Source organism: Actinocrispum sp. NPDC049592, from assembly GCF_040675465.1.
Lineage (GTDB): Bacteria > Actinomycetota > Actinomycetes > Mycobacteriales > Pseudonocardiaceae > Kibdelosporangium.
The window spans coordinates 1-57,671 of sequence record NZ_JBFAPA010000006.1; the positions used below are offsets into that span (position 1 = coordinate 1).

Consider the following 57,671-nt stretch of genomic DNA (forward strand, 5'->3'; position numbering starts at 1 on the left):
CCTCGTCCGCCGCGAACGTGGCCGAGCCGAGCCTGGTGCAGACGTTGGGGCAGACCCCGCCTTCCGCACCACCGCCACCACCGATCTGTTTCCCTTTCCCGCCGGGTCAGGACAGCAGTGCGTCCGCGGCCTTCTTCAGGGCGCTGGGCTGGGCCGGGCTGCGGGGCGCCTTCCTCTTGGCCTCGAGCATGCGTTCGCCCATGTCCCGCAGTTGTTTACGGCCGAGACCCGCACGCACCTTGGGGAACCATTCCTGTTCCTCCTCCTCCATGTGGTGCGTGACGTTCTCGATCAGCACGGTCACCTTGGCGTCGAACCGCTCGTTCTCCGGCTTCATCGTCGCCAGCTCCATGCACAGCACGTCGGCGACGTGATGCTCCTCATAGGACTCGAGAACGTCGTCCTCCACGTCCGGCAACAACTTGCGGACCTCCGGGTACATGATCTCGTTCTCGATGTAGGTATGCACCGTCAGCGCCTCGAGGATCTTGCCGACCACCTTGCCCTTGGTGGCCTTGGCCCGGTCCCCCAGCTTCTGGAACTCGCCGAACAGCCGGCGGATCTCCTTGTGGTCCTCTTTCAGCAGCACGATCGCGTCGGTGGACATGCTTTCCTCCTGAGCGGCGACACACACCGGACCCACCCGGAGTACCCATCCCGTTACCGCTCAACCTTCGGGCGCGCTGCATCCACAGTGGAGCACACGCGGCGGCCGTCCAGGAGGTTGAGGCCCGTCCCGGCCGGCTCATGGGCGAAGCCGGGTGCCCGAGGGCCAACCCGCGATCAGGCATAGGTGTAGTCCGACAACGGGAACCGGACCGCTTCGCGGTGTGCGGCGATCGTCGAGGTCGGCCGTAGCAGGGTCGCTTCGCCGTGCTGGTTGAAGTAGTAGCTGTTGGCGGTCGCGCACTGGCCGAGCGCGAAGACGGAATCGCCCACCTTGTCGGTCATCCGGTCGAGGAACTCGTCGTTGGCGCGTTGGGTCACCTCGAAGACGCGGGATCCGCGCCGGCGCATGGCGGTGAACAGCCGGTCGATGTGCTTCATCTGGCATTCGATGGTGGTGAAGTAGGACAGGCCGCTGTAGGCGTACGGGCTGTTGAGCGACAACAGGTTCGGGAACCCCGGCACGGTCACGCCCTCGTAGGCCTGGAACCGGTTCTCCCGCCACCACTTGCCGAGGTCGCGGCCGTCGCGGCCGATGATCTCGATGGCCGGGAAGTTGACGTCCCACAGGTTGAACCCGGTGGCCAGCAGCAGAACGTCGATCTCGGTGCGGCCGCCCGCGGCGGTGATGATCGCGTTGTCCTCGATCCGCGCGATGCCAGTGGTTTCCAGCTTCACGTGCGGGCGGGTGAACGTGCGGAAGTAGTCGTTGGAGAAGGTCGGCCGCTTGCAGCCGAACGAGTAGTCCGGGGTGAGCTTGCGGCGCAGCCCGGGATCGCGGACCTGCCTGCGCAGGTGCGCCCGGCACCAGCGTTCGGCGATCCGGTTGCCCAGCCGGAAGTTCTTGTAGTGCACGACACCCGTGATCATGAGCAGCTCAAGGATCGCGCTTCCGGTCAGGCGGACAACCCGTTGCGCGAACGGCAAAGCGGCGAACGCGGCCTGAAGCCGTCGCGGGACAACGTAATCGGGCTTGGGGCTGACCCAGATCGGGGTGCGCTGGTAGACCGTCAGCTCGGAGACGACCTTCGCGACCTCCGGGATGAGCTGCACCGCGGTGGCGCCGGTGCCGATGACGGCCGCACGCTTGCCGGTCAGGTCGTAGTCGTCGTCCCACGCGGTCGTGTGGATCACCTTGCCGCGGAAGCCATCGATGCCGTCGATCTCGGGCATCTTCGGCTGGGACAGGAATCCGGTCGCGGTCACCAGGTACGTCGAGGTGAAGCTCTCCCCGCTGTACAACGTCACCCGCCAGTGCGTCCGCTCCCAGACCGCCCCGGTGACCACCGCGCCGAACCGCATCCACTTGCGCAGCCCGTACTTGTCCGCGACGTGCTCGGCGTACCGCTTCAGCTCCGGCCCGGGCGCGAACAGCCGCGACCAGTACGGGTTGGGCTCGAACGAGTACGAGTAGGTCGACGAGGGGATGTCCACCGCCAGGCCCGGGTACCGGTTGACGTGCCAGGTGCCGCCGAGGTCGTCCTCGCGCTCGAGGATCAGCAGGTTGGTGTGGCCGAGCCGGGCGAGCTGGATCGCGGCGCCCATCCCGCCGAACCCGGCGCCCACGATCACCGCGTCGTACTGCGCGACCATCGCACCCTCCGTCGTCGCGGAATCTGATGTCACTTTCGGAACGATATGTCATTCCTACGCCAGCGGCAATACACTCATCGTCGTGACCTCCGATTCCCGGCCGCTCGGCCGCACCGAGCGCAAGAAGCAGGAGTTGCGCCGCGAGATCATCGATGCGGCCTTCGACTGCTTCGCCGACCTGGGCTACCACGCGACCGGCATCTCCGACATCGCCGCGAGGCTCGGCATCGGGCACGGCACGTTCTACCGGTACTTCGAGAACAAAAGGGACATCGTCGACCACGTCATCGACGACCTGGTCGGCCGGATCATCACCGCGCTGACCGCCGAGAACGCCCCGGACGCGGTGTCCACTCTGGACGACTACCGCGCGCAGGCCGAGCGGATCGGCGACTCGCTGGCCCGGATCTTCGGCGAGGACCCCCGCCTGCCGCGGATGCTGCTGCTGGAGGCGGCCGGGATCGACAAGGCCATGGCGGACAAGGTGCTGGACTTCTTCGAGCTGGCCACCACCCTCACCGCGGCCTACCTGTCGCACGGCGTCGAACTGGGCTACCTGCGCGCCGACCTCGACATCGGCAACTCCGCCCGCGCCATCAACGGCATGATCCTCGGCGCCACCATCTCCTCGCTGCGCACCCCCGATCCGGACCACCAGCGCCGGCTCAGCGAGGCCATCCGCCGGATCATGTACGACGGCATCGCCGCTTAGGGCTGAGCGGCCTGGCCAGGCCGCTCAGCCGATCAGCTTGTCGAGGGTGATCGGCAGGTCGCGCACCCGGACACCGGTGGCGTGGCAGGCCGCGTTCGCGATCGCGGCGGCCGTGCCGACCAGCGACACCTCACCAACTCCCTTGGCGCCCATGTGGTTGGTGTACGGGTCGATGGTGTCCAGCCAGTACGCCTCGACCGAACGGACGTCGGCGTTGGCGGTGATGTGGTAGCCGGCGAAGTCCAGGTTCACCACGTGCCCGAACCGCGGGTCGAGCACGCTCTGCTCGTGCAGGGCCATCGAGATCCCCTGGATCATCCCGCCGACCAGCTGCGACCGGGCCATCTTGGGTTGATGACCCGCCCGGTGTCGAACACGCCGAGTCGCCGGTGTCACCACCACGACCGACCGCCCCTTCAGCCCCAGCATGGACCTGCTGATGACACACCTGCAGGCCGCCGCGGCCGGGATCCGCCGTACCCAGCTGCCCGCCGAAGCCTGAGGCGGCTGCCCTTCACGTGGTCTTGGGCATCCCGGAACGCGAGCTGATCCGGGAACAAGCGAAGCGGCAGCGGCCGCGCCGCACACCTCCCAAGGGGACCTGGCCAAGTTCGGCACCAAGGCGATCGCCAAGGCCGCGATCGCGGACACCGGCCGGTGCCGCAGTTCCCCGCGTTCGAGCCGATCGGGAAACCGGGCTGAGCCCGGCGAAAGCGGCGCTCGTGGTCACGTTCGCGTCGATGCTGTTCGGCGCGAACTCGCCGCCCCGCTGTACGCGGGCCCCAGCGCCGCGCTCGCTTTCGCGGCCTGGCACTGGACTTCCCGCCAGCCGTCTCGCACAACGGCCCGATAGATTGCCGTGTATGGATCGAGACTCCTTCTGTTCCTACTGCGGCACCGCGTACGCCGACACCAGCGGCTATCCCCGCACCTGTCCGTCGTGCGGGCGGATGGTGTGGGCCAATCCGGCGCCGGTCGCCGTGACGCTGTTGCCGGTCGAGGATGGCGACCGGACCGGGCTTCTGGTTGTCCGGCGGGCGATTCCGCCGGTGGGGCAGCTCGCCCTGGTGGGTGGGTTCATGGAGGTCGGCGAGACGTGGCAGGAGTGCGCGGCGCGGGAGCTGTGGGAGGAGGCGGCGGTGAAGGTGGATCCGGCGGGGCTGCGGCCGATCCTGTTCAGCTCCCCCGAACCGGCCACCGACCTGGTCCTGCTGTTCTCGCTGGCGCCGCCGGTCCAGGCCGCTGAGCTGGGGCCGTTCGAGCCCAACGAGGAGGCCTCCGAGCGGGTCGTGATCTTCGAGCCGGTGGAGCTGGCCTTCCCATTGCACACCGATCTGGCCCGTCAGTACCTGAACGGAACCTTGACCTCACGGTAGGTCAGCGCGCAAAGCCGCCCTTTGGGGCAGGTCTGCTGCCACAGCGGGTCGGTACGGTGCGGCGGTGGGCACCTCCTCCTCCCACCGGTCGCTGCACGATGTCCTGTCCCGCCTGGCGTTGACCGAGGCGAGGGTCAGGGCAGCGGTGCAGTCGCGGCGTGGCGGCGACACGGCAGCGGATCCGTTCCGCGGCCTGTACCTCAGCGACAGCGAAGTGGACCGGCTGCTGACCGGGCCCGCCGGGGCGCGCAGCGGCGGGGCCGAGTTCGACGAGCTGCAGGCCAGGATCGAACGGGACGCGACCGAGGCCGAGGAGGGCGGCGAGACCCTGCGGCTGCGCGATCTGGTGCGCGCCTTCGGGTTGACCGCGCTGGATGTCGAGCTGCTGTTCGCCGCGATGGCGCCGGAGGTGGACTCCCGTTTCGAACGGCTGTATGGGTATCTGCACGACGACATGACCAGACGCCGTGCGAGCGTTGGACTGGCGTTGGAACTGGCCGGGATCGCGGCGCCCGCCGCGGCCGGACGGGCTCGGCTGTGCGCGGGTGCGCCGCTGATCGATGGCGGGCTGGTCGAGATCCTCGACACCGACCGGCCGTTCCTCACCCGCGCTCTGCGGGTTCCCGACCGCGTGACCATGCACCTGCTCGGCGACGACACCCCCGATCCGTCGCTGGACGGCCTGACCGTGCGGCCGGTGCCCTGCCTCGCCGGTGACCCGGTAGCGCTCGGTGCGACGCTCAAGCGCGGCGCCACCCTGTGCTACCTGCGCGAACACCGGGGCAGCGCGGCGAACTCGTTGGCCGCGGCGGCGTTCACCGAGCTCGGGCTGCCCGCGTTGGTGCTGGATCTCGGCCGGTTGCGCGACCACGATCCGGCGAAGGTCGCCGCCGTGGCCCGGCGCGAGGCGCGGCTGATGGGCGCCGGGCTCGTGGCCGGGCCGGTGGACGCTTTCGGTGACAACGCGGGGAAAGCCGTGCCCGCCTTGTGCGACCCCGGCTGGCCGGTGATCCTGCACGGCCGCCGGTCGTGGGATCCCAAGTGGACAGTCGACATCCCGTTGTCCCTTGAGGCGCCGATGATCTCGCCCACCGACATGGCCGGGCTGTGGGATGCCTTGCTGACCGGTGATGTCGAGCCCGGGCTGGACGTCGGCGCCACGATGAGTTCGCTCAACCTTGACCCTGCACAGGTTCAGCGCGCGACCAGTGCGGCCTGGTGGCAGGCGGCGCACTCCGCGCGTCCGATCGGTGCCGCGGACTTGCGTCTCGGTGCGCGCACCCAGAACGCCGCAGGTCTGGAACGGCTTGCCCGGCGGACCGAACCCGCGGCCGGCTGGCCAGATCTGGTGCTGCCGTCCGCGCAGATCCAGATGCTGCGGGAGCTCGTGGCGCGGGCGCGGTTGCGTGGCCGCGTTCTGGACGACTGGAAGATGCGCAACAGCGGCCGTGGCACGGGTATCGCCGCGCTGTTCACCGGCGCGCCCGGCACCGGCAAGACGCTGACCGCCGAGGTGCTCGCCTACGACCTGGGCTTCGATCTGTACACAGTGGACATCGCGACCGTGGTGGACAAGTACATCGGCGAGACGGAGAAGAACCTGGAGCGGATCTTCACCGAGGCCGAGCAGGTCAACGGCGTGCTGTTCTTCGACGAGGCGGACGCGTTGTTCGGCAAGCGCAGCGAGGTCCAGGGCGCGCACGACCGGTACGCCAACGTGGAGACCGCGTTCCTGTTGCAGCGCATGGAGAAGTTCGACGGCCTGGTGATACTGGCGACCAACCTCAGCGCGAACCTGGACGACGCGTTCACCCGGCGGCTGGACGCGGTGATCGACTTCCCGCGGCCGGACGCCGAGCACCGGTACCGGATCTGGGACCACGCGCTGAACCCGGCCGTCCCGCGCGCCGACGACGTCGACCTGAGGCTGCTGGCCGAGCGGTTCGAGCTGGCCGGCGGCAACATCCGCAACATCACCCTCGCCGCGGGGTACTTCGCGGCGGACGAGAACCGGGCGGTGTCCATGGTGGACCTGATGCGTGGCGTGCACCGCGAGTTCGTCAAACTGGGCAAGCTGTGCAAGGTCGCCGACTTCGAGCCGTACGAGGCGGTGCTGACATGACCGCCGCCGATTCCGTTGTCGCCGCAAGGGATCTACTGCTCGCGGGCAAGATCGACGAAGCCCGCACCCTGGTCGAGCGGGCCGCCGACGAATGGCATGACGAAGGCGACCCGGCCGAGGAGGCGCGCTGCCGCCGGATGGCCGCCGCACTGGGCGGTTCCCTGTCCATCGCCAAGGACCCCGAGCCGACGGTCGCCCAGTCGGCGCTGGTCGTGGCCAGCCAGGCGCTCGACCGGGGCGATCTGCGCGAGGCGCTGGCGCACGCACGCCGGGCGCGCGCGGAGGCATTGGCCGCACGGTCCCCTTTGGACTACGTGGCCGCCGCGTTCGCCATCGCGGAACTGTCCGAAGCGGACGGTGACCGGCTCCTGGCTTACGCGTCGCTCGCGGTCGGCTGGGTCACGCTCGCCGATCTGGTCGGCGCGGAGGCTGCGCGGGCGGTCTTCGCGCCCAGCCTGATCGCTCGCCGTGACCGTTGGGGGGCGGGCGAGTTCGCCGCGGTCAAGGCACGGTACGAGGAGAGCCGCTGATGGGCGGGCAGACCGACCGGTTGCGTGCCGACGAGACGCCCGACCGGGCCACCGCGACCGCGACGGTCGCGCCGCCCGAGGTCGCCCCGGATGTGACCACCGACCCGGTGAGCCACCTTCAGTCCACTGTGGGCAACAGCGGCATGGCCGACATCGTCAACGGCCGTGCACCCGCGGAGGTCATGGACGCGGCCGGAATCCGCGACGGCGGCGCACCTCCCGGCGTGACGGACGCGGGCATTCACGACGGCGGCGCCCCACCGGGCGGCGTGCCGCAGACTCCCGCGCCCGCGGGCGGCTTGCCACAGGCTCCTGCACCTTCCGGTGGCACTCCGCAGACTCCCGCGCCACCAACGCCTTCTCCGGCTCCCGGGGCCGGTCCGGCCCCGGCGTCCGGGACCACCCCGGCCTCAGGCCCCGCACCGGCTCCCGGTGCTGTTCCGGCCACCGGTGCGCCCCCGGCGCCGGAGACCGGGCCCGCTCCGGCACCCGCGATCCCCGGCCCGGTCGGCGCGCCACCGGCGGCCGGTGAGGGTGGTACGGGTGCGGATGCGCTCGACACCAGTGGTCTCGCGCTGATCGACCAGGAGTTGGTCGAGCACGAACGTTGGGGCGCCGCAGCGGAACTCGTCGGCGCCGCCGGATCCGCCGACCGGGCCGCGTTCATCGCCACCGAGGTGGGCGGCGGTGTCGGTGAGGGCTTTGGCACCGGGTTCGTCATGGGCCTGGTCACCACCATCGGCGTCCAGGCGCTGGAAGCGGGCTTGGAGGAGATCGCGGGTGTCGCGATCCCTGGTGTCGGCGCGGTTGTCGGTGGCGTGATGTCCGCCTACGCGCTCGCGCAGGGCTGGGACCGCAACACCGCGGCGATCGGGCGGATGGGCGAAGGCCGGTCCGGCTACGAGGAAGCGGCCAACGACATCGAGGGGATCTGCGCGATCCTCGACATCGCCTCCAACATCATCAACATCCTCGGCGGCGTGGTCGGCATCGTCGCCGTCGCCGCGGCGGCCGCGGCGCTGTTCACGCTGGGTGCGTTGTCCCCCTTGGCGATCGCGGCCGGGTCGATCGCGACCGCCATCGGCATGGCCGGAATGGTGCTCGGCCTGGTGAAAATGGCTCTGCAGCCCTTGGTTCTGCTGTTCCGTTCGCTGCACACGTTCACCAGCCAGGCCGATCCGCGTGAGGTCGAGGCGCAGGGCCACACCCTCGAAGAGGCCGGCAAGGAGATGGGCGGCGCGCTCGGCGGTCTGGCCGGTGCCGCGGTGGCGGGCATGGGCCGCAGCCAGAGCCACGAGGAAGGCACTCCCCCGCCGGGTGACGAGGTCCCGCCCAGCACGCACGAACCAGCGGGCACACCCGAACCCCTTGTGGTGGAAGGAGAACCGATCCCCGGCGCGGCCACGGAAGGCGTGCCGCCGGTGGAGGGTGGAACGCCTCCGGCGCCCGAGGGAGCACCTCCGGTCGAAGGCACGCCGCCGCCCCAGGAACCGCAGAACCTGGAGAACCTGACCGACGCCGAGATCGACGCGGCGCTGTCGGGCGCACCCACCCGCGAGGCGACCCCGGCGGACTTCACCGACGCGGACATCGACGCCCTGGTCGGCCGCCTGGACAACCCCTCGCAGCTGGAGGCGCCGGAGTTCGCGATGTCCGGTCCGGTCGGGCCGGACACGGTCAACCCGGTCACCGGCCAGGTCGAGCCCGCGTTCGGGTTGAGCGGCACCAGCATCCAGGGCCAGAACGTCAACCCGAACCAGATCGCGTACCACGAGAACATGCAGTTCCAGGGGATCAGCGACGTCCGTGAGATCCCGGCGTTCCCGACCGGTGCGGAGCCCACTTTGCCTGGGGCGCCGGGCAATCCGGTGCCGCAGACCGAGGTCCGGATCACCGGGCCGTCGCCGGGCCCGAACCAGCCGCGCCCGGTGTTGTCCGCGGAGACCGGCGGGAACGTCGAAGTGCGCTACCACAGCGCGAACCCCGGTGCGCCGGAAGGAAGTTTCTCGCACGACAACCCGACCGTGCAGGTCAACACGCCCGGGAACAACTACCCGTGGGAGGGCCAGCCGGTCAACGAGGGCGCCGGTCAGCGCGCCAACATCCGGCCGCTGCCGGGTGCGGACGGGCAGCCGACCGCGGGCCGGTACCGCACCGCGGACGACCAGTGGCTGCGTCTGCCGAACGGGCAGCAGCGCGCCGGGTTCGAAGCCGGGAACCCGATGCCGCCGGGTGTTGCCACGCCCGAACAGATCGCCTCGTCGCACTATCCGGTCTACGGCGAGCCAAGCGGGCCCATCCAAGGCGGTGGCGGTGCGCCTCCAACAGGTGGCGGTGGCGGCGGTGGCGGTGTACCGCCTACCGGTGGTGGCGGAGGCACGCCGCCACCCACGGGAGGTGGCGACCTCCCGAGCGTGATCATCGACGAGGCCGCGCTGGGGCTTCAACCCGGTGAAGTCGAGACCTTCCAAGGACCTTCGCGGCGGCCGCCGGAGCGACCGACCGATGTGGACTGGAGCGATCCGGCCGTGCAGCAGGCTTTGGGCCTGGACGCGAACGGCAGGCCGACCGGATCCACGTTGAGCGGTTCGGGCCAGCTTGAGGTGAACCCGAATACGCGCAACTTCGACCCGGCAGGTGCCAACGGGCCCGGGCCGTTCCGCGGCGAGCTGGGACAGGTGAAGAACGGGGAGTTCGCGCCCGAGGGGTACTTCGACGTCCCGGAACGCCGGTACAACGCTGATGGCACAGTGCAACCCGACTACGGCGTGCGCGTGGGGCCGCCGGGTGCGTGGGTGGACCACACCTTCTCGAGTCTTGAGGAGGCGCAGGCGTACGCGGCTTGGGTCTCGTCGCAGAGCCCCGGCGGGATCCGGAACACCTCGGCGTTGCCGCACGGCTGGCCCGCGGACGCGTCCGGCACCGTGTATCCCGGCAACCCGGTGGATGCGGTGCGGATCTTGGAGGTTCCCGGTGGGACGCCACAGATCCGTTCCGAGGTCGCGCCTCAGCCGGAGGGCCTGCCCGCGCCGGACCGCCCGAACGTGTACCCGGGCGGCGGCCCGCAAACCCAGCTGCCCAAACACCTTTTCCCGCGGGCACCCGCCGGTGGCGTGTCACCGGCTCAGGTCGGGCCGGAGTTGCCGATCACCGGGAACTGGTTCGACCGGCTGCAGCAGTACCCGGGCCGGGATCGTGCCCTCGCCATGCACGAAACCGTTGAGGGGCTTGAACACCGCACGCGGCTCGCGGAGCGGGCGCACCGCGGCGAGCAGGCGGGCGCGATCGTGGACCGCGCGGGCGGCGGGGCGGAGCACGAGTCCCACGCTCCCGTGGTGGAGTCGGTGAACCCCGCCTACCAGCCGCCGCCGGGCACGCACGAGCAGATCGAGCAGATGACCCGGGACATCGACCGGCTGCTCACCGCGCGGGCGCAGGCCGAGCAGCGGCAGGCGCGGGCACAGCAGGTTCGTACGCAGGCCGAGGCGCAGGGCGCGCAGGTCAGCGAGGCGCAGCAGGCATCCGCGCAGGCGTTGACCGCCACCCAGGCGCACCAGGCCCAGGTGCAGCGCCGCGAACAGCTCAACCAGCAACGCGCCCAGGCCCACCAGGAGGGTGGCGGGCACATCCAGGACTCCGCGTCGCAGCTGGCCGGGATCGGCACGCTGGAGACGTTGCTGGCCGGGTGGACCGGCTTCACCGGGCTGGTCTTGGACTTCTCCTCGGTGCTGCCGGACTCGGCGGTGTCGGCGTTCCACAAGATGAACACCGACTCCGCCACGTTCATGGCCAAACTAGTACAGACCAGGCAGGGCATCGCCGGTCACGCCGCCGCCCAGCCCGGCCGCGGCGCCGAGATCGCCCAGGCGGGCCAACGCCTGACGACGACCTCGGCGCAAGCGGAGGCCACCGAAGCCCAGTTCACCCAGTCACAGCAACAAGCCGCCCAACTCGCCGAGGCCAACCAGCGTCACGTCGCCGCCGCCGAAGCCGACCGCGCCGAAGCCTCCGCGAACGCCTCCCGCGCGGACACCGCGGCGACCTCGTTGACCGAGCGCCGGGACACCCTCGCCGCCCAGATGCAAGCCTGGGCCACCGAACACAAGGCCGCCCGCGACGCCGCCGTCGAGGAAACCGTTGCCCGCATGGAAGCCCGCGGCATGCGCGTCACCCACCGCCCCGAGCACTAGCCCTTCATCCTGGCAGGACAAGGATGTCGTACTGCCCGTCCGGGGCGGTCACCCCGGGGTCTTGTCATGCGCACGCCCCCGTAGCTCAGCCGGTCAGAGCAGGACGCTTACAACGTCAAGGTCGCGGGTTCAAACCTGCCGATGGCCGGGCTTGACAAGTCCGCCCTCGAGCCTCCATGGTTAGTTACATGAGTAATGAACCGACGAACCGCACCGCGCGGTGGTCGGCGTGAAGGATGATGGGCGGCCGCTGTTCCTCCAGATCGCCGAGCAGATCGAGAACTCGATCGTGGACGGGAGTCTGGCCGCGGATACGCAGGTGCCCTCGACCAACGAGCTCGCGGCCTTCCACCGGATCAACCCGGCGACCGCGGCGAAGGGCATCAACCAGCTGGTGGCCGACGGGATCCTCTACAAGAGACGAGGGATCGGCATGTTCGTCGCCACGGACGCCCGGGCGCAGCTGCTGGAGCGGCGGCGCGCGGACTTCACGCGGCAGTATGTCGCCCCGCTGATGGCGGAGGCGGGCAAGCTCGGCATGGACGCCGAGCAGATCAAGAAGCTGATCGACGTCTGGGAGCCCGAACGATGAACGTGGTGCGCACAACCGGGCTGACCAAGCGGTACGGCCCCCTCGCCGCGCTCGCGGGGGTGGATCTGGAGCTCGCCGGGAACACGATCCACGGCCTGCTGGGCCGCAACGGCGCGGGCAAGACGACGCTGATGCGAATCCTTACTGGGCAAGGCTTCGAGACGAGCGGCACGGTCGAGGTCTTCGGGCAGCACCCGTACGAGAACGCCGACGTGCTCTCGCGGGTGTGTTTCATCAAGGAGAGCCAGCACTACCCGGAGAAGTTCCGGGTGAAGCACGCGCTGCGGGCCGCAAGTCTGCTGTACCCGAACTGGGACGACAGGTATGCCGCGGAGCTGTTGGCGGACTTCGCCGTCCCGGTGGGTCACCTGCTCAGCAAGCTCTCCCGTGGCCAGCTCTCGGCGGTCGGGGTGACCATCGGACTGGCCTCGCGGGCGCCGCTGACCCTGTTCGACGAGCCCTACCTCGGCCTGGACGCCGTTGCGCGCCAACTGTTCTACGACCGCCTGCTGGCCGACTACACCGAGAACCCGCGCACCATCGTGCTTTCCACGCACCTCATCGACGAGGTCAGCGCCCTGATCGAACACGTCGTGCTGCTCGACCGGGGCCAGGTCCTCATCGACGCCGACGCGGAGTCGCTGCGCGGCGAGGCCATCGCGGTCACCGGACCGGCCGACGCCGTTGAGCGGTTCGCCGCCGGATACCAGGAGCTGCACCGCGAACGGATCGGCGGCTCACTGCGCGTGACCCTCACCGGCGCCCCGGACCGGCCCGAACCCGGCCTGGACTTCGAGCCGGTCTCGCTGCAGCAGCTGGTCGTGCGCACCACCCAACGCAACGGCGGGCCGATCGCCGCCGGGAAGGAAACCCGATGACACGCGTGCTCGACGTCGCGCGGATCCAGCTGGTCAACTGGCCGGCCCTGCTCGCCTACCCGCTGGCCGTCGTGGCCGCGATACCCGTGCTGGGCCTGATCATCGACATCACGAACGGCGAGACTGCCAGTGGCCCGCATGAGATCTACCTGTTGCCAGTGCTTTGCGGGGTGGCCGCCGCCGGGCACCTGCAGAGCATGACCCAGGTCTTCCCGTTCACGCTGGGGCTGGGGGTGACACGCCGGAAGTTCGCTCAGGCGACGGCGCTGGTCGTCCTGGGGCAGGCGCTACTGCTCGGGCTGGTGCTGGTGGTGTTCGGCGCCGTCGAGCGGACGACCGGTGGCTGGGGCCGGGAAGCCCGGATCTTCGGGCTCGGCACGCTGGGCCAGGACGATCCGCTAACCCAGTGGCTGGTCTACAGCGGGCCGATAGTCGCCGTGTCAGCGATCTGCGTGCTGGTCGGCGTGGTGTTCCAACGCTGGCGGCAGACCGGGATCTACCTCGCGCTCCTCGGCAGCGCAGCGCTGCTGGCCGGGGCGCTGGCGACGGCGCAACGCTGGTGGGCGCCGATCGGGAGTTTTCTCGGCGGTCAGTCGTTGCTCGCGCTGTTCACCGCGTATCCGCTGCTGTTCGCGCTGGCGCTCGGGGCCGCTGCGTGGCTGCTATTCCGCCGCGCGACCGCCTGACCGGCCTCCGCCGGTCAGCGGCCCGGCGTGAGGTTGTCGATGATCAGGGTCAGGGTGAAGTCGAACCGGTCGTGGCCGGTGCCGGAACCCCGTTGTGGTCCGGGTTTTGCTGCCGTTGCTGGACGAGTGAACGTTCCGGGGTGTAGGCGCTGACGTAGAGGGTGAACGAGTCGCGGGCCCATGCGGCGGTCTGCGGCTCGATGCCACCGGCGAGCACGGATTCGTCGTCGGCCTGCTGATCGTCGGCGGGTTCTACGCCTCGCTCAGCGCGTTCGTCCTTGTCGTGAACCTGGGGTGACGCGAGCGTCGCCGCGCTCGGCGCGGTGTTCTTCGCCCGCGCCGGCACGCCGTCCAGCGCTTCATAGGTTGCCGCCGCGGAGCTGGTGTTCGGAATCTGCGCCGGAATCCTCGTGCTGGCACTTTTGTTGGTCAGGCTACTCCCCAAGCCGGGTCGCCCACCCTGATATCGCGAGTAATCCGCAATTGTGGCAACAACTCGCAGGTCCACCGCGCCTTGCCAGGATCGGGCAGCAGACCGGCAGTTTTAGGCATGCCCTCACTTTCCCTTCCCTGGTTGAATATCCGCATCGCCGACTCGACCGGGTATCACCCGCGTGGATTCGCTGCGCGAGGAGAGGGAACGACATGACCGGAAATACTCGCAGCGATATTTCGCTTCGCGTCAACAATGTCACGCGGAAGCTGACCGTCGACAACCGGACGACGTTGCTGGACGCGCTCCGGGAAGGGCTGGACCAGACCGGTACCAAGAAGGGCTGTGACCTCGGCCAATGCGGCGCCTGCACGGTGCTGCTCAACGGCAGGCGGGTGGTGTCCTGCCTGACGCTGGCCGTCGCCGCCGACGGGGCCGAGGTGACCACCGTCGAAGGCCTGTCCCGCAACGGACAGCTGCACCCGATCCAGGAGGCCTTCGTGCGGCTGGACGGTTTCCAGTGCGGCTACTGCACTTCCGGCCAGCTCTGCTCGGCTGTGGGGATGCTGGCCGAGCACCGGGCGGGCTGGCCCAGCGCCGTCACCGGCGACGTCTCCCCCGACTGCCCGCCACACCTCGACGAGCAGGAGATCCGCGAACGGATGAGCGGGAACCTGTGCCGCTGCGGCGCGTACCCGTCGATCGTGCGCGCGGTGGTCGAGACCGCGCGGAAGGAGGCCTCGCGGTGAAGGAGTTCGCCTACCAGCGTTCGGCGCAGGTCCGGGACGCGCTGGCCGAGGTCGCGGGCACGCCCGGGGCGAAGTTCATCGGGGGTGGCACGAACCTCGTCGACCTGATGAAGAACGAGATCGAGACGCCCGCGAAGGTCGTGGACGTGCGGCACCTGCCGCTCAGCGGGATCCGGTTCGCCGCGGACGGCCAGCTGGTCATCGGCGCCACCACCACGAACAGCGACGCCGCGGCCCATCCTGATGTGCGGCGGCGGTATCCGGCGGTGACGCAGGCGATCCTGGCCGGGGCGTCCGGGCAGTTGCGCAACATGGCCACGATCGGCGGGAACCTGTTGCAGCGCACCAGGTGCGGCTACTTCACCGACACCTCGCAGCCGTGCAACAAACGGGTACCCGGCAGCGGCTGCCCGGCGATCAACGGGATCCACCACAACCACGCCATCTTCGACTGGACCGACCACTGCGCCGCGACCAATCCCGGCGACATGGGCGTTGCCCTGGCCGCTTTCGACGCGGTGGTGCGGTTCCAGACGCTCAACGGCGCGGGCGAGATCCCGTTGACGGATTTCTACCGCCCGGTCGGGACCACCCCGCACCTGGAGACGAACCTGCCGCCGGGCGCGTTGATCACCGAGATCGCGTTGCCCAGGCTGGATGTGGCGGCGCAGTCGCGGTACCGCAAGGTCCGCGAGCGCGCTTCCTACGCCTTCGCGACCGTGTCCATCGCCGCCGCCCTGACCGTCCACAGGCGACGGGTTCAGGACGTGCGGATCGCGCTCGGCGGGGTCGCGGCCCGGCCGTGGCGGGCCCGGATCGCCGAGGCGGCGCTGCGCGACGGCCCGGCCACCGCCGATCGGTTCCGGGCAGCGGCCACCGCCGAACTGGCCAAGGCCAAGCCGCTGCGCGACAACGCCTACAAGGTGATGTTGGCCCGCAACCTGATCGAGACCACGCTGACCGACCTCGCCAGGCGGGCCAAGTGATGGGAGACAGCACCATGAACGACCCCGCACGGCACGGCCGCCGGACGGTTCTCAAGGGAGCCGCCGTCTCCGCGGCCGCCGTCACAGCGATTCCGGCCGACGCCAACGCCGAACCGGCGGACGCCACCGGTGGTGGCGTGGTCGGCACGGCACGGCCACGGCTTGAGGCGCAAGGCAAAGTCACCGGCGGCGTCCGCTATGCCGCTGACGTCAAGCTGCCGGGCCTGGTCCACGGCGCTCTGGTTGTGTCCACAGTGGTGCGTGGCCGGATCCGGACGATGGACACCGCGGCCGTGCTGAAGATGCCGGGTGTGGTCGGCGTGGTGGACCACACCAACGCACCCAGGCTCAACCCCCAGGCCGGTCACTTCTTCGGCCCGGACGGCCAGCTGCAGATGTTGCAGACCAACGAGATCCACTACTCCGGCGAGCCCGTTGCCCTCGTGGTGGCCGAAACCCTCGAGCAGGCGCAGGCCGCGGCCAAGGCGCTCAAGGTGACCTACGACGAACTGCCGCACGACACCGAGTTCCGGGTCGACCATCCCAAACGCAGGCCCGGCAACCCGATCTTCGGCCCGGACGCCAACCTCGGCGACCTGGACGCGGAGCTGGCCGCGTCGGCCGTCGTGGTCGACCAGCTGTACCGCACGCCACCGGAGACCTGCTGCGCCATGGAACCGCACGCGGCGACCGCGTGGTGGGAAGGCGACCGCCTGCAGGCGATCGACGCCAACCAGGGCGCCTTCTACATCGCCGGTGTCCTGGCCGCCCTGTTCTCCCTGCCGATGGAGAAGGTGCGGATCCGCGCCGACCACGTCGGCGGCGGGTTCGGCTCCAAGGGGACGCTCGGCCCGCAGCTGGTGCTCGCCACCATGGCCACCACGTTGCTGCACCGGCCCGTGCGGGTCACATTGAACCGCAACCAGGTGTTCCTGACGACCTCGGGCCGGGAGGTGATCGAGCAGCGGGTCCGGCTCGGCGCCGACCGCGACGGCAGGTTGCGGGCGATCGGCCACGAGGCGGTGCTCGCGATCTCGCCGCTCGCCGATTTCGTGGAGAACTGCGCCGAGATGGCCAAGTCCAGCTACGCGGCGACGGCGATCCGCACCCGGCTGAGCGTGGTCCCGCTCGACGTCCTGCCGCCGGTCTCGGTGCGTGGGCCCGGTAATACGCCGGGCTCGTTCGCGCTGGAGTCCGCTGTGGACGAACTGGCCGAGAAGCTGCGGATGGACCCGCTGGATCTGCGGCTGCGCAACGAACCCAAGGCCGGGCCGGTCTCCGGGGTGCCGTTCGCCAACCGCAAGGCGGTGGACTGCATGCGGGAGGGCGCGCGCCGGTTCGGCTGGGCCAAACGGGATCTGCGGCCCCGCCGCCGCCGGGAGGGTGACCTGCTCGTCGGTACCGGGATGGCCGCGGTGTCGTTCCTCACCCTGGCCCTGCCGTCGACCGCGTCGATCACCGCGGAGAAGAACGGCACGTACACAGTGTCCATTGGCGCCGCGGACATCGGGACCGGGGCGCGCACCGCGCTCGCCTCGGTCGCGGCGGACGCGTTGCGGGTCCGGCCGGACAAGATCAGCATCCGGATCGCCGACAGCGACTTCGGCAACGCGTGGGCGGCCAGTGGCTCGCTCGGCCAGGCCTCCTGGTCCTGGGCGGTCACGTCGGCGGCGAAGCTGTTGCGCGACAAGCTGTCGACACGTCCACCGCTGCCGGTGTCGGTCACCGCGGACACCACGCCGGAGATCGGCGCCATGCCCCACAAGGAAAGGCAGTCCTACAGCTCGGTGTTCGCCGAGGTGACGGTCGATCCGGCGACCGGCGAGGTCCGGGTGCGGCGGCTGCTGGGCATGTTCGCCATCGGGCGTGTGGTGAACCCGCTCACGGCCCGCAGCCAGGCGGTCGGCGGGATGATCATGGGGCTGTCGCTCGCACTGCACGAGGAGAGCGCGCGCGATCCGAACTCCGGCCGGCACATCAACGCGGACTTCGCCGGGTACCACATCTCCGCGCACGCCGACGTGCCGGACATCGAGGCGGACTTCGTACCCGACTACGAACCCGACATCGCCTCGGGCATCAAGGGCGTCGGTGAGATCGGCACCGCCGGGACCGCGGCCGCCATCGCGAACGCGGTCTGGCACGCCACCGGCCGCCGCCAGCGCGACCTGCCGATCCGGCTCGACCGCGCACTGGAAGACCTTGCGCGCCAATAAACTAAGGTCAGCCGCCGTCGGCGCGCAGCCGCAGGGCGTCCTGGGCGGGTGACGCGTCGAACAGGCGGCGGTACTCGCGGCTGAACTGCGAGGCGCTCTCGTAGCCGACGAGGTGTGCCACCCCGGCGACGTCGCCCGCGCGGGCGATCAGCAGGGCGCGGGCCTCCTGCAGGCGGATGCGTTTCTGGTACTGCACCGGGCTGAGCGCGGTGATCGCGCGGAAGTGCCGGTGCAGTGCCGACTCGCTCATCCCGGCGAGCCGGGCGAGGTCGGCGATCCGGATCGGTTCGGCGTAGTTGTCCCGGATCCACTGGATCACCCGGCCGATCCGGGACAGCCCGCTGTCGGCCAGGCCGACCTGGCGGACCATCGCGCCCAGCGGCCCGGTCAGCAGCCGCCAGAGGATCTCGCGCTCGATCATCGGCGCCAGCACGGGAATGGCGTCCGGGTGGTCGAGCAGGCCGACCATCCGCACCAGCGCGTCCAGCAGGTGCACGTCGGCGTCGCAGGTGGCGATCGCGGGCTGCGGCGGGCAGTCGGCGAACCGCCCGGCCGGGATCTCCCGCAGCAGTGGCGCGATCACCGGCGCCCGCAGCGCGATGCTCAGCCCCATCGCCGGAACCTCAGGTGTGGCACCGAGAAAGTTGCCGGTGATCGGCAGGTTCGCGGTGGCGAGCAGACACTGCCCGGCCCGGTACTCGAACACGTTGCCGCCCAGCAGGATCCGCTTGCCGCCCTGGACCAGGACGACCAGCAGCGGCTCGGTCAGCCCGGCCTCGGGCATCGCCGTGCCCACCTTGGCCACGGCCAGGCAGTCGATCGCCGTCCGCATATCCGGCCGGGCGTGCACCGACACCAGGCACCTGAGCTCGTCGAGCACTTCCGCGGAGCTGCGCATACCCCCAGCCAAACATCGCTTACGACTTAAGACAAGTACGGGAAGGATGCCCACACGGGACGCGGCATGTTCCTGCCATCCGCCAAAGCCTGTTGCGTTGCCTGAAACTGGCGCCTCGTTGCCCGATCCTGCTTCCCAGGCTCTCGGCAAAGCTTTGCCTTCGCCGAAAACAGTGGTTGCTTACTGTCTATTGAGGACGATTGACATCCCGGCTCTTGGGGTGGCGTGCGGCCGCCGGGGCCGGGTAGCGCCTCGGCCTGTGATCCCGTTGGACTCCAAGCAGCCGCCATGACATCGATCGGACGCGGCCATGCTGACCCACCTCCGCGATACCCATCCGGGTAGATGTTCGTTGAGGAACGTCAAGGCGCGCCGGTGGTCGCGGCCTGGTCCGATTCGGGCGGGCTGACTCGCCGGGCGCGCAGCGACCGCATGTCCGCGGCGATGGTGTGCAGTCGTGGGGGTTGGGGCCAGCCGTAGCCGATCAGCCGGTCGGCGATCTGCGCGGCCAGTTCGTCGCCGGTGGCGCCGGCCGCGACGGTGGCCGCCTCCAGCTGGTGGTCCAGGTCGAGATCCCAGGTCAGCTCGTCCATGATCCGGTTGGCGTACCGGAAGGCCAGCTGGTCGTTGCCCAGCCGCAGGTGCACCTCGGCCATCCGGCTCCAGACGATCGCGTCGGAGCGCGAGTCGATCCCTTCCAACGGCCGCAGCAGCGCGAGCGCGCGCTGATGCTCGTCGAACTGCTCGGACCACCGGCGCGCCAGCTCGAGCTCGGCCATCTCGTGGTACGGATTTCCCGGCTCGGCAAGCGACTGCAGCTCGGCCAGCGCGGTTTCCGGCGCCTGCCCGGCGGCAGGATCGTGCGCTGACACCAGCACGGCCGCCAACGTCCGGAAGTACCACCGGGTGTCATCGTCCACACGGGTCTGTGCCTCGCGCAGCAGCCGCAGCGCCGCGTCCATCTCGTTCTGGAAGACCAGGAAACTCGCGGCCTGGTGCAGCACGAACACGTTGGCCGGGAAGCGGCGGACGGTCCGGTCCAGCAACGCACGCGCACGCGGCATATCACGCAGCGACCAGTAGACCTCGGCGAGGTATGCGCCGCCGATGTCCGACTGCTGCCGCCGCACCGGTTCCATCGCGGCGGCCGGGTCACCGATTCCGTACAACAACAGCAGACAAGCCTGGCTGGCCAGCCCCTCGTCCTGTGGGTACTGGCGGACCAGGCGCTGCACGAGCGGCCGCACCCAGGCGACGTCCTGGTGCCGTGTGGACGCGTCGACGATGTCCCAGCCGCGTTCGTAGGGAACGGTGCGGGCGAGCCGGATCATGTCCTTCTCGTCCCGCAGCAGCTCACGCGCCACGTTGTCGGCGATCTCCTGGTGTACCAGGCGAAACCGGGCGCCATCGGCGTACAGGACGCCGAGTTCGTCCAGCCCGCGCAACAGCCGCCGGGAAAGGCAGTGCACCGACCGGATCCGGACGGCGAAGAACACCAGGTTGATCACCCGGTACAGCACACCGGCCAGCAGCAGCACGCAGAACGCGAAGACGGGCGCGTAGTCCAAGCCGAAGGCCAGCACCAGGAGTGCGATCAGGACAAGCCTGGGCCACAGCCGGTCGGCGAACGGCAGCCGTCCCCACCCTGGCAGGTAGATCGTCGCGTCATCGCCGGATCCCTCGGACTGCAGCAGACTGCCGACCGCGAGCAGTGTCAGCGCGACGATCAGCGCCGCGATCTGGAACGGGACCAGCTGCACGTCGAACACCCACGGCAACGAGGACCACCAGGCGCTGACCACCAGGTCGCCGTACTCGTCCAGCACGGCAACGGGATCCGGGCCGAGCTGGGCCACCAGGTCGACGAACAGCCACACCGCCCGGATCGCCAGCAACGCCAGGACATACCCGGCCACGGTCCCGATCAGCGCCGCGACGATCAGGCCGGACGGCGACCGGCGGACGAACGACGGCAACGGAATCCCGAACACCCGGCTGCGCGCGTGGGAACTGAGCCCGGTCGAAGCGCAGATCACCGCGATCACGGCCAGGTCCGGCCAGCGCACCAACCAGCCCACCGGCAGCGCGATCAGCGCCAGCAGCCCGATGGTCAGCGGTCGGACGCGGATGTTGTAGTTCACGTCGCTGAGCCGGCTGGCCCAGGAGCCCGTGGACAGCGCGATCGCCTCCAGCAACCGCCGCAGCCGCGGATCGTGCCTGCTCAGCGCCGAGCCGCCGACCCGTTCATGCAGGAAAGCCGACCACAGCTCGAATTTCGGGTCCGTGGAGGTCAGTACCTCCTGTGGCGGTGTGATGGGCGACCAGACCTGGACGGCGATGTGCAGCAGCAGGGGGTTGGTCAGGATCTGGCGGATGAGGTGGGGTCGCTGCGCTTCGGCCAGACGATCGAACCAGGTGAACCGCCGGCGGAGGAGGTCGGCCACGTCCCGTTCCCGCAACGGGCGCATGGTGTGCCGTGCGAAGCCGTAGAACGACAACCGTTCGGCGGTCACCGCGGACAGGGCGCCACCCGAACGGCGTAACACCAGCACCGGCAGCCGCGAGGCATGCCCGACGATCGCCTGCCACAACGACTCCGCGCCGTCGCTGTCCACCTCGTCCAAGCCGTCCACGGCCAGCACGATCCGACCCTCGTCGATCAGCCGCCGCAGGTCCGACCGGCGGAAATGCGGGTAGCGGCGGCGAAGGGCCCGGCTGGCCCAGCTGGCGAGCTCGGTCGCTTCGCCGCTGTCGGGCAGCCAGGTCCACCGCGGCTTGCGCCATTCACGGGCACTGACGATGTCGACCACCCGATCGGGTTCGGTCACGGCCAGCGCGGCCCGGCGCACCTCCACCGCCAGGTACGACTTGCCCGCCCCCGCATCGCCGACCACCTCGACACACCGGCCCGCCTTGAGCAGCGCGAACAGGTCGGTCGCGGGTTCGCTCAGCGCGGTGTTGCCGGCATCGACCACCCGGATCGGCAGCTGGAACTGCTCGCGGCGCTGGCGCAGCACCAGCGAGCGGTCGTTGCGCATGGTGGTGATCAACAACCGCCATCGGTCCTGGTCGGACAGCCGCGCCGTGCGCACGGTCCGGCCGATCCGCCAGAGGTATGGCAGGAACGGGACCAGGAGGGCGAGAAAGCCCCACCAGCCCTGATTGTTGTTCAGGAACCCGGTCATTACCGAACCCATCGGGACCTCGTTGCGCGCGTTACGCCACATGCCTCAGAGGTATGGCGGGAACACGGCGCGATGTCACAGCGGCACGGGCGGGCGCGGAATATCCCGGCCCAAACTACGTTGATGGATATATCATCTGATCAACAGATGATCTGTAGAACAGACGAGTTGGGGTTGGGATGACTGATTACGGTCATGACCTGCTGCTGGGCACGTTCATCACGCCGTCGGTGAGTGCTCCCGATCGCGCGGTGACGCTGGCCGAGCTGACCGAGGCGGCCGGGCTGGACGTGGTGACCTTCCAGGACCACCCGTACAACGCCGCCCTGCTGGACACGTGGACGCTGCTGAGCTGGGTCGCGGCCAGGACCAGGCGGGTCCTGGTGTCGGGCAACGTGCTCAACCTGCCGCTGCGCCCGCCCGCGGTGCTGGCGAAGGCCGCGACGAGCCTGGACCTGTTGTCCCACGGGCGGTTCGAGATGGGCATCGGCGCGGGCGGGTTCGCCGACCCGATCCGCGGCATGGGCGGCGGGCACGGCAGCGCGGGTGACCGCATCGAGGCGCTGTCCGAGGCGATCGACATCTTCCGCGGCGCGTGGGACACCGACACCCGGGGCATGTTCCAATTCACCGGCAAGCACTACCAGGTGCCCGGGATGAAGCGCGGCCCCAGGCCCGCGCACGACATCTCGATCTGGCTGGGCGCCTACAAACCGAGGATCCTGCGGCTGACCGGCCGCAAGGCGGACGGCTGGCTGCCGACCCTGGAGTACCTGGAGCCGGGGGTCCTCACCGCGGGCAACGAGATCATCGACGAGGCCGCTCTGACCGCGGGACGCGATCCGCGGCAGGTGCGCCGGATGCTCAACGTCATGCAGCCGGGCACGAGTGCCGCGTTCCTGCGCGGCACGCCCGAGGACTGGGCCGACCAGCTGCTCCCCCTGGTCATCGACCTCGGGTACAGCGCGTTCTTCGTCGCGACCGACGACCCGGCGACCATCCGGGCGTTCGGCGAGGAACTCGCGCCCGCCCTGCGGGAAGCGGTCGCCAAGGAACGCGGAAGCGTTGCCGTGCAACGGTCATCGGCCGCGCTGGCCAAGCGGGTGCCGGGAATCGACTACGACGCAGTGCCACCGCAGTTGCAGGCCGTGGAGCCGGGTGACCCGTCCTACGACCGGATCCGGCACAACTTCGCCCGCAAAGGCTCGCCGGGCTTGGTGTTGCGACCCGGGAACGTCCCGGAAGTCCAGGCAGCGCTGGCATACGCACGCAGCCAGGACGTCACGATCGGCGTTCGCAGCGGCGGCCACGGCTTCAGTGGACGGTCCACCAACGACGGCGGGATCGTCATCGACCTCGGCCGGTTGAACTCCGTCAAGGTGCTCGATCGCGCGACCAAGCGGGTGCGGGTCGAACCGGGCGCCCGGTGGGGCGAGGTGGCGCAGGCGCTGAAACCGCACGGGCTGGTCATCAGTTCCGGCGACTTCGGCGGTGTGGGCGTCGGCGGTCTGGCGACCACGGCGGGCCTCGGGTACCTCGCCCGCAGCTACGGCCTGACGATCGACCACATCCGTGCGGTCGAGATCGTCCTGGCGGACGGCACTTTCCTGCGGATCGACGACGAGCACGAGCCCGACCTGTTCTGGGCCGTGCGCGGCGCGGGCGGCAACTTCGGCATCGTGACGGCGTTCGAGATCGAGGCCACCGAGCTGGTCAACGTCGTGCACGCGGAACTGTTCGTGGACGCCACCGACACCGCCGAGGTCATGCGGCGGTGGGGCCGGCTCGTCGAGGACGCGCCGCGCGAGGTCACCAGCTTCACCGCCCTGTACCCGCCCCGCGCCGGTCAGCCGCCGGTCGCGCAGATCATCCTGGTCTACGCCGGTGACGACGTCGACGCCGCCCAGGCCGCGCTGAGCCCGTTCCTCGGGGTCGGCCCGGTGCTGTCGAACGAGGCCCAGGTCATGCCGTACGCGTCCGTCGTGTACCCGCCCGGCGAGCGGCACACCGGGGACGGCCCATCGGAGGCGCGTTCCGGCCTGCTGCACCACATCACGCCGGAGGCGGCCGACGTGATCGAGTCGATGATCAAGTCGGGCCGGGTGCTGATGATGCAGTTCCGGTCGGCAGGCGGCGCGGTCAACGACATGCCGGCCGAGGCGACCGCGTACTCGCACCGGACGCAGAACTTCTCGGTGGTGAGCGTGACCTTCCCGGACTGGGCCGACCAGCACGACAAGCTGTGGGACACCCTGTACCCGCTGCTCGACGGCATGTACCTCAGCTTCGAGACCACCACCAGCCCGGAACGGCTGCTCGACGCGTTCCCGCCGCCGGTGCTGTGCCGGCTGCGCGAACTGAAGGCCAAGTACGACCCGGACGACGTGTTCGACAAGAACTTCGACATCACCAAAGCGGACGTCCTGCCGCACCCCTCGAGCCGTAACATGTGACCATGGCCCAGCGCACCGACCTCAGCACCACGCGGAACCTGGGCTGGGCCCTCGCGGTGGTGCTGAGGCGGTGGCACGAGGGCGTCGAGGACGTGCTGAAGGACGTGCCACAGGGCTCACGCGGCTACCAGGTTCTGTCCACTGTGGTACATGAACAGCTGCCCACCCAGGTGGCGCTGGCCGCCCACCTGTCCATCGACCGCACGGTGATGACGTACCTGATCGACGAGCTGGAGGGCGACGGGCTCGTCGAGCGCAGGCCCGACCCCGCCGACCGCCGGGCGCGCCGCATCGTCGCGACCGCCCGGGGCCGCAAAGTGCTCGCCGCGGCCGAACGGCGCGTCGCCGCCGTCGAGGATGTCATCCTGAGCGGCCTCAGCGCCGACGAGCAGGCCGCGTTCCAGGACCTCACCCAGCGGGCCGCGACCCACATCCACCACGAGGACCCGAACGCCGACCCGTGCACCGCCGTGCGGCAGGTGTTCGACCAAGCGAACTGAGCACCGTTCTCCATTGTGGATGGCCAATCCGGCCCGGTCAGATCGTGGCCGGGTATCTTGGCCGGGGCGTCTTCCCCAGCCGCCACCGGCCCGGCGCCGAGCCCATGACCAGGCCGAGGACCAGCCAGAGCGCGACGGAGATCCGGGACAGGCCGGCCGGGTGGTCGACCAGGCTCATCAGCAGGAAGCCCAGCAGCGCGGCGAATCCGGGGAAACCGACGGCGATGTCCTTTGTGGCCAGTCGCGTGGCGGTGACCAACGCACCGACGGTGATGGCCAGGATCGCCAGAAAGCCCAGAACCCCGGTCTCCACAAGCCAGTTCAGCCAGAGGTTGTGGACGTGCGCGAACTGCTCGCGGCCGGGGATCCGGGCGTTCACCGCTGCTCCCGCGTTGCCCAGGCCGACGCCGAATGGCCGCTGCACCGCGATGTCCATGGCCGCACGCCACGCCTCGCCGCGGATCCCGATCGCCCGTCCGGCCTGGGACGCGATCGCGATCCCGGCCAGCGCCGCAGCCAACGCACTCGCCCCGATCCACCCGGCCAGCACCGTGGCACGCGGGCTGAACCGGCCATGGAATCGGTGCCACGCAAGGACCATCAGCCCGGCGAACCCGGCGATGCAGGCTGCCCGCGAGAAGGTGGCGAGCAAGGCGGCGTACCCGATGAGCGTCAGGCCCAGCAGGCAGATCTGGTACAGCCGGTCGGTGACCGTGGCGACCGCGACCACGCTGAGCGGCAGGAACAGCAACAGGAACGCGGCGAGCAGGTTCGGGTTGCCGAACGTGCCGATCGCGCGAACCTGGAGGCCCGGCGCACATGCCGTCTCCCTGAGCAACCCCATGCGGCAGAACCCGGTCTGCACACCGCGGCTGACCTGGTTGATGGCGATCACACCCGCCACGGTGACCGCGCCCGACGCCAGCATGACGATGGTCCGCCAGGAGTGCTTGGCCACCCGGGTCAACGCGGTGACCAGGTAGTAGATCGCGATGTACGACACCAGGTTCCGCAGTTGCGGCGCACCGCCTTCCCTGACGGTGACGGCGATCGCGGCGGCCAGCAGCACCAGGATCGGGATGTCCAGCCTGGTCCGGAAATGTGCGAACCGGGCGCCCGCGCCGACCACGGCGGCCAGTCCGGACACGATCACCAGCCGCTGCCAGGTGACGACCACCAGAAACGGCCGGGCCGGCAGGATCGCCGCCCCAGCGTCGAACACCAGCACGGTGACGCACAGCAGGACGGCGATGGCCGGCGCAGTCAGCTTGGGACGGTCCGTCGCCGTGAAATGGACGCCGTTGTTCTTGGCGGGCAGCCGCTCGCACGTGCCACGTGTGTCCATTACGGAGCCTCGTTTCGATGGGTGTCACCACCAGCTGTGACAACGGGGCTATGGCGTTCTGTGACACTCGATGGGCACGGCATCGAGCCGCACCTCTCGGTGCCTGCCCACGAGGCTGAGTGGACATACGGCGAGTAGTTGCCGGTGGTTTGCGAGGGCTGGGCGGTCGAGGTGACCATGGGGTATGGGGCGGCTCCTGCAGGACAGCCGGGTCGCCATGCTGACACCCGAAACACTGGCCTTTGTGGACAGCAGCCGACCGTACACATTGGACTTCACTGGGGTGTTCTCACAGCTGGTCGTCCGGGTTCCGTGCACGCTCATGGCCCGGCGGCCGATGTCCAGGGCCACATCGGTCGCGCTGCCCTCGTCCGGACCGGCCGGCCTGGTCACGGATTTCTTCACCAAACTGGCACGCCTCGATCCCCACACCGCCTGCGAACCGGGACTCGACGCCGACGCGGTGGCCGCGGGATGCGGGATCTCGCGGCGGACGCTGTTCCGGGCCATGGCAGGTGAGTCGCTCGCCGACCTGACCCGCGACCACCGGGTCGCGAAAGCCCAGCGGTTGCTTCGAACCATGCCAACCCGCACGCTCGCTGCTGTGGCGCGCGACTGCGGTTTCGCCGGACCGCCCAACTCCACCGCGCTTTCCGCGTTGTCGCCGGGACTACACCAGGTTTGTACGGCGTGGCACGGATCGTCACTGACCCTGGCGCGGATCGGTCACCGTCCTCATGACACACACCGCGACCCGTTTCCTACCCGCGCACACTGTCGGCCTGTTCGCCGACGAGGCGGTGACCGGCGAGCCGGAGTCGAGCTGGGTCCGGCACAACCACCTGCGGCTCGCCGAGGAACACGACCTGCTCGCGGTCCTGCCCGCGACCGCCAACATGTTGTCCGCCACCGCATCGGGCGCAGCGGGGAACATGCTCTCGGCCACCATCCTGGCGTGTTCGATCCCGGTCGTGTTCTTCCCGGCGATGGACGCCGAGATGTGGGCCAAGGCCGCGGTCCAGCGCAACATCGAGACCGTCCGCGCCGACAGATACCACGTGATCGAGCCCGAATGGGGCAAACGGTACGACGTCGGGCTCGGCGCGTTCGCCGAGACCCCGATGCCGCCCTCTCCCCCGCAGTTCGCCGACACCGTCCGGCGGTTCATGCCGTGGGTTTGACCGACGCTACTTCCGGGTAACCCTTGGTGCACCTCGGGAGGTCCCGGCCATGCTCAACGCGCACGAACAGCAGCAGCTGAGGCTCATCGCACGCGGGCTGGAGGCCGACGACCCCGCCCTCGCCCAGTCCCTGTCCGGCCGGCGGACGCCCAAACGTAGCGTCCATTGGGCTTCCGTTGTGCTGGCGATGCTTGCCGTGGTGCTGGCAGTTCTCACCGTGGTGACCGAGGTCCTCCCCCTGTTCCTCCTGGCCTGCGTCGCGGCCATCGCCGCCGCCTGGGCCGGCTGCCTCACGAGCTGACGGCGGACACCCCAGATCAGCGATTGCGAACCGACCCCATCGCCGACCGCGCTGGATGGCGTCCATTGTGGCCCGTGAGCGGCTCAGTCCCGGTCGGCGTTGAGGATCGTGTGCAGGCCCTGCTTCAGTTGCCGACCCACCTCTGGGGGCAGCGGGGACAGGAACAGCGCCTCGGCCTCCCAGGATGCCTTTGAGGCCTCGACGAGCGTGGTCCGGCCGGTTTCGGTCAGTTCGACCACGTTGCGCCGCCGGTCCTGCTCGTGGGGGTGACGGGACACCAGGCCTTTGGCTTCGAGGGTGTCCAGGAGCGCGACCATGGTCGTCCGGTCGATGCCCAGGCGCTGGGCCGCCTGCTGCTGGGACGAGGGCTCGTCGCCCGCCAGCACCGTCAGCACACCCAGCTCGCGGCCTTCGATTCCGTACGGCTTCAAAGCGGCCGTGACCAGCTCGGTCAGTTTGAACTGCGCGTGCTTGAGCAGGTAGCTGAGGCGCTTGCTCAACTCAGGGTCGGTGGACACGCCCCAATCCTATCGCTAAGCTGATTGTCAGTACGACTGATAATCAGCTCGACGACAAGATGAGGAAGATCATGATCCTGGTTACCGGCGGTCTTGGCTTCATCGGCTCGCACACCGTGCGGTCGCTGCTCGACGCGGGCGAGCCCTGCGTGCTGGTGCAGCGGCGCGCGGCCGGGTTGCCCGACGACCTGCACGGCGCCGTGGTCGAACAGGCCGACATCAAGGACCTGGAGGCGTTGCGCGACATCGGCAAACGGCACGAGATCACCGGCATCGTCCATCTCGCGTTCTCGATGCCGTGGCCCGCGCCCGCCGAGCAGCCCGTCGAGGCCTCCCGGGAGGCGCTCGGCAGCCTGTTCAACGTCCTGCAGGTCGCGCAGGAATGGGGCGTGACCAGGGTGGGTGTGGCGAGCACGATCGGCGTGTACGGCGGGGTCGCGGCCACCGGCGCGCTCAGCGAGGACACGCCGTTGCCGATGCAGTCGCTGCACGTCATCCCGACGTTCAAGAAGATCGGCGAGCTGCTGACCGACCACCTGGCCGGCGCCACCGGCCTGGACATCGTGAACTACCGCATCGCCGCCATCTGGGGTCCGCGCGGACGCGCCCACGACCTGTTCTTCGCCGCGCCGCGACTCATCCACTCTGCCGTCCATGGCACGACCCCGCAGTTCGCCCAGCCCCGGTTCGCCGAGGACGCGATCGACCTCTGCTACGTGAAGGACTGCGGCCGCGCCATTGCCGCCCTGCAACTCGCGGACCGGCTTAACCACCGCACCTACAACGTCGCCTCCGGCCGCTCGACGTCGAACGCCGAGGTCATCGCGGCGATCAAGAAGGTCATCCCGGACGCCCGCGTCGACCTCCCCGCGGGCGAACCCACCCCGCCCACCTACCTCGACATCACCAGGTTGCGGCAGGACACCGGCTACGAACCCGCCTACGACACGGAACGCGCCGTGGCCGACTACATCGACTGGCTGCGCGCGGGTAACGAGCTGTAGTCCAAGATAGGCCTATGGGGACGGACACCGACGAGGTCGAACTGAGCAAACAGGATCTGCGTGAGGTCACCGCGTTCGCCGCGGCCTGCGCGGAGACCGCCCTCGAGATCTTCGAGGCCGCGCAACCGGATGACACCCGGCCCCGGAACGCGATCGCCGTGGCGTGGGCGTTCGCGCGGGGCGGTGAACGCGGGAAGGCCCTGCGCGACGCGGCCTGGGCGGCGCAGAAAGCGGCCAACAGCACGGACTCCGACGCCGCCCGCGAGGCAGGCCGGGCGGCGATGGCCGCAGCGGGCGCCGCCTACCTGCACCCCCTCGCCAAAGCCACCCAGGTCAAGCACATCCTCGGCTCGGCCGCGCATGCCGCCCGAGCGTCCGAGCTGGCCGCTGGTGATCCAACCGTTGGCGTGCAACATATCCAGCAGGCTGCAGATCGTGTCTCACCGGCTGTCATCGCGGTGCTGAAACGCTTCCCCGCGGCGCCGGGTGGCGGTGGTCGGGTCGGTGAGCTGGTCCGCCTGCTGGACAATGCCCTTCGCTGAACGCAAGGAGCTGGGCTGAGCGTGAGCTTCGACCGGACCGGCACCGGGCCGGTGATCGTGCTGGTCGACGGGGCCGGTTCGTTCCGCGGCACTCACCCCACGGCAGCCCTGATTCCGGCCCTCGCCGGAGACTTCAGAGGGCGATGTACTTGGTGTCCAAGTACTCCTGGATGCCTGCCTCGCCGCCTTCGCGGCCGAGCCCGGACTGTTTGACGCCGCCGAACGGGGCCGCCGCGTTGGACACGACGCCGCGGTTCAGCCCGACCATGCCGGTCTGCAGGGCATCGGCGACGCGCAAAGCCCGGTCAAGGTCCCTGGTGTAGGCGAACGCGACCAGGCCGAACTCGGTGGCGTTGGCCGCGGCGATGGCCTCGTCCTCGTCGGCGAACGTGCTGACCGGCGCCACCGGGCCGAAGATCTCGGTGCGCAGGAGCCGGGAGCCGGCGGTGACATCGGTCAGAACCGTTGGCTGGTAGAAGTATCCACGGCGCTCGGGAGCGCCACCACCGGTGAGCACCCGAGCGCCTCGGCCTACGGCATCCTGAACCAGATCGTCCACTTTGGACCGTGCTGCCGAGTCGATCAACGGGCCGACTGTGGTGCCGTCCTCGACGCCTGAACCGAGCACTTGCTGGCTCATCCGTGTGGCCAACGCGGTCCCGAACTCCTCCGCGACGCTTTCGTGGACAAGGAACCTGTTGGCGGCGACACAGGATTCGCCGCCATTGCGCAGTTTCGCGATCATCGCTCCGTCCACGGCGGCGTCGATGTCCGCGTCGGCGAAGACCAGGAAGGGCGCGTTCCCACCGAGTTCCATCGAGGTGCGCTGGACGTTGCGGGCCGCGGCGGCCAGCAGAATCCGGCCGATCTCGGTCGATCCCGTGAACGACAGCTTGCGCACCCGGGGGTCGCCGAGGATCGCGTCGACCACGGGGGCCGGGTTGCTGGTCGTGACGATGTTGACCACACCCGCGGGGACGCCCGCTTCGGCCAGCAGCTGCCCGAACAGCAAGGCGGTCAACGGGGTCTGTTCGGCGGGCTTGAGGATCACGCTGCACCCGGCGGCAAGCGCGGGCGCGACCTTGCGGGTGACCATGGCCAGCGGGAAGTTCCACGGCGTGATCAACAGGCACGGCCCGACCGGCTGCCTCACCGTCAGCTGCCGGGCGTTGCCCTCCGGCGCGAGCGTGCCGGCATGGGGTCCATGGGGTTACGCCGTGACATCGAGCTGCTCGAGGTGCTCGCCGGGCAGGAGGCCCAGCGCCGGGGCGGCCTGGGCGTGCTGCGGGTGGCCGCGCTGACCGGCCGGGAGAAGAGCCAGGTGTCGCGGGCCCTGAAGTCGCTGGAGGACGAGGGCATCGTCGAGCGCGACCCGGACACCCTGGAGTACCGGCTGGGCTGGCGGCTGTTCTCGCTGGCCGCCCGGTCCACCCAGAACCGGCTCGTCCAGGTCGCCGAACCGGTCATGCACCGGCTCGCGCACGCGCTGGAGGAGACGTGTCACCTGTGTGTGCTGCGGGGCCAGGAGGTGATCACGCTGCTGTCGGTGTCACCGGGGCACGAGTTCCGCGCTCACGGCTGGGAAGGCCGCGGGGTGCCGGTGTACTGCACGTCGGCCGGGCGGGTCCTGCTGATGGACGCGACCCCGGACGAGCTGCATGTCCGGTTCCCCAGCGGGGAGTTCCCGGCCGGGGAGCACAACACCCAGGTGCGCACGGTCGCCGAGCTGTGGACCAGGATCTCCCGTGTCCGCGAGGCCGGGTACGCCTATGTGGACGAGGAGTTCGAGCCTGGGCTTGTCGGCACCTCCGCGCCGATCCGGGACTTCCGCGGGCGAGTTGTCGCCGCGTTGAACGTGTCGGCGCCCAAACAACGCCTGGGGGACAATCTCGTCGAAGCCGCCCGGGAAACCGCCCGCGCGACGTCGGCCATCTCCGAACTGCTCGGGTGGGTGGCGCGGAAACCATCCTGAGAGGTCGCCGATGCGCACCAAGAAGATCGAGTTCACCGGGTCGCAGGGGACTCCGCTGGCCGCGCGGCTGGAGCTGCCGGCCGGGATGCCACGCGCGTACGCGTTGTTCGCGCACTGCTTCACCTGCGGCAAGGACCAGGTCGCGGCGACCCGGATCTCCCGTGCGCTGACCGGGTTCGGCGTGGCGGTGCTGCGGTTCGACTTCACCGGTCTCGGCGGGTCGGGCGGGGACTTCGGCAACACCGGGTTCAGCTCCAATGTGGACGATCTCGTGCTCGCGGCCTCGTACCTGCGGACGCACCACGAGGCACCGACCCTCCTGATTGGGCATTCGCTGGGGGGTTCGGCTGTGCTGGCGGCGAAACACCGCATCCCCGAGGTTCGGGCGGTCGCGACCATCGGTGCGCCTGCCGATCCTTCGCATGTCGCGCATCTGCTGGGCGCGGATACATCGGAGATCGAACGCTCGGGCGAGGCGGAGGTCTCGTTGGCGGGGCGGACGTTCCGCATCCGTCAGCAGTTCCTCGACGACATCGCCGAGCAGCCGCAGGCCTCCCGGATCGCGCACCTGGACGCCGCGCTGCTGGTGCTGCACTCCCCCATCGACAAGCTGGTCGGCCCGGAGAACGCCCGCAAGATCTTCGACACGGCCCGCCACCCGAAGTCGTTCATCTCGCTCGACGGCGCGGACCACCTGCTCACCGACCCGGACGACGCCGAGTACGTCGCCTCGGTGCTCGCCGCTTGGGCCAGCCGTTACGTCCTCGCCGACCGTCCGGGCGAGGGCTACGTGACCGTGACCGACAGCGGCGAAGGCCCGCTCGGCCAGACCGTGACCGCCGGGCGGCACTCACTGCCCGCCGACGAGCCGGTGCCGATCGGTGTCGACAGTGGACCGACACCCTACGACCTTTTGCTTGCTGCCCTTGGTGCTTGCACGTCCATGACGTTGCGGATGTACGCCGACCGCAAACAGCTCCCGCTCGACCGCGTCACCGTCCAACTGCGACACTCACGCATCCACGCCGAGGACTGCGCCTCCTGCGAGACCAAGACGGGCCTGCTCGACCGGATCGAACGCACCATCCACCTGGACGGCGACCTCACCCCCGAGCAACGCGAACGCCTGCTGCAGATCGCCGACAAATGCCCCGTCCACCGCACCCTGAAGTCCGAGATCGACATCCGGACAACCGAGTCCTAGCAGCAGTGGTCGCCGCGCCAGGCTTCGCGGCCTTCCCTGACCGCGACGGCGGCGATGACCAGGGCGACGATGGGGTCGGCCCAGGACCAGCCGAACAGCGAGTTGAGCAGCAGACCGACCAGCAGCACGCCGGACAGGTACGTGCACAACAAGGTCTGCTTGGAGTCGGCGACCGCGCTGGCGGAGCCGAGTTCGCGGCCGGCCCGGCGTTGCGCGTAGGACAGGCCCGGCATCACCAGCAGCGACACCGCGGCCAGGACGATGCCGACGGTGGAGTGCTCCGCGGACTCGGCGCCCAGCAGGGACCGGACGGAGTCGACGGTGACGTAGAGCGCGAGGGCGAAGAACGACACCGCGATCACCTTCAGCGCGGTCCGTTCGCGCGCCTCGGGGTCCTTGCCGGAGAACTGCCACGCGACGGCGGCGGCCGAGGCGACCTCGATCACCGAGTCCAGGCCGAAGCCCACGAGCGCGGTCGACGAGGCCACGGTGCCGGCCGAGATGGCGACGATGGCCTCGATGACGTTGTAGGTGATCGTCGCCGCGACCAGCAGCCGCACCCGCCGGGACAACACCCCGCGGCGGTCTGGATCAACGGACGCAGCAGGAGTGCAGCAGTCGCACGTGGTCAGCTCGGTGTCCTCGCTCACTCGGCCACCTCCACCACGTCGTCGACGCACGGTTCGTCGGTGTCCACGGCGAGTACCACCTGCACCAGCTCGCTCAACGCGCGGGCGAGGTGGGCATCGGCCAGCGCGTAGCGGACCTGGCGGCCTTCATAGGTCGCCACGACCAGGCCGCAGCCGCGCAGGCAGGACAGGTGGTTGGACACGTTCGACCTGGTCAGACCCAGTTTCACGGCCAGCTGACCCGGATAGCTCACGCCATCCACCATGGCGATCAGGATCCGGCAGCGGGTCGGGTCGGCCAGCGCCCGGCCGAGGCGGGCCAGGGCCGATTCACGCGTCTCACCGGTCAGCATGGACGGAACAGTACAGCATCAGCTGAACAGTTGTCCCGAGCATGACATGCGGGCGTCTGATATCCCTAGCGGGCACACTCACGAAGGAGACGAGCCGATGTCCGAGCTGGCTGGGTTCATCGCCGGCCTGCCCAAGGCCGAGATCCACGTGCACCACGTGGGTTCGGCGTCACCGCGGGTGGTGGCCGGGCTCGCCGCGCGGCACGAGGGCACCAGCAAGGTCCCGGCCGACCCGGAGCTGCTCGCGGAGTACTTCACCTTCCAGGACTTCGCGCACTTCATCCAGGTCTATCTGTCCGTTGTGGACCTGATCCGCGACGCCGAGGACGTCCGCATGCTGACCTACGGTGTCGCCGAGGACATGGCACGGCAGAACATCCGGTACGCCGAACTTACTGTCACGCCTTACAGTTCGACCAGCCGCGGCATCCCGGACGTGGCCTTCATGGAGGCCATCGAGGACGCCCGGAAGTCCGCCGAGGCGGAGCTGGGCATCGTGCTGCGCTGGTGTTTCGACATCCCGGGCGAGTCCGGGCTGCCCGCCGCCGAGGAGACCGCGCGCCTCGCCCTGGACCTGATGCCCGACGGCCTGGTCAGCTTCGGCCTGGGCGGCCCCGAGATCGGGGTGCCGCGGCCACAGTTCAAGCCGTACTTCGACCGCGCCCGCGCCGCCGGTCTGCGCAGCGTCCCGCACGCGGGTGAGACCACTGGGCCGCAAACGATCTGGGATGCCCTGCGCGACCTCGGCGCCGAACGCATCGGCCACGGCACCCAGGCGATCGCCGACCCGGTCCTGCTCGACCACCTCGGCGAACACCAGATCCCCCTTGAGGTCTGCCCCACCTCCAACATCGCCACCCGCGCCGTCGCCCGCATCGAGGACCACCCCCTGCGCACCATGGTCGACGCCGGCCTGCTGGTCACCATCAACAGCGACGACCCCCCGATGTTCGGCACCGACCTCAACACGGAGTTCGCCGTCGCCGCGAAACTGCTCGACCTCAACGAAACCGGCATCGCCGCCCTGGCCAAGAACACCGTCAAAGCCTCGTTCCTCGACGACACCGGGAAAGCCGCGCTGACCGCCGAGATCGACAGGTACCTGGCGGACCGGCGGAGCTGACTGCCCGGCCGGCTCAGCGGGACGCGAACGGGATGAACCCGCGCGGTTTCGTGATTGCACATCCCGTCCAGAGGCGACTACTGTCCGTAAACGCACTGGAGGTGCCCGGTGCGGCGCTGTCGCCGTGCCACATTCACCCTGCCGGCGCAGCCACGGTGACCGGGCTGCCGGGAATGACGCGAGCCGCAACGAGGCGACTTCCCCCGATAGACGTCACTCGGAGGTTGCACATTGTTCAGGGAACGGTTGCCGCTCGCCGGTTATGAACTGGCGCGTTCGGGTGACCTCGATCACGTGCGCGAGGTGATCGGCCGTGTACTGCGGCCGCACCGGGTCAGCCGGCTCGGCAATTCCCCGCTCGACGCCTGGGTCAGGTTCGCCCGGCTGAGAGATATGTCGGTGAGCGTCATCAGCTACGGCGGTGACGTGCGTTTCGAATCCGACCCGTTGGAGACGTTCTTCGCCGTCCTGATGCCGTTGTCCGGGGTGGCGATGATCAGCCACGGCCGGCAGCGGATGCGAGCGCTGCCGGGTCAGGCGTGCGTGCTGTCGCCGACCGACCCGGTGGACATCCGCTGGTCCGGCGACTGCACCCAGCTGATCGCCCGGTTCGAGCGGGCGGCGCTGGAGGCGCGGCTGTCCGACCTGCTCGGCGCACCACTGGGCCGGCCGCTGCGGTTCGAGCCGCCGATGGACGTGAGCTCCGGCTACGGCCGCAGCTGGCGGTGCGGGCTGGAGCTGCTGGTATCCGAATGGGACCGGCCGGGCACGCTGATCGAGCAGCCGCTGGTGGCGCACCGGTTCGAGCGGACGCTGATGAGCGCGCTGCTGGTGGCGCACACCAACAACTACACCAGCATGATCAACGGCGAGACGCATGCGGCCCCGTCCCGCGCGGTCGGCATCGCGCTGGAGTGGATCGAGAGCCACCCGAAGTGGCGGCACACCACCGCGAGCCTGGCCCGCGAGGCCGACGTGACCGAACGGGCGCTGCAGCGCGGCTTCCGCAAGTACCTGAACATGCGGCCGATGGAGTACCTGCGCGAGGTGCGGCTGCGGCGGATCCACGACGAGCTGCAGGCCGCCCAGGCGGATGCGGTGACCGTCACCGGCATCGCCGCGGACTGGGGGTTCCTGCACGCCGGTCATTTCGCCGCGAAATACCAGCAGCGGTTCGGCGAGAAACCGTCCGAGACACTCCGCCGTTGACATTCGGTAAATGAGCCCGTGGTGTCGCTGCGGGCTCATTCGCATGCCATTTTCTGGCAGTCATTTTTCGGATCACATGATTCGTTTCTCGGATTGCCCGGCCAGTTCGGCGAACGACAGGATGACATCGGAGAAAGGAGGGAAAATGTCACTCGGTATCTACGCCGAAGGCCTGGTGAAACAATTCGGGAAGACCACCGCGCTGCGGTCGGTCGATCTGGCGGTCCCGGCCGGGCAGGTGGTCGGCGTGCTCGGGCCGAACGGCGCCGGGAAGACCACCCTGATCCGGATCCTGTCCACCCTGCTGCCGCCGGACGCCGGTCAGGCCTACGTCTGCGGGCACGATGTGGTGGCCGATCCGGTGCTGGTGCGCCGCAAGATCGGGCTCACCGGGCAGTACGCCTCGGTCGACGCCGACCTGTCCGGCACCGAGAACCTGGTGCTGGTGGCGCGGCTGCGCGGGTTGTCCCGCCGGCAGGCGCGGGCCCGCGCCGCGCAGCTGCTGGACCGGTTCGGCCTCACCGAGGTGGCCGGCCGCCCGTCCAGGACCTACTCCGGCGGGACCCGGCGGCGGCTGGACCTGGCGGCCAGCCTGGCCGGCCACCCGCAGGTCCTGTGCCTCGACGAGCCGACCACCGGTCTGGACCCGCATGCCCGTCGCGAAGTCTGGCGCGAGGTGCGCGAGCTGGTGGCCGACGGCGTGACCGTGGTGCTGACCACCCAGTACCTGGAGGAGGCCGACCAGCTCGCGGACCTGATCACCGTGATCGACCGCGGCCGGGTGGTCGCCGACGGCACCGCCGCCGAGCTGAAACGCCGCGTGGGCGGCCACACGCTGCAGATCCGCCCGCCCACACCGGCCGATCTGGACAAGGTCGCCGCGATCCTGGGCCGCCGCACCGGTTTCTCCCCGGTCGAGGACCCGGCGACCGGGCTGCTCACCGCGCCGGTGACCGACCCGGTCCTGGTCTCGGCCGTGGTCCGCGACCTCGACGACGCGGGCATCACCGCCGACGAGCTGGCGCTGCGCCTGCCCAGCCTGGACGAGGTCTTCCTGGCCCTCACCGGCCAGTCCGCAACCGCAGGCCGGCCCTCGTGAGGGTTTTCAGTCGTGCCAACGACCGAAACCACTCACGAGCGGCTTGGGTGCTGTGTGGGCGAGGTGTGCGGCGGATCCGGCGGAATCCGGCGTACCTGGTCGATGTCACCGTGCAGCCGGTGCTGTTCCTGGTGATGTTCGTGTACCTGTTCGGTGGCGCGATCGCCGGGGATCGCGGGACCTATCTGCGGGACCTGGTGCCGGGGCTGATGGTGCCGACCGCAGTACTGGCCAGCATCGCCGTCGGCGCCGGACTCAGCACTGACGTCACCACTGGGGTATTCGATCGGTTCCGGAGCATGCCGATCCCGCGCTCGGCGCCGCTGACCGGTGCCGTGCTCGCGGACGTGGTGCGGTACCTGATCGCGTTCGTGGTCCTGCTGACCGCCGGTGTCCTCATGGGGTTCCGGGTGCGGACCGGCCCACTGGAGGTGCTGGCCGCGGCCGGGTTGCTGGTGCTGGCCGGGTTGTGCTTCTGCTGGGTGAGTGTCTACATCGGAATGGTCGCCCGCCGGGCCGCGTCGGTACAGGGCGTGGCGGTCGCGGTCTTCATGCCATTCGTGTTCGGCAGCAACGTTTTCGTGGCCGGCGACACCATGCCGGGCTGGTTGCGGTCGTGGTCGGCGATCAACCCGGTGAGCCTGCTCGCCGACGTCGAGCGGGGTCTGCTCAACGGGGGCACCGGTCCGCTCGCCGCCGCACTGGCCTGGCTGGCCGGCGTGGGGCTCGTGTTCTTCCCGCTGGCCATGCGCGCCTATCGCAGACGTAGTGGAGTGAGAGGAGGGTCCGGATGAGCACAGCGATTCTCGGCACCGGCTCGTACCTGCCGGAGACGGTGCTGACCAGCGAGGCGCTCGGCACCCATCTGGGTGTCGGCGAGCAGTGGATCTTTGACAAGACGTACATCAAGGAGCGGCGGATCGCCGCGCCCAGTGAGGCGACGTCCGATCTGGCCACCCAGGCGGCGCACAAAGCCTTGCAGGCGGCCGGGTTGAGCGCGTTCGACGTGGACCTGCTGATCGTGGCGACGTCCACACCGGACCAGCCGATCCCGGCGACGGCGGCGATGGTACAGGCCAACCTGGGTGCCGTGCGGGCCGCGGCATTCGACGTGGACTCGGTGTGCACCGGGTTCGTCTACGGCCTGGTGACCGCGCACGCGATGCTCGCCGCCGATGCCGGTCCGCGGACCGCGCTGGTGATCGGCGCGGACACCTACTCGCGGATCCTGGACTACCGGGACCGGCGCACCTGCGTGCTGTTCGGCGACGGCGCGGGCGCGGTCGTGCTGGGCAAGCGCGGCAACGGACGCGGCCTGCTGGCCAGCAGCCTGAACACCGACGGCAGGCTGGCCGGCCTGGTCGGCATCCCGGCGGGCGGCAGCAGGCGGCCGGCCGGCCCGGAATCCGTCGCGGCGGGCCAGCACTACTTCCGGATGAAGGGCCGCGAGGTGCGCGACTTCGCCGCGCGGGTCGTGCCCGACCTGGTCACCGAGGTGGTCAAGGCGGCTGAGCTGACCGTCGCGGACGTCGACCTGATCGTGCCGCACCAGGCCAACGGGACGATGCTGGAGTCCCTGGCCGCCCAGCTGGACCTGCGGCCCGGCCAGATGCACATGACCATCGAGCGCTACGGCAACACCGGCGCGGCCTCGGTCCCGGTCACGCTCGACGACGCCGTGCGCGGCGGCCTGGTGCACACCGACGACATCGTGCTGCTGGTGGCGTTCGGTGGCGGGATGAGCAGCGGCGCCGCCGCGTTGCGGTGGACCGGCCCGGCGAAGGCCGGTGAGCGCTGGTGATGCGGCGGCCGGTGCACTTCCCGCGCTCCCGCCCGCCGCAGCACGAGACCGAGTTCCACGGCGACGTGCGGGTCCCGTCGAGCGTCGCGGGCCTCACCCTCGGCGCCGACCTGTACCTGCCGCGCACCGAGAACCCGGTTCCGGCGCTGGTGACCCTCCACACCGGACGCAAGGACGGGCTCGGTGGCCTGGCGGCCCGCCGTTATCTCCGGTACTTCGCCGAACGCGGGTACGCCGTGCTGTACGTGGACTGTTTCGGGATCGGCACGTCCGACGGCGTGCCCCGGCCGATCCTGGACCCCGGCGAGGCCGACGATGGCGTGTCGGTGGTCCAGTGGGCGGCGCAACAGCCGTGGTGCACGGGAAGCGTTGGCATGTGGGGACTTTCGCACGGCGGCATGACGACCCTGGCGGTCGCCTGCCGTCGTCCCCCGGCACTGCGGGCAATCCACCCGGTGATGGGCTGGACCGACGTCGAACGCGATCTGGTGCACCCGCACGGCCAGCGCGGCGGGATCGGCATGTTCGGGCACCTGAGCCTGTACAACATCTTCTGCGCGCTGTTGCCCCCGTTGCGGGACCACGACAAGACCGAGTACGCGAACCTCTGGAAGCAACGGCTGGAGGAGTTCGAGCCGTGGTTCGCCGACTCGTGGAACCACCCGCCGGGCCACTACGTGTGGACCCGGCGGCGGTTCGACCCGAGCCTGATCAACGTGCCCGCACTGTGCGTCGCGGGCTGGCGGGACCTGTTCTGCGACAGCATGATCGAGGCGTACCGGCAGATCAGGGCGCCGAAGCAGCTGCTGGCCGGGCCGTGGCTGCACTCGTTCCCGGACGTCTCGGGCACGCAGCCGGTTCCGTCGGTGGCCATGGCGTGCGCGTGGTGGGACCGGTGGCTGCACGGCGGCAACCGGCCGATGCGGCCCGAGCAGACCGCGACCTTCTTCGTCCAGGGCACCGGGCGGTGGGCCCGCAGCGAGCAGTGGCCGCCGGAGAAGAAGGCCGACCAGGTCTTCGTCGCCGCCGGGTCCGGTCATCTGTACCAGTCCGCGCCGGCCGGCCGTCCGTCCATCGTGGTCGCCGCGACCCGGATGAGCGACGCGACCGTCGGCGCGTTGAGCGGGCTCACCAAACACCCCATCGACAAGTTCGGCCATCCGCTGGACCAGCACGACGACGACGCGAGGTCGTTGTCGTTCACCAGTGCGCCGTTGCCGGAACCGGTGGTCATCGCGGGGCGGCCGCTGGTCCGGTTGCTGCTCGCCCCGGAGACCACCGCCGCCAGGTGTGTGCTGAAAGTGACCGATGTGGACGGACAGGGGCGCTCGACGCTGATCTCGATGGGCACGGTCGATCTCACCCAGCCCCGCAGCAGCACGGTCCCGGATCTGCGGGTCGTCCACCTGGATCCCACGTGCTACCAGGTGCCCGCGGGCCACCGGGTCCGCCTTGTGCTGGCGGAATCGGACATTCCCCGGCTGTGGCCGGTGGCATCGCCGGGAAAGCTGGTGGTCCGGGTCATCCACGCGGCCGGGGACTACGTCGGGCTGGCCGCCGAAGGTTATGGCGGGCTGGCGGCGACCACGCTCAGCCTGCCGGTGTGTGATCCGGCGACGTTGACCCATGTCCTTGTCCCCCAGCAGGACCGGGTCCGGTCATCGGCGATGACCAAGGACCGCTGGGAGATCACCCGCGACCACCTGAGGGACTCGGTGCGGGTGTCCATAGCGAAGGAGGACCGGGTCCGCTCACCGGACGGCGACCAGGACTCGCTGACGATGAAGACCCTGGTGACCTTCGGGGTGAACGAGCACGACCCGTCGCTGGCCCGGATGGTGGCGTCCGGCGAGATGACCGCGGAGACCACCGACGGCGACCAGGTCGCCGTCCGGGCCGACATCGACATGGGCACCGCCGACGCGATCGTGACCGCGGAAGTGGTGGTCAACGGCACCCAGTTCCTGATGAGGGAGTGGAATCTGGCATGACCCGTCCGCTGAGCTATCTGGAACTCGCGCACGTCGGCCGCGTCGTGATCATGGCGGCCGAGTACGCGGGCGACCTGGATCCGGACGCCGTGGCGCACGCGTTCCGCCTGCTGTGCGAGGCCTATCCGGTGCTGCGGTCCTGGGTGCAGGGCAGCGGCCAGGACGCGTCGTTCGCGGTCGAGCCGGACTACTTCCCCGAGGTGATCGTCCTGGAGGACGTGCCGGACGTGCTCACCAAGATCGTCGAACTGCCCTGGCACGCCGGTGAGTCCGTGGCCGACCTGGTGCATGTCCTGGGTGAGGGGCACGGGTATCTGGCCCTGCGCACGGATCACTCCATCACCGACGCCAACGCCTGGCTCGGCATGTTCCGTGAGTTCATGCGCCTGCTCACCGAGACCGTCAACGGCGACGGCACCGCGGTACAGCCCGGCACCTTCCCCACCTCACCGGCGGAGTTGTTCCATGAACGACTGGGCCTGATTCCCTACGACCGCAGGCTGTTCCACACCGCGGGCGGCGGAAAGCCGGACGGGACCGCGAGCCTGATCAGCGGCTACCTCACCCTGGGCCGCCAGGAAACGGCGTGGCTGCGCCGGGCGGCCCGGTTCTACCGGTCGTCGGTGCACGGGCTGGCCTGCGGTGCGATCCTGCTGGCCCAGCGGATGCTCGCGGGCGGGAGCGAGCCGGCGCGGATGTACTGCGTCTCGCCGGTGGACTTCCGCGGCCGGGTCGAACCGCCGGTGGACGTCCTGGAAACGACCAACTTCATGCTGTCCTATGTGGCCGAAGTGGACGTCTCGCCGAGGATGAGCCCGGTCACCGTCGGCCAGTCGATCAAGGCGCAGCTCGACGGTGTGCTGTCCCGCAAGCAAGGCGTCCGCGCGGACGGGCCGCTGGCCGGCACCCTCGACCACAACCTGTCGTTCGCCCTGGTGAGCAACCTCGGCGTGATCGAGGACTTCGCCGAGCCGGCCGGAGTGTCCATCACGGGCTTCCGGGTGCTCAACACCGTCGACGACACGCTGTTTCCCGGCCACTACGTGTGGACCTACCACGGCGAGCTCACCGTCCTCTATGTCCTGACCGCGCGCTACTTCACCGAGGAGCAGGTCGGGCGGCTGGCCAGGGAGATCCTGGAGCAGCTGATGATCGCCGGAGCGTCCTCGTGAAGGTGCTGCTGGTCACGCATGGCAGCCGCGGTGACGTGCAGCCGTTCGTCGCGCTGGGCATGGAGCTGATCTCGGCCGGGCATCAGGTGGTGCTGGCCTGCCCGGCCGAGGCGGCCGCACTCGCGGTCCCGCACTGCGAGCGGGTGGTGCCGCTGGACGACGGCACGAACAACCTGGTCGGCGACCGGGACGCGTGGCGGGCGGTGGAGCTGAACTTCCGTGGCCTGCGGGGCAAGTGGCTGGGGCTGAAGTTCATCCGCCGCAACAGGATCGCGATGGCCAACGTGCTGGAGGACCTGGCGGTGCTGACCGAGTACGTGTCCGGGGACGTTGACCTGGTGGTGCACCAGGTCAACGTCCCCGGGCACGCGATGGCCGAGAAGCTGGGCGTGCCTGCGGTCGTGGTGTGCCTGCAACCGTTCTGGGTGCCGACCGGGTCCTTTCCGGACCCGTTGTTCCCGTTCCCGTTGCCCGAGCGGTTCAACCGGTTGTCGTACCTGTCGACCAGGATGTTCGTGCACGCCTTCACCGGCAGCACCGGGAAATGGCGTTCCCAGCGGCTGGAGCTGCCGGTCCGGCGGCGCGCTCAGAACGTCCTGCGCCGCCCGGACGGCTCCCCCGCGCCGGTGCTGCAGGCGTTCAGCCGGCATGTCCTGCCGGACGACGTGCGCTACCCCGGTTCCGTGCACACGACCGGCTTCTTCTTCCTGCCCGCCCAGGACTGGACGCCGCCCGCGGATCTCGAGCGGTTCATCGCCGACGGCGAGCCGCCGGTCTACGTCGGCTTCGGCAGCATGGTCGGCAGCGACCCGTCCCGGACGGCGCGGATCGTCGCCGAGGCCATCCGGGCGGCCGGTGTCCGGGCGGTGGTCGCGCTGGGGCGGGGCGCGATCCGGCCGGAGGTGCTGGGCGAGGACGTGTTCTGGCTGGACCAGGCCCCGCACGACTGGCTGTTCCCGCGGATGGCGGCCCTCGTGCACCACGGCGGGGCGGGCACCACCGGGGCCGCGCTGGCCGCCGGGCGCCCACAGGTGATCTGCCCGTTCATGTTCGACCAGCCCTACTTCGGCCGGCGGCTGCACGCGATCGGTGTCGCCCCTCCGCCACAACCGTTGCACGACTTGACCTCCAGCGGGCTTGCGGCGGCGATCCGGTACGCCACCACCGATCCCTCGCTGAGTGCGCAGGCGCAGCACGTCGGCGCGTTGGTACAGGCCGAGAACGGCGTGCACACCGCGGTCACGACACTGGAATCACTTGCCTAGCCGCGTCGAGCAGGGCCCGCGTGTACCGGTGGTGCGGCTCGTCGAGACTGCCCTGCTCGACGATGCGGCCCTTGAGCAGCACCGCCACCCGGTGTGCCATGTGCCGCACCACGTCGATGTCATGCGAGATGAACAGATACGCGACGCCCAGCCGTTGCTGCAGATCCATCAACAGGTTCAGGATCTGCGCCTGCACCGACACGTCCAGCGCGCTGGTCGGCTCGTCGCACACGATCAGCTCCGGCGCCAGGACCAGCGCCCGCGCGATGGCGATCCGCTGGCGCTGGCCGCCGGAGAACGCCCCGGGGTAGCGCCCGGCCGCATCCGGTGGCATGCCAACGCTTTCCAGGGCGTCCGCGACCATGGCGGCCGCTTCCCGGCGGGACAGCCGCAGCACCACGCGCAGCGGCTCGGCCAGCGTGCCGCCAATGGTCCGGGACGGGTTGAGCGAGCCGTACGGGTCCTGGAACACGATCTGCACCCGGTGCCGCCGCCGCACCGGGATCCGGGTGACGTCCTTGCCGTGCACCAGGATCTCCCCGGCCGATGGCCGGACCAGGCCGACGATCGCGTGACCGATGCTGGACTTGCCCGAGCCGGACTCGCCGACCAGCCCGAGCGTCTCGCCCCGGTCCAGGTGCAGGCTCACCCCGTCGACCGCCACCTGGCCGGGGTATTCCACCCGCAGGTCACGCACATTCAGCAGAGGTTCGCTCATGCCCGCCTCCTTCGCTCAGCAGCACATGGTTCACACACCGGGTCTGGTGGGCGGGTTCGGGTTCGAAGACCGGCACGGGGTCGGCGCACTCCGGTGTGGCCAGCGCGCACCGCTCGGCGAAGTGGCACCCGGACGGCCAGGCGGAGGGCCGGGGCACGACGCCTGGAATCGCGGCCAGGCGCCGGCCCCGGCGGTCCCGCGTCGGCCGGGCGCCGAGCAGGCCGGCTGTGTAAGGGTGCAGCGGGCGGTCGACAAGGTCCCGCACGGGAGCCGACTCGACGATGTGGCCCGCGTACATCACATACGCCCGTTGGCACATCTCGGCGACGATGGCCCAGTCGTGCGTGATCAGCAGGATGGCCATGCCCCGGTCGGCCTGCAGCCGGCGCAGCAACCGCAGCACCTCGGCCTGCACGGTGACATCGAGCGCGGTGGTCGGCTCGTCGGCGATGAGCAGCCGCGGCTCACCGGCCAGGGCCATCGCGATGCCCACCCGCTGGGCCATCCCGCCGGAGAGCTGGTGCGGGTAGCGGGCCGCGACCTTCTCGTCCAGATCCACATCCCGCAACAGGTCCAGCACCCGGGCCCGGACCTCCCGGCGAGAACCGCCGTGGTGCCGCCGGACCAGCTCACCGACCTGCTGGGCCACGGTGAACACCGGGTCCAGGGCGGCGACCGGGTCCTGGGAGATCATCGCGATCTCCGACCCGCGCACGGCCCGCAGGTCGGTCGTAGTCAGGTCAGTGCCGTTGAACACCATGCTGCCCCGCGTGACCGTTCCCCCGGCAGGCAACAGGTCCAGGATGGCGCGGCCGGTGATCGTCTTGCCGCAGCCGGACTCGCCCACCAGGCCGACGGTCTGGCCGGTGTCGATCTCCAGGCACAGGTTCTCGGCGACCGTGGTCCCGGCCAGCGCGATGGAAACGTCCTGAATGGACAGCAATGCGGTGGTCGGGGCCGCCGTGGAGATCCGGCGCCGCGGCCGGCGGGGCGGGCGGGCCGGGACGCGTTCGGTGCGTTCGGCGGTCACGTCCCGCACGTAGTCGCCGAGCATGCCGAACGCCAGAATGGCCAGGCCCAGCACCACACCGGGCGGGATGAGCAGCCACGGCTGGCGGTCGATCACGGCCGAGGCCTCGGCGATCATCGTGCCCCAGGTCGGATCCGGCGGCTGCGCCCCGAACCCGAGGTAGCTCAGGCCCGCGTCGATCAGCAGCGCACCACCGGCCAGCACCGACAGCTGGACGATGACCGGCCCGGCCACCCGCGGCAGCACGTGGCGCACCACGATGTGCCGGTTCGGCAGCCCGCTCACCCGTGCCGCGGCGATGTAGAGCTCCTGGCGCACCGCGAAGGTGGTGCCCCGCGTCACGCGGGCGAGGCCGGGTGAGATCAGGATCCCGAGGGAGATCATCGCGACGGTCTGGTTCCCGCCGAACACAGCCAGCACGACGAGCAGCGTCACGATCACCGGGATGGCGAGCATCATGTCGACCACCCAGTTGAACGCCTTGTCGAGCCAGCCGTCCAGGAACCCGGCCGCGATCCCGGACGTCACCCCGGCCAGCAGCACAGTGAGCACCACGATCGCCGCGTTGACCAGGCTGACCTGTCCGCCGTACATCAGCCGGGTCAGCACGTCCCGGCCGAGACCGTCCGTCCCCAGTGGATGCTGGACGGTCGGACCGGACAGCACGTTGTCCAGATCTGTCGCGTTAGGACTGTACGGCGCCAGGACCGGCGCCAGCACGCAAGCGAGGACCAGGACGATGAGGTAGCCGAGCGGCGCGGCCGCGAGTTTCCTGCTCACCGGGCACGCACCTTCGGGTTGAGCCAGCCGTAGGCCAGGTCCACCACCAGGTTGACCGTGACGACGACCAGCGTGAACACGACCACGACGCCCTGGATCATCCGAATGTCGTGCTGGCTCGTGGCCTGCACCGCGAGGCCGCCGAGCCCGGGCATCGCGAACACTGCCTCCACGAACACCGTGCCGCTGAGCAGGCTCACCAGGGTGAGCCCGACGAGGGTGACCACCGGGATCGACGCGTTGCGCAGCGCGTGCCGGAACACAATGGACCGTTCCGGAATCCCGTTGGCACGTAACGCCGTCACGAAATCCCGGGACAGCGCCTCCAGCATGGCGTCCCGGGTCTGCTTGGCGAACAGGGCGATCCCGGGCAGCGCGAGCGTGGTCACCGGCAGGACCAGGCTGCGGGCCCAGCCCGCGGGGGACGTGGCCAGCGGGACGTATCCGGTGGCGGGCAGCAGTTCGACCGTCACCGAGAACAGCGTGACCATGGTCAGCGCCAGCCAGAAGCTGGGCAGCGCATAGCCGATCAGCGACAGCACGTCGACGGCCCGGCCGACCCGCCCGCCGCGGACCGCGCTCAGCACCCCGAGCGCCACACCGCCGACGGCGGTGGCGATGGTGGCGCAGATGACCAGGGACGCGGTGACCGGCAGCCGGTTGGCGATCTCGCCGGCGACCGGCAGGCCGCTGATCGGTGACGTGCCGAGGTCTCCCTGGATCGCCTGGGTCAGCCAGTGCCAGTACTGCAGCAGGATCGGGTCGTCCAGGCCGAGCTCGTGGTGTAATCGTTGGTAGGCCTCGGGACTGAAGTGGTCACCGAGGATGGTGCGGGCGATGTCACCGGGTGCGGCGGCCTGCAGCAGGAACGTCGCCAGCGAGATGGCGAACACCAGCGCGACCGAGATCAGCAGCCGGTAGAGGATCAGGCGCGCCATGGCCGGCCGGCCTTCCGGCGGCCGCGTTGCGCCGCGATCATCTCCCGGTACCAGTGGTACGAGGCTTTCGGTGTCCTGACCAGCGTGTCGAAGTCGACGTGGACCAGGCCGAACCTGGGGGCGTAGCCGTGGTCCCACTCCAGGTTGTCCATCAGGGACCAGACGTGGTAGCCACGGATGTCCATGCCGTCCTTGATCGCCCGGCTCAGCTGGCCCAGGCACTCGCTCAGGTAAGCGATCCGCTCGGTGTCGGGCGCGTTCACCCCGTCCGGCAAGGGGATTCCGTTCTCTGTCACGTGGATGGGCGGCAGCGCAGGGTAGTTCTGCCGCAGCCAGGTCAGCAGCGCGCCGAATCGTTCGGGCGCGACCGGCCAGCCCAGCATGTTCACCGGCACACCAGGCAGGTCCGTCCGGGTGTACCCGAACAGGCCGGCCGGAGAGGCGGCGACGCGGGCGGGCGCGTACCAGTTGACGCCCAGGAAGTCGATGGGTGCGTCGATGATCTCCCCGGCCACCACCGGCCTGCCGGCCACCAGCGGGAAGTGCCCATGGAACAACGGGTCCAGGAACAGCCGGTCCTCATGGACCTCGGCACAGCGGGCCGCGTCGAGATCGGCCGGGCCGCCACCGGCCGGGGTCATGCCGGACAGGTTGAGCGCGATCCCGATCTCGCCGCGCACGCCCGCGGATCGCAGCCGCCGCACCGCGAGGCCGTGCGCCAGCATCAGGTTGTGCGCCATCTGCAACCCATCGCGCCCCAGCGGTCCGTCCACTCGGGACGATCCGAACATGGCGGCGTTCAGCACCGACAGCGGTTCGTTGAGGGTGATCCACCGGGCCACCCGGTCGCCCAGCCGGTCCGCCACACCCTCGGCGTAGTCGGCGAAGCGCTCGGCGATGTCCCGGCTGAGCCACCCACCGGAGTCCTCAAGGGACTGCGGGTGGTCCCAGTGGTACAGGGTCAGGGTGGGCTGGATCCCCCGGAGCAGCAGCCCGTCGACCAGCCGCTCGTAGAACTCCAGCCCATGCGGGTTCCACGGGCCCCGTCCGCCGGGCTGCACCCGCGGCCAGGACACCGAGAACCGGTAGCTCGTCACGCCGAGGCCCCCGATCAGGTCCAGGTCCTCGGCCAGCCGGTGGTAGTGGTCGCAGGCCACGTCCCCGGTGGCACCCCCGGCGAAACCGCCCGGCCGGTGCGCCAGTGTGTCCCAGATGGACGGTCCCTTGCCGTCCGCGTCCCAGGCGCCCTCGATCTGGTAGGCCGCGGTGGCCACGCCCCAGCAGAACTCCGGCGGGAAGATCAGGTCCTCATCGACCATCGCGGCCTCCAGTGTCACGCCGTCGGGTGCCAGGACACGATGCTCGGGAACGGCTTTCCGGCCACCGAGTCGATCGCCACGGTGTTCTGGTGGAACAGGAACACCGGGCTCAGGCACACCGGCAGGAACCAGCCCAGCTCGACCACCCGCCGGATGATCCGCCGGTCCAGCTCGGGCCGTGCCTCGTCGTCGGCCGCCGCGGCCTGGCGGTCCAGCTGTTCGAGTTCCGGATCGGTGCTGTGGAACGGGTTCATGCCGATCGCGTCGTGCAGCCACAGCCCTCGGCCCATGAAGTACACCGGGAGCGCGCCCCAGCCCATGATGGACGCGGGGAACTTGGTCAGCTCGGTGTTCGCGGTGGCCGGATCCCGGGTGGTGATCTTCAGCGAGACCCCGGCTTGTTCGAGTTCGGCGGCGATCGCCTGGACGATGTCGGCACTGTACGCGGGCGTCGACGGGATCACCACGGGCAGGGTGAAACCGTTGGGCAGACCGGCATCGGCGAGCAACTGCCGGGCCTTGCCGGGGTCGTGGCGGTAGAAGTTCGTGTCGTTGTAGCCGTCCTCACCGGGCGCCGCGCACTGTTCGGTGGGGATGCCGTAGTCGCCAAGCAGGGCTTTGGTGATCTTCGCGCGGTCGATCGCGAAGTTGAGCGCCTGGCGGACCCGGACGTCCTTCAGCGGCGGGCTGAGCACGCCGTCGCGGTCGTTGAGCTGGATGCCGAGCACGATCGCCGGGCTGGACGCGATCCGCATCCCGGCCGCCTTGGCGCCGTCGGCGATCGCGTAGCTGCCCGCGATCACATCGACCTGGCCGGTCTTGAGCGTGGCCAGCGCGGTGTTCTCGTTGGGCAGCACCTTGATCGTGATCTTCTCATAGTGCCGGTCGCGCACGTTCCAGTATCTCGGGTTGCTCGCGTAGGTGTAGTGGTCGTTGGCCACCGTGTCCTCTGGCACGAGCTGATACGGGCCGGTGCCGAACGTCTGGGTGGCCAGCTGGTCCGGATGGGACACCCCGCCCGGGCCGATCACGTTGCCCGCCAGGAAGTCCTGGGTGAACAGGGCAGGCAGCCGCGGGTGCGGCTCGGACATGGTCAGCCGGACGGTGAGCGGGCCGGTGACGTCGATCGCGGCGATCGGCGCCAGGAACGCCGCCGCCTGCCCGGCCGTCTGCCGGAAGTGCCCGATGCTGGCCTTGAGCGCCTCGGCGTCGAGCGGGCTGCCGTCGCTGAACACCACGCCGTCCCGCAGCGAGATCTCGAAGGACATGTTGCCGGTGCCCAGGTATCGCCACGAGGCGGCCAGCCAGGGCTGGTAGCCGCCGTCCGGCGCGCGGTAGATGAGCGGTTCGTAGGCGGGGCTCAGGTACAGCAGCGACTCCCCGCCCGCCTTGGCCGGATCGAGGCTGACCGGCGGCCAGAACTGTCCTATCCGGAGGGTGCCGGACGTTCCCCCGGTGTCCGCCGTGCCACCGCACGCGCCGAGGGCGACCCCGGTGACCAGCAGCAACCCCGCGGCCGTGAACTCCCGTCTCGACAGGACTGCGGTGCTCATGGGCAATGCCTTTCTGTGTCCGGCGGAGGGTTCAGCCGCGCCAGTGGCGGTCGAGGATGGTCTCGCCGTCGCGGGTGACCCGGCCGGTGGCTTCGAGGGCCGAGGGGGTGGCGGTGATGGCGACCTCGACGGTGATGTGCGCGCCGGTGTCGATGTCGATGGTTCCGGTGATGACGCCGGTGACCGTGGAGGCCTCCGGTTCGAGCCGGTCCGCCGTGGCCACGAGGTCTTGCTCGACCGTCATGACGTGTCTGCGCGGCAAGGTCTCGTCCGGCCGCACGGTGGTGACCCCGGCGACGCGCAGGGACACCCGCTCGTTCAACAGGTCCGTCGTGGTCTCCCACACGGCCTGGCCGGCGATCTCCTGTCCGATGTCCTCGATGGCGTCCTCGGGCGGCGGATACTCGATCTCGGTACCCTCGTGCGGCGCGACGACCGGCAGCACCAGGGTCCGCGCGATGGGCCGGCCGCCCGGGTCGGTCGTCTCCGGCCAGACCCGCGGGAAGTCCCCGGGCGCCAGCACCACCCGCAACCGGTGTCCCGCCGGGACCTCGTAGGTGGTCGGGTTCAGCCCGATCCGGACCCTGTCCCGCACTGTGGACTCCAGGCCGGGACTGATCAGCAGCGACCGGCCCAGCGGGTCGACCACCGTGAGCTTGGCGGAGGTCCGCGGCCAGGGATGGTCCACCTCGACCGCGGGCCGTCCGCACAGCAGCAGCGGCTCGGCGAGCGGAAGTGAGGTGTAGCAAAGGCTTCGAGCATCATCGTCGTGCTGGTCGGCGGGCTGTCCGAACAACCCGGCCGGTGTGGACCACAGGCCGGACCGCAGCCCCGCGGCCGGATCCACTTCCGGCGGTTCACTGCGCTCCCACGTACTCAGGTCCGTCAGCCTGGTGGTGCCGGCGGGCGGCCAGTCCGGGAACTCCAGCCAGCGCTCGTTCGCGCCCTGGACGTACACGCTGACCGGGGGCATCTCCGCGCAGTTGGGCACATCGCCCAGCCACCGGTCCCACCAGGACCTCGCCAGGGCCAGGAAGTCGATCGGGGTGAACGGGCACTGCTGGGGCATGACGTGCATCCACGGCCCGGCGATCAGCCGTTTGCGGCCGGAGATCCGTTCGTAGGCGCGGATCGTGGCGTCACCGAACAGGTCCCGCCACCCGGCGACGCACAGTGCCGGCACCTCAACGGCTTCCAGGTCGACCTCGCGCTGGGCCCAGACCGGCGACCCGGGTCCGTGCCGGTACATGTCCAGCAGGTAGGGCGGAGCCGCGAGACGCCGGTACCAGCGAGCCTGTTCGGCGGGATCGTCGTAGTCGTCCAGCGGCGGCAACAGCTGGTTGAACACGTTGCCCAGCCCCCAGCTGCCCAGCGGTGAGAACGAGCCGCGCGAGCCGCCCGGGTGGACGAAGTCGCGGGCCGGATCGGTCAGGCCCTGCACCGCGATGATCGCCTTCAGCGCGGCCGGCCGGCAGGACGCCGTGCGCAACGCGGTCATGGCGCCATAGGAATGGCCCCACATGCCGACTTTGCCGTCACACCACGGTTGCCCGGCGGCCCAGTCGATCGCGGCCAGCGCGTCCTCGGCGTCGCCCGGGTCGAAGGGCGGCCGTTGCGCGCCGTCCGATGAGCCGGTGCCCCTGATGTCCACCAGCAGCGACGCATAGCCGCGCGCCGCGAACCACCGTTCGGTCACCGACCCGGTCAGCGCCGCGACGTCCCGGCGGTAGGGCAGGACCGTGACCAGGACGGGCACCGGGCCCGCGGCCGACGGCAGGAACAGGTCGGCGGACAAGGTCATATCGGACTGTCCGGCCGGTATCCGGACGTCCCGGACCACAGTGACCTCGTAGTGCCGGTCTGTGTGCGTACGTGCAGGCATCGTCGCCTCCGCCCCGAAGTGGGTACGAAAAGGAATACTTCAGTACCGTCAGCAGTACGGTAGGCACACCCGACTGTCCACCGCAAGCCCCACAACGGGCGGGTTGCCCAGCTGTTACCCGGGCGAGCGGTTGGTGAGCGCGGAGAGTACGAACGCGGCCAACTCGGTGTAAGCGTCCGCAGTGGACAGTCCGGTCCGGTCGAGCAGCTCGCCGTGCTGGATGCCGTCGATCAACAGGCTCACCGCGCCGCCCGCGAAGTCGGCGTTGACCGCGCGGAACGCGCCGGACGCCACACCGTCCTGAATGGACTCGCGGACCCGGTGCGCGGTGGCGAGCGAGTGCTTGGCGTAGATCTCGGCGGTGGCCTCGGCGCTGACCATGTCGGCGTAGCACTCCGGCGACATGTGCCGCAGCTCCTCGCCGAGCCCGGACAGGTAGGCCGCGATCCGCTGCGGCGGGTCGGTGATCGAGGCGACCTTCTCGGCCACCCGCGCGGTGGCCTCCCGGAAGAAGTGCCGCATGGCGACCACGACCAGCTGCTCCTTGCTGGCCGCGATGGCGTACAGGGTCGACTTCGAACACTGCAGCCGGCTGGCCAGATCGTCCACGGTCAGCCGGGCGAACCCCTCCGCCAGGATCAGGTTCTCCAGGCGCAGCAGCAACTCCTCTCGCCTGCTGTCGGACATCCGGCGCCCCCGCGCCGGACGCGCTCCCGGCGTCATCCAGGATGGCTTAGCGGTCATCGTGTCGCCTCGCATGCTGTCCACGGCACTCCCAAGATCAGCGAGCCCGGTCAGGACAGTACCGGGTACAACCGTACCCCGCTCAGTACCCTCACGGGAGAAGGCTCAACCGCCGGGCGGTGACCACAGCCTCCATCCGGGAGCCCGCGTGCAGCTTGCGCATGGCGCTGCGCAGGTAGCTCTTCACGGTCTCGGCGGTCAGCCCCAGATCCCCCGCGACCTGCGTATTCGTCCAGCCCAGGGCGACGCACGCCAGCACGTCCACCTCACGGGCCGACAGGGCCGGCGCGGTCGCCGGCGGCGCGGTCCGCTCCCCTGCCACCAACAGCTGCTCGCACACCGCCAGCACCTGCCGCCGCGCCTGCTCGTCGGCCAGGCCACTGGCCACGACCCGCAGCTGGGCGTAGGCCTCGCGGAGCAGCTCCCACCGCGGCCGGGCCGGGTCGGCCACGTCGTACCGGTTGAGCGACTTCAACCGCAGCGCCACCTCGTCGTGCACGGCCTGCGCCTGTTCCAGGTCCCGGGCGGTCTCCAGGATCGAGTGCACGATCCGGTCGCCGATGGGCAGCTCGCCGCGCTGCGCGCCGTAGAGCACCGCGCGCACGACCCGGCCCACGACGACCGGGACGGCCACCATCGCGTGCAGTCCCTCGGCCTGGATGATGTGGTCGTAGTGGTGGCTGATCCCGGTCGCCGCCACGTAGTCGTTGACCACCACCGGCCGGCGCAGCGCCACCGCCTTGCCGCCCAGGCCCCGGCCGCAGTCGAGGGTGACGCCCCGCAGCGGGCCCACCACCGGGCCGGCGAACTGGGTGAGGCTGGTCTGCCGCTCGGCGTCGACCGGCCCGCCGAACGTGAGCGGCAGCCCGGTGACCCCGCGCATCCTGGTCAGCGCCCGCAGGATCCGCGGCCTGATGTCGGTGTCCATCGCGCCGTCCACCGCGCCTCCTCCCCTCACCCGGGGGTGCCTTGATGATTGTTGTTGAGGAAACATCATTCGGCAGGCGAGCTTCTCCTGCCACTCCGGGGAATCGCTCAGCCGAAGGTACGCCGTTCACCCGATCTCCGGGAGCACCCCATGACCAGCCCACAGGATCACATCGCCGAACTGCTGACCCTCTTCGGGCACTCCTGGGCATGCACCGCGGAGTTGTTGTGCGACCAGCATCCAGCGGACGCCGTGGCGTTCACGGTCATCGAACCGGACCTCGCCTTCGAGGATCTGACCTACGGACAGCTGCGGGACCGCTCCGCGCGGTTGGCGACCGCCCTGGCATCGCTGGGTGTCGGCCACGGCGACCGGGTCGCCACGCTGATGGGCAAGTCCGCCGAGCTGGTCATCGCGACGCTGGCGATCTGGCGGCTCGGCGCGGTCCAGGTGCCCCTGTTCACCGCGCTGGCACCACCCGCGATCGCCGAGCGGCTCACCAGCAGCGGCACCACCGTCGTGGTCACCGAGGCCGCACAACGGTTCAAACTGGACCAGATCGGTCCGGTGCCGCTGGTGGTCACCACGGGTATGGCCAGTGGCAACGACTTCTCGTTCCACGCCATGCTCAGCGCCGCGCCCCAGCCGGTTCCGGTATCGGTCGGCGGGGACGGGATCATCGTCGAGCTCTACACGTCCGGTACGACCGGCGCGCCGAAGGGCGTGACCGTTCCGTTGCGGGCGGTGGCGTCGATGCGCGCGTACCAACTGTACGGCCTGGACCACCATGAGTCCGATGTGTACTGGAACGCCGCCGATCCCGGCTGGGCGTACGGGCTCTACCACGCGATCATCGGCCCGCTCGCGCTGGGCCGCCGGAGCCTGTTGCTGCACAGCGGGTTCTCGCCCGAGCTGACCTGCGCCGTGCTGGACCGGTTCGAGGTCACCAACTTCACCGCGGGCCCGACGGTCTACCGCGCGCTGCGCGAGACCGGAGGCAAGACCTCGGCACCACTGTCGCACTGTTCCTCGGCGGGCGAACCGCTCCCGCCGGATGTGAGCGTCTGGGCCGAGCGGGCGCTGGGCGCGCCGATCCGTGACCACTATGGACAGACCGAGCTCGGGATGGTCGCGGCCAACGGGTGGCATGCCGACGTCGCGGCCGAGCTGCGGCCGGGGTCCATGGGACGCGCGCTGCCCGGCTGGCGGCTGGCCGTGCTGCGGTCCGATGTGGACGAACCGGCGCCTGCCGGGTCACCGGGCAGGCTCGCCGTCGAGCTGGCCGGCAGCCCGCTGATGTGGTTCACCGGGTACCGCGGTCTGCCCGGGAGGTTCACCTCCGACGGACGCTGGTACGTCACCGGCGACACCGCGGTGCGCGACGAGGACGGCTTCCTCTCGTTCGCCTCCCGCGACGACGATGTGATTCTGATGGCCGGGTACCGGATCGGCCCGCATGAGGTGGAGAACGTGTTGCTGGGGCACGATTGCGTGGCCGAGGCCGCGGTGGTCGGCGCGCCGGACGCGTTGCGGGGCGAGGTTCTGGTGGCCTATGTCGTGCTGCGGCCGGGGTACCGGCCGTCGCACACGCTCGTGACCGAGTTGCAGAACCTGGTCAAGACCGGGTTCGCCGCGCACGCCTATCCACGCGAGGTCCACTTCCTGGCCGAGCTGCCGCGGACGTCCAGCGGCAAGCTCCAACGCTCCGCGCTGCGCCGTTCGCGCTGAGGGCAGCCGCCCTCCCCTGTCTCGCGCTCCACCCTGCCGGAGCGCGTGTTCACCCTGCCAAGGAGGCAATGATGCCTGCCAACCGCCGCACGTTCCTGCTCGGCGCCGCCACGACGGTCTTCGTACCGATGGCGGCCGCCCGCGTGGTGTCCGAGAACCGGCTCGGCACCAGAATGCTCGACATCACCATCGACTCCCCCGCGCTCGGCGCGGCCGTCCCGGTGCGGCTACTGCTGCCACCGGGCTGGACCCCGGGCTCGTCGCGCAGCTGGCCGGTGCTGTACCTGCTGCACGGCGCGGGCGACGACTACACGTCGTGGACCCGGTCCACCGATGTCTCGGCTTTGGTGCAGCAGCAGGAGATGCTGGTGGTCATGCCGTCCGGCGGGCGGGACGGGTTCTACTCGGACTGGCGCACCGGGCAGCACTGGGAGACGTTCCACCTGACCGAGATGCTGCCGATCATCGAACGTGGTTACGGTGCGAGCGGCACCCGCGTGATCGCCGGTCTGTCGATGGGTGGGTTCGGCGCCATGTCGTACGCCGCAAGACATCCCGGCATGTTCCAGGCGGCCGCGTCCTACAGCGGCCTGCTGCACACCCGGCAGTCCGCCCGAAGCACCAGCCTCATCCAAGGGGTTCTGGTCAAGGACGGCTACGACCCCTTCGCGCTGTGGGGGGACCCGATCGTCAACGCCGCCGTCTGGGCCGGGCACAACCCCTACGACCTGGCCGACCGGCTGCTGGGTATCCCGTTGTACGTCGCCTGCGGTGACGGTCAGGTCGGCCCGCTCGACCCACCCGGCGCGCTGCCGGACTTCGCGATCGAACCGGTCTGCCGGGACCAGAGCACCGCCTTCATCCAGCGAGTCCGCCAGCTGGGCGGTACTGTCACCGCCAACATCTACAGCCCCGGCACCCACAACTGGGGCTGGTGGCAGCGAGAGCTCCACTCTTCGTTCCCCATGCTCACCACCGCGCTCGCTTGATCCACAGTGGATACCTGACCGGCGGTGTCCCGCCGGTCAGGATCCGGTGCGGCGCATGACGAGGAGGGCGACGTCGTCCTCGGGTGGGCTGGCGCCGGTGAGGGCGGACATGACCTTGGCGGTGACGGCTTCGGCGGGTCTGGTGTCGATGGCGGCGCGCAGGAGTTCCAGGCCGGTGTCGACGATCCAGTCCCGGCGTTCGATCAGGCCGTCGGTGTAGAAGCCGACCACGGCCCCCTCGGGGATCTCCACCGTGGCACTGCGCCGGTCGGTGCCGTGCCGCATGCCGATCGGCGGATCCGGCCGCAGGTCCAGCAGTCGCGAAGGCTCGCCGGGCAGGGCCAGGACGGGGGGTGGGTGACCGGCCAGGGACACGGTCAGCTCCGCGTGGCTGGGTTCGACGACCGCGTACAGCACCGTCGCCATGATGCCCGGCTCGAAGTGGTTCGCCTTGCGGTTCAGCTTCTCCAGCACACCGGCCGGGTCCTCGACGTCCAGGGCGTAGGCCCGCAACGCACTGCGCAGCCGTCCCATCACCACGGCCGCGGGCAGTCCGTGCCCCACGACGTCGCCCATCACGATGCCCCAGCGCTCCCCGGGCAACGGGAACACGTCGTACCAGTCGCCGCCGATCCGAAGCCCCGCACCGGGAACGTACCGCGCCGCGAACTCCAGCCCCTCCGGCTGCGGCAGCCGGCCGGGCATCAGGCTGCGCTGCAACGCCGCCGCGGTGGCCCGCTCGGTCTGCGAAACCTGGGACTGGGTGGCCAAAGCGATCCGGTCGGCGGCCAGTTGCAGCAGCTGGATGTCATGGTCGTTGAACCGCCGATGCGCGAACGTACCAACGTGCACGACGCCGATCAGCCGACCGGCGGCCACCATCGGCACCCCCAGCATCGCGTGCAGGCCCTTCTCCCACAGCAACGGGTTAACGACCGTTGACGCGTCGACTCGTTCGATGATCACGGGCTTGCGCTGCGCGGCAACCTGACCGGCGAACCCCGCCCCCATTGGGACGCGGACGCCCTGCCGGACCTCCTCCTCGAACCCGGCGGCGGCGGACGCCACCAGCTGGCCGGCGGCGCTGTCGTGCAACAGGACGGTGGCGGTGTCGACGGAGAGCAGGTCGCGCACCCGTTCCAGCAGCTCGTGCAGGAGCTTCTCCAGGTCGAGGTGCGACAGCGCCGAGTCGGTCACGCTCTCGATCCGCAGCAACTGATCCTCTGCGCCATTGGCCTCCGTCACGCGGTCAGGCTAACGCAACGCCGTGCCGCGATCATGCGGCCGCGGCGACGACCCGCCCAACGGCCGTGTCCATGCTGGCCCGGCAGGCCGCGGCCAGCCGGTCCGTGGCGGCACTTCCGCCGTCACCACACCGCGGGCACGACATGGTCACGGTGCGCGTCAGCTCGTCCACCGCGACGGTCAGCGCCGTCCGGCAGGTGCGGCACCAGCGATGCCGCGTGACCTGGTTGACGTGCACCGGCGAGCTGACGCACTGGTGGATCCACCGGCCGTGCACGTGACAGGTCAGCCGGTCGTCGGGGGCCAGGAAGCCCATGTCCTCAGCGATGTCCTCCATCGCCAG

The 57,671-nt window shown here is 70.1% G+C and carries 47 protein-coding genes and 4 pseudogenes (1 of these 51 running past the window's edge); 30 read left to right on the forward strand and 21 right to left on the reverse strand.

The window, feature by feature from the left end; all coding sequences use genetic code 11:
* Positions 1–106 precede the first annotated feature (106 nt).
* Both AB0J95_RS16890 and AB0J95_RS16895 read right to left on the reverse strand, forming a co-directional pair.
* Positions 107–607: a hemerythrin domain-containing protein gene (locus AB0J95_RS16890; protein ID WP_364757997.1), complete on the reverse strand. Its 501-nt coding sequence runs from the start codon at positions 605–607 to the stop codon at positions 107–109.
* A 176-nt stretch (positions 608–783) separates the two neighbouring features.
* Positions 784–2,292, reverse strand: a complete 1,509-nt coding sequence (locus tag AB0J95_RS16895; RefSeq protein ID WP_364757999.1) for an NAD(P)/FAD-dependent oxidoreductase — start codon at positions 2,290–2,292, stop codon at positions 784–786.
* A 49-nt stretch (positions 2,293–2,341) separates the two neighbouring features.
* On the opposite strand from AB0J95_RS16895, the gene AB0J95_RS16900 reads away from it, so the two are divergent.
* A complete protein-coding gene (locus AB0J95_RS16900; RefSeq protein WP_364758000.1) occupies positions 2,342–2,971 on the forward strand; it encodes a TetR/AcrR family transcriptional regulator in 630 nt (209 codons plus the stop codon).
* A 24-nt stretch (positions 2,972–2,995) separates the two neighbouring features.
* Here AB0J95_RS16900 and AB0J95_RS16905 read toward each other — a convergent pair.
* Positions 2,996–3,360, reverse strand: a pseudogene (locus AB0J95_RS16905) (molybdopterin cofactor-binding domain-containing protein); the annotation flags it as partial.
* Between the two features lie 474 nt (positions 3,361–3,834).
* Here AB0J95_RS16905 and AB0J95_RS16910 point away from each other — a divergent pair.
* The 7 genes from AB0J95_RS16910 (at position 3,835) to AB0J95_RS16940 (ending at position 13,345) form a co-directional block, all read left to right on the forward strand.
* Positions 3,835–4,347, forward strand: a complete 513-nt coding sequence (locus tag AB0J95_RS16910; RefSeq protein WP_364758002.1) for an NUDIX domain-containing protein — start codon at positions 3,835–3,837, stop codon at positions 4,345–4,347.
* A gap of 64 nt (positions 4,348–4,411) precedes the next feature.
* Positions 4,412–6,469 (forward strand): ATP-binding protein, encoded by a 2,058-nt coding sequence (locus AB0J95_RS16915; protein ID WP_364758004.1) that lies wholly within the window; start codon positions 4,412–4,414, stop codon positions 6,467–6,469.
* Positions 6,466–6,999 (forward strand): hypothetical protein, encoded by a 534-nt coding sequence (locus AB0J95_RS16920; protein ID WP_364758006.1) that lies wholly within the window; start codon positions 6,466–6,468, stop codon positions 6,997–6,999. Before AB0J95_RS16915 ends, AB0J95_RS16920 begins: the two co-directional genes overlap by 4 nt.
* Entirely contained in the window at positions 6,999–11,189 is a 4,191-nt protein-coding gene (locus AB0J95_RS16925) for a hypothetical protein (RefSeq protein ID WP_364758008.1), read from the forward strand. Before AB0J95_RS16920 ends, AB0J95_RS16925 begins: the two co-directional genes overlap by 1 nt.
* A 220-nt stretch (positions 11,190–11,409) precedes the next feature.
* A complete protein-coding gene (locus tag AB0J95_RS16930) occupies positions 11,410–11,781 on the forward strand; it encodes a GntR family transcriptional regulator (protein WP_364758010.1) in 372 nt (123 codons plus the stop codon).
* The gene (locus AB0J95_RS16935; protein WP_364758012.1) at positions 11,778–12,659 is read left to right on the forward strand and encodes an ABC transporter ATP-binding protein; all 882 of its coding nucleotides are present in this window, start codon (positions 11,778–11,780) and stop codon (positions 12,657–12,659) included. Before AB0J95_RS16930 ends, AB0J95_RS16935 begins: the two co-directional genes overlap by 4 nt.
* Complete coding sequence (locus AB0J95_RS16940) at positions 12,656–13,345, forward strand: hypothetical protein (RefSeq protein WP_364758014.1); 690 nt, start codon at positions 12,656–12,658, stop codon at positions 13,343–13,345. The genes AB0J95_RS16935 and AB0J95_RS16940 overlap by 4 nt, the downstream gene beginning before the upstream one ends.
* 49 nt (positions 13,346–13,394) lie before the next feature.
* Here AB0J95_RS16940 and AB0J95_RS16945 read toward each other — a convergent pair whose 3' ends face one another.
* The gene (locus tag AB0J95_RS16945) at positions 13,395–13,790 is read right to left on the reverse strand and encodes a hypothetical protein (RefSeq protein WP_364758015.1); all 396 of its coding nucleotides are present in this window, start codon (positions 13,788–13,790) and stop codon (positions 13,395–13,397) included.
* A gap of 200 nt (positions 13,791–13,990) precedes the next feature.
* On the opposite strand from AB0J95_RS16945, the gene AB0J95_RS16950 reads away from it, so the two are divergent.
* The 3 genes from AB0J95_RS16950 to AB0J95_RS16960 are packed head-to-tail and all read left to right on the forward strand — an operon-like array spanning position 13,991 to position 17,729.
* On the forward strand, positions 13,991–14,527 hold the full coding sequence (locus tag AB0J95_RS16950) for a 2Fe-2S iron-sulfur cluster-binding protein (protein WP_364758017.1): 537 nt from the start codon (positions 13,991–13,993) through the stop codon (positions 14,525–14,527).
* Positions 14,524–15,513, forward strand: coding sequence for a xanthine dehydrogenase family protein subunit M (locus AB0J95_RS16955; protein ID WP_364758019.1), 990 nt, complete (start codon positions 14,524–14,526; stop codon positions 15,511–15,513). The genes AB0J95_RS16950 and AB0J95_RS16955 overlap by 4 nt, the downstream gene beginning before the upstream one ends.
* Positions 15,514–15,527: 14 nt before the next feature.
* A complete protein-coding gene (locus AB0J95_RS16960; protein WP_364758020.1) occupies positions 15,528–17,729 on the forward strand; it encodes a xanthine dehydrogenase family protein molybdopterin-binding subunit in 2,202 nt (733 codons plus the stop codon).
* 7 nt (positions 17,730–17,736) lie between these two features.
* Here AB0J95_RS16960 and AB0J95_RS16965 read toward each other — a convergent pair whose 3' ends face one another.
* Positions 17,737–18,627 carry an AraC family transcriptional regulator gene (locus AB0J95_RS16965; protein ID WP_364758022.1) on the reverse strand — a complete coding sequence of 297 codons (891 nt, stop codon included), beginning with the start codon at positions 18,625–18,627 and terminating at the stop codon, positions 17,737–17,739.
* A 362-nt stretch (positions 18,628–18,989) separates the two neighbouring features.
* Positions 18,990–21,824: a hypothetical protein gene (locus AB0J95_RS16970; protein WP_364758024.1), complete on the reverse strand. Its 2,835-nt coding sequence runs from the start codon at positions 21,822–21,824 to the stop codon at positions 18,990–18,992.
* Positions 21,825–21,991: 167 nt separating this feature from the next.
* Here AB0J95_RS16970 and AB0J95_RS16975 point away from each other — a divergent pair, with 167 nt between their 5' ends.
* Together AB0J95_RS16975 and AB0J95_RS16980 are read left to right on the forward strand one after the other, a co-directional pair.
* Positions 21,992–24,265, forward strand: coding sequence for an LLM class flavin-dependent oxidoreductase (locus tag AB0J95_RS16975; RefSeq protein ID WP_364758025.1), 2,274 nt, complete (start codon positions 21,992–21,994; stop codon positions 24,263–24,265).
* 2 nt (positions 24,266–24,267) lie between these two features.
* The gene (locus tag AB0J95_RS16980) at positions 24,268–24,765 is read left to right on the forward strand and encodes a MarR family transcriptional regulator (protein ID WP_364758027.1); all 498 of its coding nucleotides are present in this window, start codon (positions 24,268–24,270) and stop codon (positions 24,763–24,765) included.
* A 37-nt stretch (positions 24,766–24,802) separates the two neighbouring features.
* On the opposite strand, the gene AB0J95_RS16985 is transcribed toward AB0J95_RS16980, so the two are convergent.
* Positions 24,803–26,110, reverse strand: a complete 1,308-nt coding sequence (locus tag AB0J95_RS16985; RefSeq protein WP_364758029.1) for an O-antigen ligase family protein — start codon at positions 26,108–26,110, stop codon at positions 24,803–24,805.
* A 184-nt stretch (positions 26,111–26,294) separates the two neighbouring features.
* Here AB0J95_RS16985 and AB0J95_RS16990 point away from each other — a divergent pair.
* The 3 genes and pseudogenes from AB0J95_RS16990 to AB0J95_RS17000 form a co-directional block, all read left to right on the forward strand.
* Positions 26,295–26,534 (forward strand): annotated as a pseudogene (locus tag AB0J95_RS16990) (hypothetical protein); the annotation flags it as partial.
* A gap of 310 nt (positions 26,535–26,844) precedes the next feature.
* Positions 26,845–27,291, forward strand: a pseudogene (locus AB0J95_RS16995) (flavoprotein); the annotation flags it as partial.
* Between the two features lie 49 nt (positions 27,292–27,340).
* Entirely contained in the window at positions 27,341–27,592 is a 252-nt protein-coding gene (locus AB0J95_RS17000) for a DUF3040 domain-containing protein (RefSeq protein ID WP_364758030.1), read from the forward strand.
* A gap of 83 nt (positions 27,593–27,675) precedes the next feature.
* On the opposite strand, the gene AB0J95_RS17005 is transcribed toward AB0J95_RS17000, so the two are convergent.
* Positions 27,676–28,110, reverse strand: a complete 435-nt coding sequence (locus AB0J95_RS17005) for a MarR family winged helix-turn-helix transcriptional regulator (protein ID WP_364758032.1) — start codon at positions 28,108–28,110, stop codon at positions 27,676–27,678.
* A gap of 71 nt (positions 28,111–28,181) precedes the next feature.
* Here AB0J95_RS17005 and AB0J95_RS17010 point away from each other — a divergent pair, with 71 nt between their 5' ends.
* Both AB0J95_RS17010 and AB0J95_RS17015 read left to right on the forward strand, forming a co-directional pair.
* Positions 28,182–29,114, forward strand: a complete 933-nt coding sequence (locus AB0J95_RS17010; protein WP_364758034.1) for an NAD(P)-dependent oxidoreductase — start codon at positions 28,182–28,184, stop codon at positions 29,112–29,114.
* Positions 29,115–29,128: 14 nt separating this feature from the next.
* Positions 29,129–29,656, forward strand: a complete 528-nt coding sequence (locus AB0J95_RS17015) for a putative immunity protein (RefSeq protein WP_364758035.1) — start codon at positions 29,129–29,131, stop codon at positions 29,654–29,656.
* 133 nt (positions 29,657–29,789) lie between these two features.
* Here AB0J95_RS17015 and AB0J95_RS17020 read toward each other — a convergent pair.
* Positions 29,790–30,842 (reverse strand): annotated as a pseudogene (locus AB0J95_RS17020) (aldehyde dehydrogenase family protein); the annotation flags it as partial.
* Between the two features lie 18 nt (positions 30,843–30,860).
* On the opposite strand from AB0J95_RS17020, the gene AB0J95_RS17025 reads away from it, so the two are divergent.
* Complete coding sequence (locus tag AB0J95_RS17025; RefSeq protein WP_364758037.1) at positions 30,861–31,628, forward strand: IclR family transcriptional regulator; 768 nt, start codon at positions 30,861–30,863, stop codon at positions 31,626–31,628.
* A 10-nt stretch (positions 31,629–31,638) separates the two neighbouring features.
* On the forward strand, positions 31,639–32,832 hold the full coding sequence (locus AB0J95_RS17030; RefSeq protein WP_364758039.1) for a bifunctional alpha/beta hydrolase/OsmC family protein: 1,194 nt from the start codon (positions 31,639–31,641) through the stop codon (positions 32,830–32,832).
* Here the strand turns inward: AB0J95_RS17030 and AB0J95_RS17035 are convergent.
* Both AB0J95_RS17035 and AB0J95_RS17040 read right to left on the reverse strand, forming a co-directional pair.
* Positions 32,829–33,464 carry a cation transporter gene (locus tag AB0J95_RS17035; protein ID WP_364758785.1) on the reverse strand — a complete coding sequence of 212 codons (636 nt, stop codon included), beginning with the start codon at positions 33,462–33,464 and terminating at the stop codon, positions 32,829–32,831. The two genes, AB0J95_RS17030 and AB0J95_RS17035, sit on opposite strands and share 4 nt — an antisense overlap.
* Positions 33,465–33,478: 14 nt before the next feature.
* Complete coding sequence (locus tag AB0J95_RS17040) at positions 33,479–33,814, reverse strand: metalloregulator ArsR/SmtB family transcription factor (protein WP_364758041.1); 336 nt, start codon at positions 33,812–33,814, stop codon at positions 33,479–33,481.
* Positions 33,815–33,911: 97 nt separating this feature from the next.
* Here AB0J95_RS17040 and AB0J95_RS17045 point away from each other — a divergent pair, with 97 nt between their 5' ends.
* The 8 genes from AB0J95_RS17045 to AB0J95_RS17080 all read left to right on the forward strand — a co-directional run bounded on the left by AB0J95_RS17045 (position 33,912) and on the right by AB0J95_RS17080 (position 43,474).
* Entirely contained in the window at positions 33,912–34,937 is a 1,026-nt protein-coding gene (locus tag AB0J95_RS17045) for an adenosine deaminase (RefSeq protein WP_364758043.1), read from the forward strand.
* Positions 34,938–35,168: 231 nt separating this feature from the next.
* Positions 35,169–36,146, forward strand: coding sequence for an AraC family transcriptional regulator (locus AB0J95_RS17050; RefSeq protein ID WP_364758045.1), 978 nt, complete (start codon positions 35,169–35,171; stop codon positions 36,144–36,146).
* Positions 36,147–36,291: 145 nt separating this feature from the next.
* Complete coding sequence (locus tag AB0J95_RS17055; protein ID WP_364758046.1) at positions 36,292–37,245, forward strand: ATP-binding cassette domain-containing protein; 954 nt, start codon at positions 36,292–36,294, stop codon at positions 37,243–37,245.
* 47 nt (positions 37,246–37,292) lie between these two features.
* On the forward strand, positions 37,293–38,039 hold the full coding sequence (locus tag AB0J95_RS17060) for an ABC transporter permease (protein WP_364758048.1): 747 nt from the start codon (positions 37,293–37,295) through the stop codon (positions 38,037–38,039).
* Positions 38,036–39,046, forward strand: coding sequence for a beta-ketoacyl-ACP synthase III (locus AB0J95_RS17065; RefSeq protein ID WP_364758049.1), 1,011 nt, complete (start codon positions 38,036–38,038; stop codon positions 39,044–39,046). The genes AB0J95_RS17060 and AB0J95_RS17065 overlap by 4 nt, the downstream gene beginning before the upstream one ends.
* Positions 39,046–41,037, forward strand: a complete 1,992-nt coding sequence (locus tag AB0J95_RS17070) for a CocE/NonD family hydrolase (RefSeq protein ID WP_364758788.1) — start codon at positions 39,046–39,048, stop codon at positions 41,035–41,037. Before AB0J95_RS17065 ends, AB0J95_RS17070 begins: the two co-directional genes overlap by 1 nt.
* Entirely contained in the window at positions 41,034–42,209 is a 1,176-nt protein-coding gene (locus AB0J95_RS17075) for a hypothetical protein (RefSeq protein WP_364758051.1), read from the forward strand. Before AB0J95_RS17070 ends, AB0J95_RS17075 begins: the two co-directional genes overlap by 4 nt.
* The gene (locus AB0J95_RS17080) at positions 42,206–43,474 is read left to right on the forward strand and encodes a glycosyltransferase (protein ID WP_364758053.1); all 1,269 of its coding nucleotides are present in this window, start codon (positions 42,206–42,208) and stop codon (positions 43,472–43,474) included. The genes AB0J95_RS17075 and AB0J95_RS17080 overlap by 4 nt, the downstream gene beginning before the upstream one ends.
* Here AB0J95_RS17080 and AB0J95_RS17085 read toward each other — a convergent pair.
* The 8 genes from AB0J95_RS17085 to AB0J95_RS17120 all read right to left on the reverse strand — a co-directional run bounded on the left by AB0J95_RS17085 (position 43,449) and on the right by AB0J95_RS17120 (position 53,378).
* Positions 43,449–44,192: an ATP-binding cassette domain-containing protein gene (locus AB0J95_RS17085; RefSeq protein ID WP_364758055.1), complete on the reverse strand. Its 744-nt coding sequence runs from the start codon at positions 44,190–44,192 to the stop codon at positions 43,449–43,451. The two genes, AB0J95_RS17080 and AB0J95_RS17085, sit on opposite strands and share 26 nt — an antisense overlap.
* On the reverse strand, positions 44,164–46,002 hold the full coding sequence (locus AB0J95_RS17090; RefSeq protein ID WP_364758056.1) for a dipeptide/oligopeptide/nickel ABC transporter permease/ATP-binding protein: 1,839 nt from the start codon (positions 46,000–46,002) through the stop codon (positions 44,164–44,166). The genes AB0J95_RS17085 and AB0J95_RS17090 overlap by 29 nt, the downstream gene beginning before the upstream one ends.
* On the reverse strand, positions 45,999–46,940 hold the full coding sequence (locus AB0J95_RS17095; RefSeq protein WP_364758058.1) for an ABC transporter permease: 942 nt from the start codon (positions 46,938–46,940) through the stop codon (positions 45,999–46,001). Before AB0J95_RS17095 ends, AB0J95_RS17090 begins: the two co-directional genes overlap by 4 nt.
* A complete protein-coding gene (locus tag AB0J95_RS17100; RefSeq protein WP_364758060.1) occupies positions 46,928–48,259 on the reverse strand; it encodes a GH1 family beta-glucosidase in 1,332 nt (443 codons plus the stop codon). The genes AB0J95_RS17095 and AB0J95_RS17100 overlap by 13 nt, the downstream gene beginning before the upstream one ends.
* Before the next feature lie 14 nt (positions 48,260–48,273).
* Positions 48,274–49,812: an ABC transporter substrate-binding protein gene (locus tag AB0J95_RS17105; protein WP_364758062.1), complete on the reverse strand. Its 1,539-nt coding sequence runs from the start codon at positions 49,810–49,812 to the stop codon at positions 48,274–48,276.
* A 31-nt stretch (positions 49,813–49,843) separates the two neighbouring features.
* Positions 49,844–51,694: a CocE/NonD family hydrolase gene (locus tag AB0J95_RS17110; protein ID WP_364758064.1), complete on the reverse strand. Its 1,851-nt coding sequence runs from the start codon at positions 51,692–51,694 to the stop codon at positions 49,844–49,846.
* Positions 51,695–51,808: 114 nt separating this feature from the next.
* Entirely contained in the window at positions 51,809–52,381 is a 573-nt protein-coding gene (locus AB0J95_RS17115) for a TetR/AcrR family transcriptional regulator (RefSeq protein WP_364758065.1), read from the reverse strand.
* Positions 52,382–52,529: 148 nt separating this feature from the next.
* A complete protein-coding gene (locus tag AB0J95_RS17120; protein ID WP_364758066.1) occupies positions 52,530–53,378 on the reverse strand; it encodes a LuxR C-terminal-related transcriptional regulator in 849 nt (282 codons plus the stop codon).
* 138 nt (positions 53,379–53,516) lie between these two features.
* Here AB0J95_RS17120 and AB0J95_RS17125 point away from each other — a divergent pair, with 138 nt between their 5' ends.
* Positions 53,517–55,094 (forward strand): AMP-binding protein, encoded by a 1,578-nt coding sequence (locus tag AB0J95_RS17125; RefSeq protein WP_364758067.1) that lies wholly within the window; start codon positions 53,517–53,519, stop codon positions 55,092–55,094.
* 71 nt (positions 55,095–55,165) lie between these two features.
* Positions 55,166–56,083 (forward strand): alpha/beta hydrolase family protein, encoded by a 918-nt coding sequence (locus AB0J95_RS17130; protein WP_364758068.1) that lies wholly within the window; start codon positions 55,166–55,168, stop codon positions 56,081–56,083.
* 36 nt (positions 56,084–56,119) lie between these two features.
* Here AB0J95_RS17130 and AB0J95_RS17135 read toward each other — a convergent pair whose 3' ends face one another.
* Together AB0J95_RS17135 and AB0J95_RS17140 are read right to left on the reverse strand one after the other, a co-directional pair.
* On the reverse strand, positions 56,120–57,328 hold the full coding sequence (locus tag AB0J95_RS17135) for a GAF domain-containing SpoIIE family protein phosphatase (RefSeq protein WP_364758070.1): 1,209 nt from the start codon (positions 57,326–57,328) through the stop codon (positions 56,120–56,122).
* 31 nt (positions 57,329–57,359) lie between these two features.
* Positions 57,360–57,671: the 3' portion of a hypothetical protein gene (locus tag AB0J95_RS17140; protein ID WP_364758071.1), read on the reverse strand. Its footprint extends 42 nt past the window's final position; 312 of the gene's 354 nt are visible here — the last part of the coding sequence; the start codon falls outside the window, past its right edge — the gene reads right to left on this strand; the stop codon is at positions 57,360–57,362.

Excerpts from the sequence above, each read along its gene's own strand:
- AB0J95_RS16890 (WP_364757997.1), bottom strand. The coding sequence starts at position 607 with ATGTCCACCGACGCGATCGTGCTGCTGAAAGAGGACCACAAGGAGATC.
- AB0J95_RS16910 (WP_364758002.1), top strand. The coding sequence starts at position 3,835 with ATGGATCGAGACTCCTTCTGTTCCTACTGCGGCACCGCGTACGCCGAC.
- AB0J95_RS16920 (WP_364758006.1), top strand. The coding sequence starts at position 6,466 with ATGACCGCCGCCGATTCCGTTGTCGCCGCAAGGGATCTACTGCTCGCG.
- AB0J95_RS16925 (WP_364758008.1), top strand. The coding sequence starts at position 6,999 with ATGGGCGGGCAGACCGACCGGTTGCGTGCCGACGAGACGCCCGACCGG.
- AB0J95_RS16935 (WP_364758012.1), top strand. The coding sequence starts at position 11,778 with ATGAACGTGGTGCGCACAACCGGGCTGACCAAGCGGTACGGCCCCCTC.
- AB0J95_RS16940 (WP_364758014.1), top strand. The coding sequence starts at position 12,656 with ATGACACGCGTGCTCGACGTCGCGCGGATCCAGCTGGTCAACTGGCCG.
- AB0J95_RS16950 (WP_364758017.1), top strand. The coding sequence starts at position 13,991 with ATGACCGGAAATACTCGCAGCGATATTTCGCTTCGCGTCAACAATGTC.
- AB0J95_RS16960 (WP_364758020.1), top strand. The coding sequence starts at position 15,528 with ATGAACGACCCCGCACGGCACGGCCGCCGGACGGTTCTCAAGGGAGCC.
- AB0J95_RS16965 (WP_364758022.1), bottom strand. The coding sequence starts at position 18,627 with ATGCGCAGCTCCGCGGAAGTGCTCGACGAGCTCAGGTGCCTGGTGTCG.
- AB0J95_RS16970 (WP_364758024.1), bottom strand. The coding sequence starts at position 21,824 with ATGGGTTCGGTAATGACCGGGTTCCTGAACAACAATCAGGGCTGGTGG.
- AB0J95_RS16975 (WP_364758025.1), top strand. The coding sequence starts at position 21,992 with ATGACTGATTACGGTCATGACCTGCTGCTGGGCACGTTCATCACGCCG.
- AB0J95_RS16980 (WP_364758027.1), top strand. The coding sequence starts at position 24,268 with ATGGCCCAGCGCACCGACCTCAGCACCACGCGGAACCTGGGCTGGGCC.
- AB0J95_RS16985 (WP_364758029.1), bottom strand. The coding sequence starts at position 26,110 with ATGGACACACGTGGCACGTGCGAGCGGCTGCCCGCCAAGAACAACGGC.
- AB0J95_RS17000 (WP_364758030.1), top strand. The coding sequence starts at position 27,341 with ATGCTCAACGCGCACGAACAGCAGCAGCTGAGGCTCATCGCACGCGGG.
- AB0J95_RS17010 (WP_364758034.1), top strand. The coding sequence starts at position 28,182 with ATGATCCTGGTTACCGGCGGTCTTGGCTTCATCGGCTCGCACACCGTG.
- AB0J95_RS17015 (WP_364758035.1), top strand. The coding sequence starts at position 29,129 with ATGGGGACGGACACCGACGAGGTCGAACTGAGCAAACAGGATCTGCGT.
- AB0J95_RS17025 (WP_364758037.1), top strand. The coding sequence starts at position 30,861 with ATGGGGTTACGCCGTGACATCGAGCTGCTCGAGGTGCTCGCCGGGCAG.
- AB0J95_RS17030 (WP_364758039.1), top strand. The coding sequence starts at position 31,639 with ATGCGCACCAAGAAGATCGAGTTCACCGGGTCGCAGGGGACTCCGCTG.
- AB0J95_RS17040 (WP_364758041.1), bottom strand. The coding sequence starts at position 33,814 with ATGCTGACCGGTGAGACGCGTGAATCGGCCCTGGCCCGCCTCGGCCGG.
- AB0J95_RS17045 (WP_364758043.1), top strand. The coding sequence starts at position 33,912 with ATGTCCGAGCTGGCTGGGTTCATCGCCGGCCTGCCCAAGGCCGAGATC.
- AB0J95_RS17055 (WP_364758046.1), top strand. The coding sequence starts at position 36,292 with ATGTCACTCGGTATCTACGCCGAAGGCCTGGTGAAACAATTCGGGAAG.
- AB0J95_RS17065 (WP_364758049.1), top strand. The coding sequence starts at position 38,036 with ATGAGCACAGCGATTCTCGGCACCGGCTCGTACCTGCCGGAGACGGTG.
- AB0J95_RS17070 (WP_364758788.1), top strand. The coding sequence starts at position 39,046 with ATGCGGCGGCCGGTGCACTTCCCGCGCTCCCGCCCGCCGCAGCACGAG.
- AB0J95_RS17075 (WP_364758051.1), top strand. The coding sequence starts at position 41,034 with ATGACCCGTCCGCTGAGCTATCTGGAACTCGCGCACGTCGGCCGCGTC.
- AB0J95_RS17085 (WP_364758055.1), bottom strand. The coding sequence starts at position 44,192 with ATGAGCGAACCTCTGCTGAATGTGCGTGACCTGCGGGTGGAATACCCC.
- AB0J95_RS17095 (WP_364758058.1), bottom strand. The coding sequence starts at position 46,940 with ATGGCGCGCCTGATCCTCTACCGGCTGCTGATCTCGGTCGCGCTGGTG.
- AB0J95_RS17100 (WP_364758060.1), bottom strand. The coding sequence starts at position 48,259 with ATGGTCGATGAGGACCTGATCTTCCCGCCGGAGTTCTGCTGGGGCGTG.
- AB0J95_RS17105 (WP_364758062.1), bottom strand. The coding sequence starts at position 49,812 with ATGAGCACCGCAGTCCTGTCGAGACGGGAGTTCACGGCCGCGGGGTTG.
- AB0J95_RS17110 (WP_364758064.1), bottom strand. The coding sequence starts at position 51,694 with ATGCCTGCACGTACGCACACAGACCGGCACTACGAGGTCACTGTGGTC.
- AB0J95_RS17115 (WP_364758065.1), bottom strand. The coding sequence starts at position 52,381 with ATGTCCGACAGCAGGCGAGAGGAGTTGCTGCTGCGCCTGGAGAACCTG.
- AB0J95_RS17125 (WP_364758067.1), top strand. The coding sequence starts at position 53,517 with ATGACCAGCCCACAGGATCACATCGCCGAACTGCTGACCCTCTTCGGG.
- AB0J95_RS17130 (WP_364758068.1), top strand. The coding sequence starts at position 55,166 with ATGCCTGCCAACCGCCGCACGTTCCTGCTCGGCGCCGCCACGACGGTC.